At 72.0% G+C, this 56,973-nt stretch carries 45 protein-coding genes and 2 pseudogenes (1 of these 47 only partly in view); 25 read left to right on the top strand and 22 right to left on the bottom strand.

The genetic code is table 11. The features are described 5' to 3' along the window. The 3 genes in view from ACGF15_RS15275 to ACGF15_RS15265 are tightly spaced (each overlapping or abutting the next) and all read right to left on the bottom strand, a layout consistent with a single transcriptional unit that may run on beyond the window. Nucleotides 1-2,741, bottom strand: partial view of a TIGR02680 family protein gene (locus ACGF15_RS15275; protein ID WP_392799261.1) — the 5' portion only. It extends 1,375 nt beyond the left edge of the window; 2,741 of the gene's 4,116 nt are visible here — the first part of the coding sequence; the start codon lies at nt 2,739-2,741; its stop codon lies beyond the left edge, outside the window. Continuing rightward, on the bottom strand, nt 2,738-3,970 hold the full coding sequence (locus ACGF15_RS15270; RefSeq protein ID WP_392799258.1) for a TIGR02678 family protein: 1,233 nt from the start codon (nt 3,968-3,970) through the stop codon (nt 2,738-2,740). Before ACGF15_RS15270 ends, ACGF15_RS15275 begins: the two co-directional genes overlap by 4 nt. Further along, nucleotides 3,967-5,559, bottom strand: a complete 1,593-nt coding sequence (locus ACGF15_RS15265; RefSeq protein WP_392799254.1) for a TIGR02677 family protein — start codon at nt 5,557-5,559, stop codon at nt 3,967-3,969. Before ACGF15_RS15265 ends, ACGF15_RS15270 begins: the two co-directional genes overlap by 4 nt. Nucleotides 5,560-6,080: 521 nt before the next feature. Between ACGF15_RS15265 and ACGF15_RS15260 the strand changes: the two genes are divergently transcribed. Beyond that, nucleotides 6,081-6,260, top strand: coding sequence for a hypothetical protein (locus ACGF15_RS15260; RefSeq protein ID WP_345614832.1), 180 nt, complete (start codon nt 6,081-6,083; stop codon nt 6,258-6,260). A gap of 87 nt (nt 6,261-6,347) precedes the next feature. Continuing rightward, complete coding sequence (locus tag ACGF15_RS15255; RefSeq protein ID WP_345614833.1) at nt 6,348-6,524, top strand: hypothetical protein; 177 nt, start codon at nt 6,348-6,350, stop codon at nt 6,522-6,524. Nucleotides 6,525-6,745: 221 nt separating this feature from the next. Here ACGF15_RS15255 and ACGF15_RS15250 read toward each other — a convergent pair. Both ACGF15_RS15250 and ACGF15_RS15245 read right to left on the bottom strand, forming a co-directional pair. Continuing rightward, a pseudogene (locus ACGF15_RS15250) lies at nt 6,746-7,108 on the bottom strand (hypothetical protein); the annotation flags it as partial. Between the two features lie 325 nt (nt 7,109-7,433). After that, nucleotides 7,434-8,981, bottom strand: coding sequence for an MFS transporter (locus ACGF15_RS15245; protein ID WP_392799250.1), 1,548 nt, complete (start codon nt 8,979-8,981; stop codon nt 7,434-7,436). 599 nt (nt 8,982-9,580) lie between these two features. Here ACGF15_RS15245 and ACGF15_RS15240 point away from each other — a divergent pair. Continuing rightward, on the top strand, nt 9,581-10,483 hold the full coding sequence (locus ACGF15_RS15240) for a hypothetical protein (protein ID WP_392799247.1): 903 nt from the start codon (nt 9,581-9,583) through the stop codon (nt 10,481-10,483). Between the two features lie 123 nt (nt 10,484-10,606). Here ACGF15_RS15240 and ACGF15_RS15235 read toward each other — a convergent pair whose 3' ends face one another. The 3 genes from ACGF15_RS15235 to ACGF15_RS15225 all read right to left on the bottom strand — a co-directional run bounded on the left by ACGF15_RS15235 (nt 10,607) and on the right by ACGF15_RS15225 (nt 13,812). Next, a complete protein-coding gene (locus tag ACGF15_RS15235) occupies nt 10,607-11,191 on the bottom strand; it encodes a carboxymuconolactone decarboxylase family protein (protein ID WP_362613785.1) in 585 nt (194 codons plus the stop codon). Then, a complete protein-coding gene (locus tag ACGF15_RS15230) occupies nt 11,191-12,918 on the bottom strand; it encodes a thiamine pyrophosphate-binding protein (protein WP_392799244.1) in 1,728 nt (575 codons plus the stop codon). The genes ACGF15_RS15235 and ACGF15_RS15230 overlap by 1 nt, the downstream gene beginning before the upstream one ends. Before the next feature lie 249 nt (nt 12,919-13,167). Further along, complete coding sequence (locus tag ACGF15_RS15225; protein WP_345614838.1) at nt 13,168-13,812, bottom strand: TetR/AcrR family transcriptional regulator; 645 nt, start codon at nt 13,810-13,812, stop codon at nt 13,168-13,170. A 141-nt stretch (nt 13,813-13,953) separates the two neighbouring features. Here ACGF15_RS15225 and ACGF15_RS15220 point away from each other — a divergent pair, with 141 nt between their 5' ends. Both ACGF15_RS15220 and ACGF15_RS15215 read left to right on the top strand, forming a co-directional pair. Beyond that, nucleotides 13,954-14,595, top strand: coding sequence for a DsbA family oxidoreductase (locus ACGF15_RS15220; protein ID WP_392799241.1), 642 nt, complete (start codon nt 13,954-13,956; stop codon nt 14,593-14,595). A gap of 95 nt (nt 14,596-14,690) precedes the next feature. Continuing rightward, nucleotides 14,691-15,626 (top strand): NADP-dependent oxidoreductase, encoded by a 936-nt coding sequence (locus ACGF15_RS15215; RefSeq protein WP_392799238.1) that lies wholly within the window; start codon nt 14,691-14,693, stop codon nt 15,624-15,626. A 205-nt stretch (nt 15,627-15,831) separates the two neighbouring features. On the opposite strand, the gene ACGF15_RS15210 is transcribed toward ACGF15_RS15215, so the two are convergent. Further along, nucleotides 15,832-17,526 carry an ABC transporter ATP-binding protein gene (locus tag ACGF15_RS15210; RefSeq protein WP_362609465.1) on the bottom strand — a complete coding sequence of 565 codons (1,695 nt, stop codon included), beginning with the start codon at nt 17,524-17,526 and terminating at the stop codon, nt 15,832-15,834. Between the two features lie 580 nt (nt 17,527-18,106). Here ACGF15_RS15210 and ACGF15_RS15205 point away from each other — a divergent pair. The 4 genes from ACGF15_RS15205 (at nt 18,107) to ACGF15_RS15190 (ending at nt 22,919) form a co-directional block, all read left to right on the top strand. After that, nucleotides 18,107-20,029 carry an alpha/beta fold hydrolase gene (locus ACGF15_RS15205; protein ID WP_392799235.1) on the top strand — a complete coding sequence of 641 codons (1,923 nt, stop codon included), beginning with the start codon at nt 18,107-18,109 and terminating at the stop codon, nt 20,027-20,029. Nucleotides 20,030-20,036: 7 nt separating this feature from the next. Next, a complete protein-coding gene (locus tag ACGF15_RS15200) occupies nt 20,037-20,648 on the top strand; it encodes a hypothetical protein (RefSeq protein WP_392799232.1) in 612 nt (203 codons plus the stop codon). 332 nt (nt 20,649-20,980) lie between these two features. Further along, nucleotides 20,981-21,634 carry a response regulator transcription factor gene (locus ACGF15_RS15195; protein WP_345614844.1) on the top strand — a complete coding sequence of 218 codons (654 nt, stop codon included), beginning with the start codon at nt 20,981-20,983 and terminating at the stop codon, nt 21,632-21,634. Between the two features lie 154 nt (nt 21,635-21,788). After that, nucleotides 21,789-22,919: a sensor histidine kinase gene (locus ACGF15_RS15190; protein ID WP_392799228.1), complete on the top strand. Its 1,131-nt coding sequence runs from the start codon at nt 21,789-21,791 to the stop codon at nt 22,917-22,919. A gap of 132 nt (nt 22,920-23,051) precedes the next feature. Here ACGF15_RS15190 and ACGF15_RS15185 read toward each other — a convergent pair whose 3' ends face one another. Further along, the gene (locus tag ACGF15_RS15185) at nt 23,052-24,242 is read right to left on the bottom strand and encodes an MFS transporter (RefSeq protein WP_392799225.1); all 1,191 of its coding nucleotides are present in this window, start codon (nt 24,240-24,242) and stop codon (nt 23,052-23,054) included. A gap of 858 nt (nt 24,243-25,100) precedes the next feature. Between ACGF15_RS15185 and ACGF15_RS15180 the strand changes: the two genes are divergently transcribed. Then, complete coding sequence (locus tag ACGF15_RS15180) at nt 25,101-26,114, top strand: RimK family alpha-L-glutamate ligase (protein ID WP_392799222.1); 1,014 nt, start codon at nt 25,101-25,103, stop codon at nt 26,112-26,114. A gap of 437 nt (nt 26,115-26,551) precedes the next feature. Here the strand turns inward: ACGF15_RS15180 and ACGF15_RS15175 are convergent, their stop codons facing one another. Beyond that, nucleotides 26,552-27,031, bottom strand: coding sequence for a TIGR00725 family protein (locus tag ACGF15_RS15175; protein WP_392799219.1), 480 nt, complete (start codon nt 27,029-27,031; stop codon nt 26,552-26,554). A gap of 393 nt (nt 27,032-27,424) precedes the next feature. Between ACGF15_RS15175 and ACGF15_RS15170 the strand changes: the two genes are divergently transcribed. After that, nucleotides 27,425-29,122, top strand: a complete 1,698-nt coding sequence (locus tag ACGF15_RS15170) for a hypothetical protein (RefSeq protein ID WP_392799216.1) — start codon at nt 27,425-27,427, stop codon at nt 29,120-29,122. Between the two features lie 620 nt (nt 29,123-29,742). Further along, nucleotides 29,743-30,261, top strand: a complete 519-nt coding sequence (locus ACGF15_RS15165; RefSeq protein WP_392799213.1) for a hypothetical protein — start codon at nt 29,743-29,745, stop codon at nt 30,259-30,261. Here ACGF15_RS15165 and ACGF15_RS15160 read toward each other — a convergent pair. After that, on the bottom strand, nt 30,173-31,534 hold the full coding sequence (locus ACGF15_RS15160; protein ID WP_392799210.1) for a recombinase family protein: 1,362 nt from the start codon (nt 31,532-31,534) through the stop codon (nt 30,173-30,175). The two genes, ACGF15_RS15165 and ACGF15_RS15160, sit on opposite strands and share 89 nt — an antisense overlap. Nucleotides 31,535-31,618: 84 nt before the next feature. After that, on the bottom strand, nt 31,619-32,041 hold the full coding sequence (locus ACGF15_RS15155; RefSeq protein WP_345614852.1) for a YjbQ family protein: 423 nt from the start codon (nt 32,039-32,041) through the stop codon (nt 31,619-31,621). Between the two features lie 104 nt (nt 32,042-32,145). Here ACGF15_RS15155 and ACGF15_RS15150 point away from each other — a divergent pair, with 104 nt between their 5' ends. Continuing rightward, complete coding sequence (locus ACGF15_RS15150; protein WP_392799207.1) at nt 32,146-33,228, top strand: NAD(P)-binding domain-containing protein; 1,083 nt, start codon at nt 32,146-32,148, stop codon at nt 33,226-33,228. 54 nt (nt 33,229-33,282) lie between these two features. On the opposite strand, the gene mltG is transcribed toward ACGF15_RS15150, so the two are convergent. Beyond that, nucleotides 33,283-34,140: an endolytic transglycosylase MltG gene (gene mltG / locus ACGF15_RS15145; protein WP_392799205.1), complete on the bottom strand. Its 858-nt coding sequence runs from the start codon at nt 34,138-34,140 to the stop codon at nt 33,283-33,285. A 263-nt stretch (nt 34,141-34,403) separates the two neighbouring features. Further along, nucleotides 34,404-36,233, bottom strand: a complete 1,830-nt coding sequence (locus ACGF15_RS15140) for an ABC transporter ATP-binding protein (RefSeq protein ID WP_392799203.1) — start codon at nt 36,231-36,233, stop codon at nt 34,404-34,406. Nucleotides 36,234-36,331: 98 nt separating this feature from the next. On the opposite strand from ACGF15_RS15140, the gene ACGF15_RS15135 reads away from it, so the two are divergent. Together ACGF15_RS15135 and ACGF15_RS15130 are read left to right on the top strand one after the other, a co-directional pair. After that, entirely contained in the window at nt 36,332-36,784 is a 453-nt protein-coding gene (locus ACGF15_RS15135; RefSeq protein ID WP_345614856.1) for a MarR family transcriptional regulator, read from the top strand. A gap of 106 nt (nt 36,785-36,890) precedes the next feature. Next, the gene (locus ACGF15_RS15130) at nt 36,891-38,771 is read left to right on the top strand and encodes a hypothetical protein (RefSeq protein ID WP_392799200.1); all 1,881 of its coding nucleotides are present in this window, start codon (nt 36,891-36,893) and stop codon (nt 38,769-38,771) included. A gap of 25 nt (nt 38,772-38,796) precedes the next feature. On the opposite strand, the gene ACGF15_RS15125 is transcribed toward ACGF15_RS15130, so the two are convergent. Continuing rightward, a complete protein-coding gene (locus tag ACGF15_RS15125; protein ID WP_392799197.1) occupies nt 38,797-39,606 on the bottom strand; it encodes an alpha/beta fold hydrolase in 810 nt (269 codons plus the stop codon). 210 nt (nt 39,607-39,816) lie between these two features. On the opposite strand from ACGF15_RS15125, the gene ACGF15_RS15120 reads away from it, so the two are divergent. Both ACGF15_RS15120 and ACGF15_RS15115 read left to right on the top strand, forming a co-directional pair. Then, on the top strand, nt 39,817-41,658 hold the full coding sequence (locus ACGF15_RS15120; RefSeq protein WP_392799194.1) for an ABC transporter transmembrane domain-containing protein: 1,842 nt from the start codon (nt 39,817-39,819) through the stop codon (nt 41,656-41,658). Beyond that, nucleotides 41,655-43,436: an ABC transporter ATP-binding protein gene (locus tag ACGF15_RS15115; protein ID WP_392799191.1), complete on the top strand. Its 1,782-nt coding sequence runs from the start codon at nt 41,655-41,657 to the stop codon at nt 43,434-43,436. The genes ACGF15_RS15120 and ACGF15_RS15115 overlap by 4 nt, the downstream gene beginning before the upstream one ends. 46 nt (nt 43,437-43,482) lie before the next feature. Here the strand turns inward: ACGF15_RS15115 and ACGF15_RS15110 are convergent, their stop codons facing one another. Then, nucleotides 43,483-44,274, bottom strand: a complete 792-nt coding sequence (locus ACGF15_RS15110) for a metal-dependent hydrolase (protein ID WP_345614861.1) — start codon at nt 44,272-44,274, stop codon at nt 43,483-43,485. 124 nt (nt 44,275-44,398) lie between these two features. Between ACGF15_RS15110 and ACGF15_RS15105 the strand changes: the two genes are divergently transcribed. Then, entirely contained in the window at nt 44,399-46,912 is a 2,514-nt protein-coding gene (locus ACGF15_RS15105) for a DUF3516 domain-containing protein (RefSeq protein WP_345614862.1), read from the top strand. Nucleotides 46,913-46,972: 60 nt separating this feature from the next. Beyond that, the gene (locus ACGF15_RS15100; protein ID WP_392799186.1) at nt 46,973-47,458 is read left to right on the top strand and encodes a glutathione peroxidase; all 486 of its coding nucleotides are present in this window, start codon (nt 46,973-46,975) and stop codon (nt 47,456-47,458) included. A gap of 71 nt (nt 47,459-47,529) precedes the next feature. On the opposite strand, the gene ACGF15_RS15095 is transcribed toward ACGF15_RS15100, so the two are convergent. Beyond that, entirely contained in the window at nt 47,530-48,756 is a 1,227-nt protein-coding gene (locus ACGF15_RS15095; RefSeq protein ID WP_392799183.1) for an acyl-CoA dehydrogenase family protein, read from the bottom strand. 163 nt (nt 48,757-48,919) lie between these two features. Between ACGF15_RS15095 and ACGF15_RS15090 the strand changes: the two genes are divergently transcribed. Continuing rightward, complete coding sequence (locus ACGF15_RS15090; RefSeq protein ID WP_345614866.1) at nt 48,920-49,570, top strand: TetR family transcriptional regulator; 651 nt, start codon at nt 48,920-48,922, stop codon at nt 49,568-49,570. 76 nt (nt 49,571-49,646) lie between these two features. On the opposite strand, the gene def is transcribed toward ACGF15_RS15090, so the two are convergent. Continuing rightward, complete coding sequence (gene def, locus ACGF15_RS15085) at nt 49,647-50,222, bottom strand: peptide deformylase (RefSeq protein ID WP_362615651.1); 576 nt, start codon at nt 50,220-50,222, stop codon at nt 49,647-49,649. Nucleotides 50,223-50,338: 116 nt separating this feature from the next. On the opposite strand from def, the gene ACGF15_RS15080 reads away from it, so the two are divergent. The 5 genes from ACGF15_RS15080 (at nt 50,339) to ACGF15_RS15060 (ending at nt 54,897) form a co-directional block, all read left to right on the top strand. After that, complete coding sequence (locus ACGF15_RS15080; RefSeq protein WP_345614868.1) at nt 50,339-51,574, top strand: MurT ligase domain-containing protein; 1,236 nt, start codon at nt 50,339-50,341, stop codon at nt 51,572-51,574. Nucleotides 51,575-51,605: 31 nt separating this feature from the next. Then, nucleotides 51,606-52,334: a glutamine amidotransferase gene (locus ACGF15_RS15075; RefSeq protein ID WP_345614869.1), complete on the top strand. Its 729-nt coding sequence runs from the start codon at nt 51,606-51,608 to the stop codon at nt 52,332-52,334. 186 nt (nt 52,335-52,520) lie between these two features. After that, nucleotides 52,521-53,546: a 6-phosphofructokinase gene (locus ACGF15_RS15070; RefSeq protein ID WP_345614870.1), complete on the top strand. Its 1,026-nt coding sequence runs from the start codon at nt 52,521-52,523 to the stop codon at nt 53,544-53,546. A 115-nt stretch (nt 53,547-53,661) separates the two neighbouring features. Beyond that, on the top strand, nt 53,662-54,621 hold the full coding sequence (locus tag ACGF15_RS15065; protein ID WP_345614871.1) for a cytochrome c oxidase assembly protein: 960 nt from the start codon (nt 53,662-53,664) through the stop codon (nt 54,619-54,621). Nucleotides 54,622-54,732: 111 nt separating this feature from the next. Then, the gene (locus ACGF15_RS15060; protein ID WP_345614872.1) at nt 54,733-54,897 is read left to right on the top strand and encodes a hypothetical protein; all 165 of its coding nucleotides are present in this window, start codon (nt 54,733-54,735) and stop codon (nt 54,895-54,897) included. A 109-nt stretch (nt 54,898-55,006) separates the two neighbouring features. Here the strand turns inward: ACGF15_RS15060 and ACGF15_RS15055 are convergent, their stop codons facing one another. From ACGF15_RS15055 to ACGF15_RS15045, 3 genes and pseudogenes are all read right to left on the bottom strand, one after another. Continuing rightward, nucleotides 55,007-55,525, bottom strand: a complete 519-nt coding sequence (locus tag ACGF15_RS15055; RefSeq protein WP_345614873.1) for an SSI family serine proteinase inhibitor — start codon at nt 55,523-55,525, stop codon at nt 55,007-55,009. Nucleotides 55,526-55,836: 311 nt separating this feature from the next. Beyond that, entirely contained in the window at nt 55,837-56,556 is a 720-nt protein-coding gene (locus tag ACGF15_RS15050) for a class F sortase (protein WP_362614878.1), read from the bottom strand. A 155-nt stretch (nt 56,557-56,711) separates the two neighbouring features. Then, nucleotides 56,712-56,973, bottom strand: a pseudogene (locus ACGF15_RS15045) (hypothetical protein); the annotation flags it as partial.

Below are 56,973 nucleotides of genomic sequence, written 5' to 3'. Positions count from 1 at the left end.
AGGTGGCGCTGGTCCGCCGCTGCCGCCTCGCGCTCCGCGTCGTCGGCCCGCTGGGCACGGTCGGTGGCCCGCTGCTCCGCGTCGGCCGCCTCGGCGCGCTCGTCGTCCACCTGGCGTGCGGTCTCGCCCTGCTCTCGCACCGCCGGCCACAGGGCGGCCAGCGCGGCGGTGAGAGAGCCCAGGGCGTGGCGTACGGAGGCGAGTCCGGCCCGGTCGGGGGGAAGTCCCAGATCGGCGGCGGTCTCGGTGAGTTCGGCGGCGCCACGCTCGGCCTGCCCGGCCGCCTCGGTCAGCTCGGCGGCGCGTTCCCCGCACCGCGTGCGGGCCCTGCGTACGGTGTCGGCAGCAGCGCTCACGAACGCGTATGCCCGGGTGAGCGGCGACTCGTCGGGGATGGAGGCGAGTTCGGCGTCGAGTCTTCCACGCCGGTCCGCGATCTCTTCGGAGCGGGTCGCGACACGCTCCGCCTCATCCCGCAGGAGGGCGAGTTCGGTGCCGAGCACGGCGACGCGGGCCCTCCGCGCCGCCTCACGCGCGCCTTCACCGATGTACGCGGCGGCGGGCTTGGCCCACGTGCCGGTGAGCGCGCCGACACGGAAGCGTCCGTCGACTGCCACCCAAGTCCCGGCCGCTCCCCCGCTGTCCAGGCCGACGGTGGCGAGCAGCCCGTGCACGGTCGCTTCGCCCAGGGTCGCGGCCCGGGCGTCTGCGTGGTCCACGGCCGGTCGGAGCACGTCGGCCAGTGAGGGGCCGCTCACCGGTCCGTTCGACGGGGAGAGCAGGACGTCATGCCCGTTCACGGCGAGGGCGGAGCCGTCGGGGAGCACCCACGCATCGAGGAGGCCGGATGCCTCGAGCGCCGCCTCGAGCCCCGCTCGCCCGGGTTCGGGCAGGTGGTCACGGAAGTCGACCAGACGCCAGAGCGGGGCTCCCGGCAACTGCTCCCGCAGGCCGGCGGTGCGGGTTGCGGGCGGCTGGGGCTCGCGTCCGGTGCCGGCCTCCAGGGCGGCGAGCTCCCGCCGCGCCTCGTCGGTGCGCTGCGCCAAATCCGAGGCCCGGCGGGCGGCTTCGGCCGCCTGGTCGGCGAGGTCCGCCGAGCGGGCGGCATGGGCCCTGGCCGCGTGAACGCGTGCCGGGTAGGGGCCGTCGAGGTGGCGAGTCCACTCCTGGAGTTCGTCGAGAAGCCCGGTCTCATCGGAGAGGACGAGCTCCGTCCAGGTCCCGGCGCGTTCGCGTACGTCGTCCAGGAGTGCCTGCCCGGCCCGCGCGGCGCCCTCCTCCGCCTCACCGTGCGACTCGGCGGCCAGGGCGAGGTCCGTCTCGGCCTCGTCGAGACGGCCCGACGCCCGGCGGTGCGCGGCGGCGGCCCGTGCGGCCGTTTCGAGGAGGCCCTCGACATGGACCAGGGAGCGCTCGGCGCGGCGGGCGGCGTCCTCGGCTGCGCGCCGCAGTCCGGGCTCGGGCAGCTGGTCGTCCGTGGGCAGGGTGACGTGCGCGGCAGTGGCGTGCTCCCGCGCCTGGGCGAAGGCGTCTTGGACCCTGAGCCGCGCGGCGTGGAGCCGGTTCTCGGCAGCGCCGAGCCGCCCGAGCGCCCTGGTGCGCAGGGCCGCCGCCTGTTCCCGGTCCTCCCGCGCCCGGGCCGCCGCCTGCGCCGTTCGCGTCACGGCCCGCGCGGCGTGCTCCAGTTCCCGCGCGTCGCGCATCTCAGGCGCCTCACGCAGGGCCTTCTCCTGGGCCCGCAGGCGTTCCGCGGACTCCGCCAGGGAGCTGATCTCCTCCTCGGCGGCCGCCCGCTTCTCCTCGGCGCTCCTGCGCCGCTCCTGGGCATCGGCCAGATCCCGTTGCACACGCTCGTAGCGGGAGTGTTCGGCGCGCGGAAGCCGGGCCCGGCGGCGGGTGGCGATGCGGGCATAGCGCCGGTAGTGCTCCAGGAAGGCGGAGGCGGCCCGTTCCGCGACGGAGGCGGCCACCAGCTCGTCCTTCTCCTCGTCCAGGGAGCGGAACGCCTCGGCCACGTCGGCGATGACGGCCTGGTCCATGGGCGGCAGGGCCTCGGTGAGGGCGCGGGAGAGGGCGGCTTCGTTGGGCCGCTTGGAGAGCTGCGGCTGGCGCAGCTGGATGAGCAGGTCCACCAGGGCCGCGTACCGCTGCTCTCCGAGGCCGAAGAGCGCTTCGTCGACGGCTCGGCGGTACGACCTGGCCTGGTCGTACACCATGCCCTGCCCGGCGACCGCCTCGGCGAGCCGGTCCCGGGACAGGGCCGTGCCGGTGGCGTCGAGCAGCCGGAAGGTGCCGTCCGTGCGCTCGGTGGAGCCGTGGTCGACGCGCTGGCGCGTGACGGCGTACCAGTGGCGGGCGATGCCCCTGCCGCTGACGGCCTTGAGCCCGCACAGCAGCGTACGGAAGTGCTGCTCGCCCGTCGTGTCGTCGAGTCTGCCGAACTCGATCCACGTGTACCCCAGCCGTTCGGAGTGCGGATGGTCGCCTCCGAGAAGCAGGTTCCACTCCATCCGCTTGCCGGGGTCGCCGTCGGGTTCGACGCGGCGGGGGCTCAGGTCGCCGTCGAGCAGGAACGGCAGGGTCAGGGCGAGCACCTTGGACTTGCCGGTGCCGTTGTTGCCGCGCAGCAGCAGACGCCCGTCCCGGAAGCGGAACTCCTCCACGTCGTAGTGGAACAGGTCGACGAGCCCGACGCGCAGGGGCTGCCAGCGGGTACGCCGCGGGGTGGGGAGGCGGGTCACGAGGTGGCCTTTCGCTGCGGGGGCACATCGGTGGAGCCGCGCTCACGGATGACGGTCTCGCCGACCGCGTACCGGGCGAGGGCGGGACGGGCCACGACCGTGTGCGGGGTGCGGGAGACCAGGCCGAGCGCGGTGAGCCGGGCGACGGCCTGTTCGACGAGGTCGGTCTCCGTGCCCGGCTCCCGGGCGGACTTCGCCCAGAAGCCGCCGTGCTCGGAGGCGAGTTCGCGGACGCGGAGGGCCAGTGCCCCGAGGGTGACCGGGCCGTCGGCCCGGGCGAGATGCTCGGCGAGCAGCAGGGTGATATGGCCGTGGGTGCCCTGTTCGGGCATGCGGAGGTCGGTCAGGTCGTCGTCGGGGTCGACCATCGCGATCCCCTCGGCCCGCACCTCGGCGACGAGTCCCGTCAGTTCGGTGATCCGGGCGGTGAGGAAGCCGCGCTGGCGGGTGAGGTAGCCGAGTTCGGCGTCGGTCAGGTCGTCGTAGTAGAGCACCGGGTCGTCGAGGAGCCTGCGGGTGAGTGAGCGGCGCATGGCGCGGAAGCGCAGCTCGTCGCTGTCCAGGGCGGTTTCCGCGACGAGTTCCGCGAGCCGGTCCTCGACGTGGTCCGCCCGCACGGTGGAGGGGCCCCGCCGGGCGGCGAGGAGGCCGGCCAGGACCCGGCGTTCCACGTCGTACAGGACGTCGCCCACCCCACTGACGTACGCTTCCTCCTCGCCCGCGACGCGCCGCAGCACGCCGAGGTCGAGCAGCAGCCGTACGACGGCGGCGAGGTCGAGGCGCGCGTCACGCCGTTCCAGGGTGAACTCGATCCCGGCGGCGACGAGTCGGGGATCGGCGGCGTCCAGGACGATCTGGCCGGCGAGGCGTCCGAGCGCGATCTGCGCCTCTCCGCGTTCGAGGGCGGCGAGTGCGAGGCAGAACAGGACGTAGCGGCGACGGGTGAACGGGGCGGCGCCCCGACTCGCCTCCCGGGCCGGGTGCGTGGGGTCGGTGAGGACGCCCGGGATCTTGCGCAACCGCGCCGTCTCCGCGTCCACCTGGAGGGACCAGCCCGTGTTGCGATCGAACCACGCCCTCAGTTCGGGCGCGTGCCGGCGGACGAGACGGAACGCGTCGGCGTGCCGGCCGCGCGCGAGGAGAAGGGGGTGCTTCAGCACGGCGCGCGCGGCTTTGCGCAGGTCGGCGGCGTGCTGGCCGTCCAGCACCTCGGCGAGCGGTGCGGTCATCGGTCGGGGTCTCCGTCCCTCGGCTCGTCTCCGTCCGTCAGGTCGACGATCTCGATGAGGTGGTCCGGGCCGCTGAAGACTCCGCCCGGCGTGCGGATCTCGGCGGTGGTGCCGTCGGTGGGCGCGGTGAGCCTGATCTCCATGGAGCCGTCATTGCTGGTGGCCGCGGTGTGCCTCGTCCCGGGTCGCCAGGTGGCCAGCGCGTCTCCGAGCAGGTGGAGGAACAGCCGGAAGGAGGTCGGGTCGAGTTCGCCGAGGCCGGACAGGCGGGTGACGCCGTCGGTGACGAGCCGGGCGCGGGCGGCCGCGGTCTCCGCGGCCTGCTTGGCGGCCGTCTCGGCGAGTGCCCGCCGCCGCTCTTCCCGGTCCTCGACCTTGCGGGGCTTGCCGCGCCGCTCGTAGCTCCCGGTGCGGCGCAACTGGGGGCTGATCCGCAGCGGCTCCGCCTCGGCCCACGGGGTGGCGGCGGGGACGGGCCGCGCCGCGCGGGCGGTGAGGGTGTCGGCGTCGACGGTGAGGTGCCGGGCCGGATAGAGGCCGAAGGCGGCCCGCCACAGCCGGTGGCGGGCGTCGTCGTCGGGTGCCTCGGCGAACCAGCGCGCCAGGGTCCGGAAGTCGGCGGACCGGTCCGAGCGCCCCGACCTCCGCTCGTTCAGTGCCCGTACGACCGTCAGGAGCTGCGGGATCGCCCCCAGCGCCCGGCCGCGGAGGAGCCGGGCCTGAGACTCGTGTCCGTCCCTGCTGATGAACCAGGCGCCGAGTCCGGCCCAGCGCGCGGCCCACCGCGCGTACACCTCGCGCTCGGCCTCGGCGGCCGCCTCCGGCGAGGCGTCGGCGGCCTCCCGCCCGGCGGCGGCCCTCAGCAGGGACTCGACCCTTCCCCCCTCCTCCAGCTCCGTGATCAGCCGGGCGATCCGCCCGCCCAGGGTGATCAGATCCTGGATGAACCGCTCCAGGTACTGGATGAGCCGGTCCTTGTACGCGAGGAAGGCCTCCTCCTCGACGTCGTGCAGGTCGATGGTCCGCTGGAGCGAGCCCATGAAGGCGCGGGCGTTGTCGGCGAGCGCCGCGAAGCGGCTGGCCAGCGCGTCGAGGGCCAGGTGCGCCTTGACCGGGTCGGTCTCGTCCTCGGCGGCCAGGACGAGCAGGGCGCGCAGATGGGTGACGGTGTCGTGCAGGGCGACGGCCTGGAGCGCGCCACGGCGGCCGAGCGCCTCGTCGTAGGCGGCGAGGGCCTCCTCGGCAGCCTCGCCCTCGCGCGTGAGCTGGTAGATGAACCGCTTCCGGTAGAAGTCCTCGACGGCGGTGACCCGGGTGGTGTCCGGATCGGCCCGCAGATTGCCCCAGCCGACGAGCCTGTCGAGCGCGGCGACGACGGCCTCGGGTTCGGCGGGGCGGACGTGCGCCGGAAGGGCGGCGTGCACGTCCTCGGGGCGCAGATGTACCGCGAACCGCTCCTTGGCCACCAGGAACACCCGCATCAGCTGGCGGTAGAGCGGGGTGTTCCGCACGGTGAGGTGGGCGAAGGGGCCGAATCCGCCCGGCTCGGGATCGGGAGCGGACGGGGCGGTGGCAGGTGGTGCGGTCATCGTCGGCCATTCTCCCCCAGGCGCCTCTCCCGCGAGCAGGGGCCGAACGGCCTGGCTGATTCACGCCGTCGCAGTGCCCGAAATCCGGCCCGGACGGCTGCGGGCCGGGGAACCCGCCCTCCCCCGCGAGGGATCTGCTCCGAACCGCCACCCGGTGCTGCGGGGTGCGCGGACCCCCGTGCCCGCTCTCGTCCTGCCGACGGCGGGCCGGACCCGACGCTCCGCGCCACGGCGGCCACGCCCAGGACGGTCTCGGCGGCCTCGATCTGCCGGGCGTATTCGGGCGGTTCGACAGCGCTGCGAGGTGCCGTGGCCGTCGTCGCACGCCCGCCGGGAATCGCGGGACAGCCCGGAGACGACCCTCTGCCTACTGAGATCGGACCTGGGGCTCCTCCCCTGATCGAAGGACGCCCACGTCCACCACCGGCCAGTCCGAACGAAGGGCGATCACACCAGGAAGGGACTCCCATACTGGAATCACGAAGCACACACGATGAAGCACAGAAGGGCAGATGGGGACGATGGAAACCAAGAAGAGCGAAACCTGGGCGGCCCTCGATGACCTGGGCCCTCTCACGGAAGACACGCCCGGAAGCGTCAACCACACACCTGCGGCCGTTTCCTGGTTCATTCCGGCGGTACTGGCCAGCGCGTTCATCGGCGCAATGGCCGTCCATGCGGTCGATGACGCGATCGGCTAGCCCGTAGTTCCTCAGACAGCAGCATTTCGCGAACAGGAAGACCATACCGCCGAAACGGCGGGGAAGCGCACGAAGAAGGGAACAGCCATGAATGCATTCGACACCGTCCTGCTCGAGGCAGGCCTGGGTGAGCTGCACGAGGACCACCCGGGACTGGCCCTCGAGAGCAGCCCGACCATCACCTGCCTCGCGGGCGCCCAGGTCACCTGGAACGCCGCACAGGGCGTCGCCCAGGGCAACCTCGCTCTGGCCATCACCGGTTGAGACTCCGGTTCGTTCGAAGGGCGGCCGCCACAGGTTCCATCTCCCCACTCCTGTATGAGGGTTCGTCGGATCACACCGACGGACCCTCATTCGCGTCTCCGCACACGGCCTGATGGGCGTGTTCCCGCCGAGATCACGGCCTGGAGGCAGGACCGGGTGGCGCGGTGGGCGCGCGGTGATGCCGGGGCCCGCGACCTGTGGGCCGTCGTGAACGCGATCTCCTACCGGCAGCGGGCAGGCTGCCGGTGGCACCATCCGCCCCACGGTCTACCAGCCCGTGAATGATCTACGGCATGCCGGTCGGCCCTGTTTCCCGCCCACCCGGCGAGGGTGAGGCTGTGGAGGCGGGCGATGCCGGGCATGGCGTGGTGGACGCCGTCGCCTTTCAGGCGGCAGTCGCGCAGGACCTTCCAGGCCCTGATGCGCGCGAAGGCGTGCTGCGACGCGGGCGCGGACCGTGCGGTGGGAGCGGTTGTGCCGTTTCTCCAGGCGGGGAGTTCGGTCTGACCCTTCGTGCGGCGGTGTGGGACGACCAGGCCGGTGCCGAGGTGGCCGCCGTCCGCAATCACGGTGGTGGGGCCGACGTCCCAACGTGGGGGCCTCGACCGCGTTCTGCTTGTTCCCGCCCGAGATGAAGCTGTCCCGGTCTTTACGGCCTGCGGCATGCCCGGGAACCGGTCGACGAAGACCCGCCGGTGCTTCGCACCGGCGCCGACGGCCCGCTGCCCTGGCCTGGACTCCGGTTTCGCCTGGTGTCGTTCATGCCGTGACGGGCCTGCCTCGGCCAGGGGTTCGGCGATCACCTCAGCCGACTGGACTGTGGTCCTCCGCTCACTGATGAGTGCTTCACGAGACCGTTCCCCCACCGCACGAACATGATCAGGGGATCAGGACCCGGCATCGCACCGCTTACCGTGCACGCGCTCGGTGGAGGGCAGGACCTTCCGCCGTGCCGTTCGGCTCCCCGGGGCCGGAGCCCGGGCTCTTCGGACCGCGACCGCTGCGGGAGAAGACCCCGAGGAAGAGCAGCGCGGTGGCGAACACGATGAGACCGAGCACGGAGAAGGTCGCCCGGTACCCTTCGTGCAGCGCCTGTACCTCTGAGGTGAGCGGGTCGGCCCCGGAGGTGGTCGAGGCGGCCAGGCTGGTGAGCAGCGCAAGTCCGAACACGCCACCGGTCATCCGGGCGGTGGTCACCAGGCCGCTGGCCCGCCCTGAGTCCTCACTCGGGATCCCGGCCGTGGCCATGTGAGTGAGCCGCACGAACGAGATGCCCATGCCGGCGCCGATCAGGAGTGACGGCGCGAGGGCCTCCTGGACGAAAGTCCCCTCCCCCGGCGCTCGTCCGAGCCACAGCAGCCCCACGGCCAGGAGGACGAGACCCAGCTCCAGTGCCGTACGCGGACCTGTGCGCCGCACGATCCGAGGCGTCAGCGTGCACCCCAGGGCGCCGGCCACTGACAGGGGAATCTGGCAGAGAGCTGCGGCCCTGGGGCCGTCACCGAGGATCTGCTGCTGGTAGAGGGAGAGGAAGAAGAACATGCCGGTGACCACCATGCCCATGACGGCGGTGCCGAGGTTCGCGAAGCCCGCGATCCCCGAGGTCAGCCTGCGGAGCGGCAGCAGCGGCCGGTTCCCGCGCCTCTCGGCGGCAGCGAACATCGCGAGCAGCAGCGCTCCGGTCCCCAGGGGGACCAGCGCGGCAGGCGTCCCTCCCGAGCGCCCTGCCTCGGTCATCCCGAACGCGAGAAGAAGCAGCCCCCCGGGCATCAGGACGACAGCCTTCAGATCGTGGCGGGACAGGCTGCCGCCCCTCTCCCCGCTCGCCGGAACTCCTCTCAGACACGCCAGGGCGAGGAGCAGAGGCAGCGACGCCGTCACGAAGAAGATCCCCCGCCAGCCGACGGCCTCGGTCACCAGCCCCCCGGCCAGCACTCCTGCCCCGCCGCCGAGGGCCGCCGCCGCCCCAACGGACCCCAGGGCCCGGCTGCGGAGTGACTCGGGGAAGAGGGTCAGGAGGAGACACAGCACCGCAGGCTCCACCAGCGCGGCTCCGGCACCCTGCAGCGCCCGGGCCGTGATCAGCGTTCCGGTGCCGTCGGCCAGACCTGCCAGCAGGGACGCGCCGCCCATCACAGCCAGCCCGGTCAGGAGAAGCCTTCGTCGGCCTATCGTCCCCATGACCACGCCGGCGGGCAGGAGCAGGGCCGCGACGGCAAGCACATACGCGGAGACGACCCAGGACAACTGCACCGGCGACAGGTTCATGGCCTCGCCGATCTCCGGGAGGACTATGTTGATGTTCGCCGCGCTGAACATCACCAGGAACTGCGCGGCGGTCAGCAGGGCGAGGAGCGTGCGGAGCGAGTTCGTCCTGGGACGGAGCGTCGGCCCCCGTCCGGGAGCACAGCGGTTCGATTCCGTGGACGAAGGGGGTGTGCGGTTCGGACAACCCATCTGACTGTTCCTCAGCTCGCTTCGTACATGGAGCGGATGCCTGCTCCTGCCACCTGTTCCACGGACCCGGACCGTCGGCCCTCCGGCCCCGATGTTGCCCGGTAGGCCGCTCCGGGAGGTCTGGCCCTCCGTAAAGCCCCCGGGCGGTGGGCCCCGGGGAATCAGCCGGCGCACCTCACACAGCGCTGACACCGGATGCCACTTCAGGTTCGCGTCTCCAGGCCGTGACGCGGAACCTCCCATCAGCCGACCCGACGGTGGAGCAGCCTTCCGCTGACTGGAGGAATCCAGGCCCGGGGCGGCCCGTCGCCTGAGTGAAGGTGGCCGGGCAGCGCGCCCTTCTTCCTGGCGCCGCGCGCGGAACGCGCTGCCGGGGCCGTCCGGGTTCCAGCTTCTCGGACCGACCCCCGTTCCTCCGGTAGGCGGACAGGCTCGTCCACCCGTAGATGCTGCAGACGGTTGCCCCGGGGCCGGAGGGAGACGGGCGACGCTGGTGTCCTGGTGCCGCAGCCGACGGCGTTCGCCCGTCGTGCCGCAGGCCGGCCCTTTGGCCACACGCCCGGCAAACCCGTCACGTCCACCATGAGGTGTGCCAACCGATGAAGCAGATGTCCACTCCGGTCCTGAAGGCCGTGGCCGCCGGGGGTGCCGTTGCGGTCGCCGGCTTCGGTGCCCTCTTCGTCTTCCACCTGGTGATGCAGAGGGACCCCTCGCTGCCCACGATGTTCGCGGATCTCTGCGAGACCTTCGGGGACGCTCTGGCTCTTCCGATCATGACCGGGGCACTGGTGTACGCGCTGACCCGCCTTCCCTCCACTTCCCGGGAGGGCGTGTACGCGGCCTCGGCCGCAGCCGCGGGCGGTGCCACCGGAGCCCTGACCCAGTTGGTCCGCCTCGCGGACGGTGCCCATGAACTCACGTGGGCGCACCCCCGCCCACACCACTTCACCGCGGCCGGCGTCTATCACGCGGTGTTCCTGACGGTCATGTGCGCGGTGACGGCCGCGCTCTGGACGCTCGCGTTGAAGCGGCTGGTCAGGGCACACCCGGACGACGAAGGCACCAAACCGGCGCGCCGGGCCCTGTGTGCCGGATTGGCCGCCGGCCTCTCCTTCGTCGTCCTGCTGATGACGGACGACTGGAAGTTCCTCTCGACCACGAGCGGAGCCACAGTGCTGGCGGCGACGGCGGCAGCCACCGTGCTGACCGTGTGCCTTTTCGTCGTGGTGACGGTCCGGGGCCACCGTCGCAGGCGTGGGCTTCAAGCCGGGCTACGTCATGGTCGCCATGACCGGAGTCGTCCGGGCTCGCTTCGTCCTTGTCGCGAGACCTCGCTGCGACCGCCCCGAACCGATTGGTCGGCTTCAGGAGGCACGGGGCCGGGGCCGCACACACGCCTTCGCCGACGCCCTGCCGACCTCCGAGCCCGTCCTGCGCGGGCGGGGCTTCGAGCTGGTGACCTGGACCCGCCCGTTCGTGTACGGGCCCGGCGCCCGGAGTAGGCCGGGACACGGCACGGGAGGGCTGACGTGACGGCCGAGGCAGCCCTCGGGCAGCGGGCAAGACGGCGTGTGCCTGTGCTTCCGCTTCCCGCTGCCCTTCCGGGAGGCCGAGGAGGTGATCCGTCAACGTGTCTCGTGATCCTCTTTCCGCCAAGGGGGGGTCGGCAGTCCAGGTTCGACCGGGATGTCGAAAGCGGTGGCCATATAGCCCATGAGGCCGTAGAGCCCGCAGAGAGCCACGATTTCCACGACCCCCGCGTATCCGACGACCTCGACCAGTGCGTCCTGGAGTTCGGCGGGGATCTCGTTGTCGGCGGCGATGTGGTCGACCGCCTGCACCACGGCGCGCTGGGCAGGCGTCGTGTCTGCGGGCACGGCATCACCGGCCAGCGCTTCGATCTGTGCCGCCGTGAGACCTGCCTGCGTTGCCGGGCGCACATGGTGTGCCCACTCGTAGTCCGCGCGTCGGCGGGCGGAGTAGCGCAGGATCGTCGTCTCGCGGAGGTCGTCCGGAAGCAGGCCCTGGAACCGCAACCGCTCACCGAGCTCACCGACAGCTCGTGCGACCTTCGGGTTGTTGAACATGGCGACGTAGATGGCGGCGAGCTGCGGTCGGCCGTCTGCGTGGGTGCGCACGGCTGCCATTCGCTGCATTTCGGCGCGGTCTTCGTGGTGCACGTGCGAGGCAGGGTCCGGAAGCCGGGCCATCAGTGGCTGTCCTCCCATTCCGCCACGGCCTGACGCCACGGGGCGATGGGCGTGGGATAGTGCTTGTCGATCCGGGCCGATACCAGGAACGGCTTGTTCCGGGTGAGCCCGTGGGCCACTGCCTCACCTACCTCGCCCGGGTGGGAGACCGTGACACCGTCGGCGCCCATGGCCCGTGCGAACTCCGGCCACGAGAGCCCGGGAATATCGGTGAGCGCCTCGGCTCCGGCGCCCATCTCCTTCGCCCGGTACCAGATGTTTCCGTAGGCGTGGTTGTCGAAGACGAGGATCACGAGCGGGATGCCGTAGCGGGCAGCCGTATGGAGTTCCATCCCGTGCATCAGCATGCAGCCGTCGCCCGTGGCGATCACCATGGGACGCTCGGGCCTGGCGATCTTGGCGCCGATGCCCAGCGGGATCGCGCCGCCCATCGGGGCCAGGTTCGCCAGCGACACATAGTCTCCGTTCCCGTAGCTGGGCCAGTACTGCGAGCACCAGGCACGATGCGCGCCGGAGTCCACCGATAGCACGGTTTCGCGCGGGCAGGCAGCGCGAGCCTCCGTGACGAAACGGGCCGGGTGCATCGGTTCGGTGTCCCGGGTGGTGTCTTCCGCTTCGTAGGTGCGCGGCCCGCGGCTGCGCACGTCGCTCAGGAACGCCAGCCGGGCCGAACGGCCGCTCTCCAGCCCGGCGGCGATCGGCCCCTCGACGCCGGCGAGCAGTTCGAGGAAGGCCCGGGGGCTGGCGGTGACCGGCCGGCTCGAGGGCCAGGTCCGTCCGATGAGTGCAGGGTCAGCTTCGACATGGACGAGTTCTCTCGCCGGCAGCATCTTCGGATCCCAGTTCAGGGTGTCCCGCTGGGACAGTCCCGAACCGATGACGACGAGTACCGAGACGGCGGGATCGAGAATCGCCTCGCTGGCCCAGCGCGAACCGCCGTAGCCGAAGACGCCCAGCGCGAGGGGGTGGTCTTCGGGTACCAGCCCTTTCCCGCTGAGCGTGGTCGCCACGGGGATGCCGAAGCGCTCCGCCGCGGCGATCAGAGCCGCTTCCGCTCTCGCGTGGCGTACCCCCGGTCCTGCGAGGATGACGACATTCGCAGCGGGCTGCCCGGTGGTGTCCGTGGAGAAGACGGACAGAGCGGCGTCCGTCGCTTCCCGGTCGATCGCCAGCGGTCGATACGCCGCCTCGGGCAGCGGCGTCCAGTCCGCACGCTGCTCACTACGCTGGACATCCAGCGGGATCGACAGATGGACGGGCGCCCGCTCTCGCAGTGCGGTGAGTGACGCAGCCCTCAGGTAGGGCTGGAGATTGGCAGGCGAGTTCACGCTGAGGCTACGGGCCGTGACCGGCCTGAGCACGGAGACGTCATCCAGTGCGGCACCACTGCCGTCCTGGAAGGCACCGCGCCCCTCCGTGCCGGTCGCGACCTCGCCGCTGATGGCGAGAAGCGCGGAGCGGTCGGCTCGTGCCGCGGCAAGCGCGGTCACCATGTTCGTCACACCGGGTCCACCGATACCGAAGGCGACGCCGAGACGACCAGAGGCACGGGCGTAGCCGTCGGCCATATAGGCCGCTCCGGCTTCATGGGCCGTCACTACAGTACGCACGCCATCGGTCCCGGTCATCGGTGGCATGAAGGGATCGTTCAGCCCTCCCGGGACCATGAAGAGGTGATCGACGCCCTCGGCTGCAAGGGACCTGACGACGCAGGTGGCTCCGTCCATTGTCATTGTCACAACTGGGGAATCTAAGGCGTGGCATCCGTCATCTGGTGGACCCGCGCCGCTGCGCCTGTTCCGAATCGACGGACACCGGCCCTTCCCCGTGATGGCGGGAACGCGTGGGGAGCCGTGTCGACGGCGCCCACGTCTCCTTCACCCCCGGCACGGTCCGGAAACGGCGAAGGCAGAGCTTCAGGATCGTCCTGCGGCCCTTCGGGGCTCACCTCGGCGGCCCCCGTCCCCCTGGCCGCCCTACCCGGCGCGGCCCGCATCGAGGGGGCCCAGGTCGGCGCCGACCGGCTCCAGGGGCGTGGCCTTCCCGGCCAGGAGGGCGAAGGCGGAGTCCAGGCAGGCGGTGGCGCGTGCGGGGTCGGGATCGGTCTTGCGGATGATCTGCACGCCCTGGACCAGGGTGAGCAGAAGCTGTGCACCGCTGTGCGGGGTGATGGCCTCGGAGAGTTCACCGTCGCGCGCGGCGCGTTCGAGCTGCCGGGTGAACGCCTCTTCGGCGAGGCTCAGGCTGCGCTGTGCGAGGCGTGCGACCTCGCCGTCGTGAGGGAGCAGTTCGGCGATGCTGTTGACGCTGAAGCACCCCGCGGGGCCGCAGGCCGCGTCCGCGGCGAGCAGTCGCCCGAGGAGGTCGCGCAACTGCCCGAGGGCGGGGCCGTCCGCGTCGAGGGCGGTGGCGAGCAGGGCGTCCTGGCGGTCCAGGTAGCGGGTCAGCGCTCGGACGAACAGCTGGTGCTTGTCGCCGAAGGCCGCGTAGATGGAGCTGCGTCCCAGGCCGAGCTCCCCCACCAGGTCGCTCATGGCCGTGGCCTCGTAGCCCTTGCGCCAGAACAGGAGAATCGCGCGGTCCAGGATCGCTTCTTCGTCGAACGTGCGTGGTCTGGCCATGGCACCACCGTAGCGAACGGGGCGGACAGGAGCAGCATGTATTGGACCGCTCGTTCCATAACGTGTTAGGTTATGGAACGAGCGGTCCCGAACTGTCGGAGAGGCAGGCGGACGACCCGCAGCAATCCCGTCGGGAGCGACATGAGAGTCGAGATCTACTCGGACCTGGTGTGCCCGTGGTGCTACATCGGAAAGCGCCGGTTCGAGCAGGCCGTGGCCGCCCTCCCCGGCGCCGGCCAGGTCGAGGTCGTCTACCGTCCGTTCCAGCTCAACCCCGATGCCCCCGAGGCGGCGGAGCCCTCCGCCCGGGTCTACGAGCGCAAGTTCGGGCGCCCGGCGGACACCGTCTTCGGCCCCCTCACCCAGGCCGCCGCCGCCGAAGGCCTCACCTTCCGCCTGGAGGAGGCCCTCGCCACCAATACCTTCCAGGCACACCGGCTGCTCTGGCACGCTGGGCGCCACGGACGCCAGGCGGAGGTGAAGGAGGGCCTGCTGGCCCACTACTTCACCAACGGCGGCGACCTCGGCGACCGCACCGCCCTCGCGGACGTCGCCGCGGCGGCCGGCCTCGACCGCGACGGCGCACGGGCCTTCCTCGCCTCCCAGGAGGGCACCGACGAGGTCCGCGCCGAACTGGCCCAGGCGCTGGAGGCGGGTGTCACCGCCGTGCCGACCTTCGTCTTCGATGGCAAGGTCGTACTCCAGGGAGCGCAGAGCCCGGAACTGATCCTCGAGGTCCTCACCAAGGTCACCGACGGGACCCTCCCGGCCGCCACCGTCTAGCAGCACCCCGGCCCGCCCCGACGCCACGTTCCCGGGCGCGGCACCACAGCCATGGGTTCGGCGCCACCCGAAAAGTCATGATCAAGGAGTTCACCATGAAGGCAGCGGTCATCAACCAGTACGGCGCGATCGACGACGTCGTGACGGTCACCGAGGTCCCCACGCCCGCCGTCGGCCCGCGCGACGTGCTCGTCGAGGCCCGGGCGGCCGGCGTCAACCCGGTCGACCACCTGATCATCAAGGGCTTCATGCGCACCGGGGACCTCACCCAGCCCCTGGTCATCGGCAACGAGCTCGCGGGTGTGGTGGCCGGGACCGGCGCGGAGGTGACCGGCTTCGCCGTCGGCGACGAGGTCTTCGCCCGGGTCGACCCCCGCATCGGCGGGGCCTTCGCCGAGTACGTCGCGGTGGACCAGTCCCTGGTCGCCGCCAAGCCGCAGGCCCTCTCGTTCGAGGAAGCGGCCTCGCTGCCCCTGGTCGGCCTCACCGCCTGGCAGGCACTGACCGAGCAGGCGAAGGTCGGGCCGGGCACCCGCGTCCTGATCCACGGCGGCGCCGGCGGCGTGGGCTCCGTCGCGGTCCAGCTCGCCAAGCACCTCGGCGCCGAGGTCGTGGCCACCGCGGGCGCCGACAGCACCGAACTCGTCCGCCGGCTGGGCGCCGACCAGGTCGTCGACTACCGCGCCGAGAAGTTCGACGAGATCCTCTCCGGCATCGACGTCGTCTTCGACACCATCGGCGGGCCGACCCAGGACCGCTCCTTCCGGGTCCTCAAGCCCGGCGGAACGCTGGTCTCGATCGTCCCCATCGCCGACATCGAGGCCAAGAAGGCCGAGTGGAAGGTCGACGCCCGCGCCTTCTACATGCGCCCGCACGGCGGGCAGCTGGCCCACCTGGCCGACCTGGTGGCCTCCGGCGAGCTGCAGCCGCTCCTGGAGACGACCTTCCCTCTCGACGAGACCGCCGACGCCCTGCGCAAGGTGGAACGCGGCGGCGCCCGCGGCAAGACCGTCATCCGCATCCCGGCCTGACCCGCGCCCGAACCGTCAGGTCGGGAAACCTGTGCGCAAGCCGACGCTGGAGATCTCGTGTGGGGTGGTTCCCGGGCGGCAGGACGGGCAGGCCGGGCAACCCGACCGGAGTGCGGGGGATCCTCGACGAGCTCTCCGATGTGGGTCCGGTGCCGACGCGCGGCTGTCCCGGCCTGGGGGGGAAGGCCCCGGCGTCCCACGTGACTCAGCGGTTCGGATGCCCACCGAACTGAGTGCCGGCCAGTTCCCGGTAGAGGGTGTCGGAGCCGAGGAGTTCGTGGTGCGTGCCGGTGGCCTGCACCCGGCCGTGGCTGAGGACGATGATCTGGTCCGCGTCGACGACGGTGGACAGCCGGTGTGCTATGGCGACGATCGCGCACTCACGGGCCAGGTCGTGGAGCACGCGTCGCAAGGCGCTCTCGGACTTGGCGTCCAACTGCGAGGTGGCCTCGTCCAGGAGGAGAACGGAAGGGCGCTGCAGGAGGGCGCGGGCGATGCTCAGGCGCTGGCGTTCTCCGCCGGAGAGACCGGCCCCCATCTCACCGACGCGGGTGTCCACGCCCTCGGGGAGCTTCGCGACGACCTCTCGAAGCTGCGCCATCCGAAGCGCCTCCTCGATCTGGCGTCCGTCGGCTTCGGGGCGGGCGTACACGAGGTTCTCGCGAATGGTCCCGCGCATGGTGGTGATGTCCTGCTGGACGTACCCGATGTGCGCGCGCAAGGTGTCGAGCGTCAGTGCCTCCAGGTCCTGGCCACCGAGCTGGATGTGTCCTCGAGTGGGTTGGTAGAAGCCCTCGACCAGATGGAAGACGGTCGATTTGCCGGCTCCCGAGGGGCCGACGATGGCGGTCAGGCCGCGTGCGGGCACGGCGAAGCTGACTGCCGAGAGGACCGGGGGGCTGTGGGCTCCGTCGTAGCTGAAGTACACGTCCTGGAACCGTATCGCCACGTCGTGCTCCGGGCCGGGTGCAGCTCCTGCCCCCTGCGCGGCGCCGGAGTCCTCCTGGGGGATTCCGGCCAGTTCGTCCACGCGCTGCACGGCGGCACGGCCCTGCTGGAACTGACCGAAGGAGACGAAGACCACGACCAGGGGCGAGACCATGTAGAACAGGTACATGACGAAGGCGGTCAGGTCGGCGAGTGGCATGCTTCCGTCGGCCACGCGGGTCATGCCTATGGCGACCGTGATGGCCAGCGAGGCCTGAAGGCCCACGTTCACGGCCGGCGCCATCAGGGCGTTGAGGGCTCCGACGCGGACACCGGAGGCACGGGCCTGGTCGGCCAGCGCGGAGAGCCGTTCCTCCTCCCGGCTCTCCGCGCGTGAAGCCTTGACGGTCGGCAGGGCACTCAGCACGCTCTGCAGGTCACTGCCGAACCTGCCGGTGTCCTCCCGGTTCTGCAGAGCTGCAAGGCGCAGTCGGCGGGCGATGAGGAGGGCCGCGCAACTCGCAGCGGTCAGGCAGCCCAGAGTGATGAGCATCAGCCAGATGTCGATGAGAAACATCAGGAGCACACCGCCGACGACCATGAAGCCGTTGATGACCAGTTGTGCCAGGCTCTGGGAGAGAGCGATCCGCACCAGCGAGGTGTCGGTCACCATGCGGGTCTGGATGTCGCCCAGCGGGCGGGCGGTGAAGGCCCCGAGTCGGGCACGCAGCAGTCGGCCCGCCAGCATGCCCCGGACATCGCGGACGATGCCCTCCCCAGCCCGTCCGACGAGGTAGGCCTGCAAGGACGTGAGGATCGCGTCGGCCAGGAACAGGAGACACAGAAGGACGACGGGGGCGGCCAGCGCCTCATCGAGCCCCGCCGCGCGTACGAGTCGGCCGATGGCGTAGGGCTGGGCCAGTCCCGCGGCCGCACCGGCGACCCCCAGGGCCGTACCGGTGACAAGAAGCATGCGATGCGGCCCCGCGAAACGCCAGAGCGTCGAACTCCGGTGGCCTCGCCCCGCGGGCGGGGGCCCGGTCATCGTTCCCGCCCCTCCCCGTGTCTGCCGTACGGAGCGGGACGACCGGTGGCCCGTCCCACGGTGCACGGGCGGAGCGCCGCGCCGCCCCGGCCGGACGTGGCGGGAGACGTGGGTGCGGTCGGCCGACCGCCCCTCGGGGAAGCCTGCTTCCTGTGCCGGGGGGTCCCGGCGGGTGTGCGACGGCGTCCTGAGGCCGGCGCCGGGATACGGCAAGGCGCCTGCGGCACGGAAAGCTCTGGCATCAGTGGCCAAACCCGTCGTGAGCGTCGACTGTTCGAACCTCGGTCATCGAAGGCGCGGTCACGCGAGCAGTGCCGACGTAGCCACATGTCTCACCCGGCCACACGGCCATTGTCCGCCGCGTGCCCGCAGACCGCGCGGGGAGAGCCCCGGCGCAAGAATCGCCGCCCGGGTGTCCTGTTCGTACGATGGCAGCAGCCACATTCTGCGTGCCGTCGCGGCGTCACCTCGCGGGGATCCGGACGGTGCCCGGCGTCAGGAGAGGCAGATGGCTGTGACTCGTGGCCTGCCCTCGAAGTTGATCTCCGCCGCCTTCGGGCCGATACCGCTGTCGCCGGACAGGGCCATGGCCCTGTCCGAGCGCCTCGCAGCGCTGACGACTGTGGTCGCCGGCGCGGAGTACCTGCGACGCAAGGAGGACAGGAAGCCCGGTGGCCTCAACGACTGGAGGGTGGGGCGGGACGCGTTCGCGACGTTCTCACCGCTCAGGCGTCGGTTCCTCGACGTGGTGGGTGACGAACGGGTCACGAACGCACTGTTCGGCGCGCAGGTCGCGGTGGGTGCCGCGTTGCTCGTGCTGCCCGGCCGTGGGCGCTGGAGGGGTGTGGGCGGACTGTTCCTGGGCCTGGGCAACATCGCGCACTACGCGCGGCGCCGCCTGGGCACCGACGGGTCGGATCAGGTGGCGATCCTCGTTCAGACCGCCGTGGGTGCGGCGCGCCTCTCGAGGACACCCCAGGTCCGGGACGCTCTGCTCTGGTACGTCGCTCTCCAGTCGACGCTCTCCTACACCGTCGCCGGGTGGGTCAAACTCCTGGGTGAGGACTGGCGCCGGGGGACGGCGCTCCCGGGCATCATGCGGACTCGGACCTACGGCCACCAGGGAATGTGGCGCTGGTCGAGCCGGCACCCCCGGTCCGCGCGATGGCTGGCGCACGGGGTGCTGACGCTCGAGTGCATGTTCCCGTTGGTCTACCTCCCCGGCGGTGTGCTGGTGCGTCCCATGCTGGCCAGCGCGGCCGCCTTCCACGCAGCGAACGGCTACTTCATGGGCCTGGGGCGGTTCGTCACCGCGTTCGTGTCGATGCATCCCGCGGTCGCGTACACCACCACCCCCCGCTCCCGCCCCGAAGCGGCAGGCCGGGACGACACCCTGGTCAAGGCCGCCGGCGTGACGCTGCTGGGCGCGGCCGCACTGGGTCTGCTGCGGGCCGCGGACCGGCGGCAGTGGGTTCGGGACAGCTGGCCCGGCAGCCGGAGCGTGGCGACGCGCCACGGCAACAGGATCAGCTACTACCGGCTTGAAGGCTCTGCGCAGGGCGTCAGGCCCGTCGTCGTCATGTGCTGCGGACTGGCCGGAGCACCGGAGATGTTCGGGTGGCTTCTCCAGACGATGAGGGACGACGGCGGCATCGACGTGATCACCTACAGCCGGGCCGGCACCGGTCCGAGTACCTATGCAGGAGACGAACCGTTCACTCTGCAGGAATCCGTGGACGACCTGATCGACCTGATCGCCGAGGTGGCCCCCGAAGGCACACCGCTGGTGCTTGCCGGCTACTCCCTCGGAGGGGAGATCGCACGTCGTACGGCGCTCGAACTGGGCGAACGGGTGGGCGCGTTGGTGTACCTGGACTCCTCCCACCCGGAAGAGCTGCAGCGATCGGTGAAGCAGGACAAGTCGGCTGCGACGATGGACAGTTCGTTCGGCATCATCGCCGTCAGTCTGCGCAGCGGCATGGGGATGCTGATGCCCCACCCGGATTGGGTGCGCGACCTGCCCGCGGCCGTCAGAAGCCGAGCCTTCGCCCAGTACGCCGACAGCCGGCTCTGGTGGGCCGGACGCCGGGAGTGGCGGGCGGCCGAGGAGGAGTTCCGCAGGTTCGAAGGGCCGCTGCCGGACATCCCCTGCCATGCCCTCGTGGTGTCCGCGGAGAAGACGCTCGCGCACGATCCCGCGCACGCGGACATGCACGAGGACCTTGCCCGTGCGCACCGGGGCGGTGACCGCGTGGTGCGATCCGTCACGGTCCCCCGGGCAGGCCATGAGTCCCTCCTGACCAGCCCCCGCTTCGGGCATCGGACAGCGGTGCACGTGCTCCGCTTCCTGCGGGACGTCGGACTCGTACCCGCCTCCGGCGACGCGGCCGGAGAGCCCGGACGAGGCCGCGTGAACCCGGAAGGCGAGTGACCTCGTCATGGCTCCGTTCGATGCAGTGAGCGGTGTGTTCAGTGGTCCCGGCGGCCTCACCAGGCTGGCATGCAGCGGCATGCTCCTGGGGACGCTGGCCACGCAGCACCCCAGTGGCGAGCTCTTCAACCGGGTGCGCGAGCTGGACAGGACGCTCGTGCTCCTTCCGAACTGGCGGTTCTTCGCGCCCACCCCCGCGCGGCACGACTACCAGTTCCTCTACCGCACCCTGAGCCACGACCGTGAGACCTCGAACTGGACCGCGGTCGAGGTGATCGCCGACCGACGGCTGTCGCAGGTCCTGTGGTTCCCGAGCCGCCGTACGGAGAAGGCCGTCTTCGACGCGTGCCAGGAGGTCATCCGCGTGTTGGACGACGGCTTCGCCGTGGCTGAGCACAACGCCTCCTACCGCCTGCTGCGCGAGTTCATCCGCAACCGGATCAACCGGTCCGGTGAAGAGGGCACCACGGGCTTTCAGTTCGCGCTCGGCCGGGCAGCCGGATTCGACACCTCGGAGGAACCGGAGATCGTCTTCGTCTCTCCGTACATCCCCCTCCGTCCCCCGCCGGCCGGCTCTCCCGGCCACCGGACGTCGTCACCCTCCGTGCCCCTCGCGTGACACCTCCGTGGTGAGGGTGATCGTGCGGTGGAGCGGCGTTCGTCATGTGGCGGCCGGTTGCGTCGCCTGCATCCGGCCGAGAAGGGACCACCGCAGCCGGGTACCGGGCAACCGACGGGAGGCGGGGCCGTCCAGCCGGCGGTTCAACTCGGGTGACGCGAGGTGTCCAGGCACTTCGGGTGCTACTCGAGCCGAGGCGGCCATGACCGGCGGTTCACTCTGCCACCTCCTTCAGGACGGCTCGTGTGGACCACGGCCCCCTGGTGGCAGGACAATGGGGGTCGGGTTCGTCGACCGCCGGCGGGCCTGCAGGCGGACAGGGCGGTGGGCGCATGCGCACAAACGAGGCCCGTGTACGCGTCGTCGTGGCTGACGACCATCCGATCTACCGCGAGGGCGTCGTCCGTGCGCTCGCCGACAGCGGAACGGTCGAGGTCGTGGCCGAGGCCGGTGACGGCGCGGAGACGCTGGCGCACATCCGGGCCGACAGGCCGGACGTGGCACTGGTGGACTACGCGCTACCGAAGCTGGACGGCCTGGCCGTGCTGCATGCCGTAGCCCGGGACAACCTGCCGGTACGGGTGATCATCCTCTCCGCGCACACGGAGGACTCCGTGGTGTTCCGTGCCGTCGGGGAGGGGGCGGCGGGCTATCTCGCCAAGGACTCCACGCGGCGCGAGATCGTCGACGCCGTGATGAAGGTCTCCCGAGGTGGGACGGCGCTTCCGCCCGAACTCACCGGCGGGCTCATGAACCAGGTCCGCCTCCGGGCCGCTGCCGGCGAGGACCAGGTGAAGCTCACCGAACGCGAACAGCAGGTGCTACGGGGCTTCGCCCAGGGCAAGAGCGTCCCCCAGATCGCCGAGGAGCTGTACCTCGCCTCCAGCACCGTCAAGACCCACGCCCAGCGGCTCTACGAGAAGCTCGACGTCGGGGACAGAGCCGCCGCGGTGGCACAGGCGATGCGCCGTGGCCTTCTCGAGTGAACCGAGGCCTCCGGCGGACCGCCGCGAGCGGTTCACCCCGGAAGGCACACAGGCCCCTCCGGTTCATGACACCGAGTCCTCCCCTGCCCGAACCGTGTCAGCCGCCCAGGACATCAAGGCGGTGAGGTCGCAGACCCTGGTACGCCTTCTCATCGTGGCGCTGCTGATCGCTCAACTCGCCCTGTTCCCACCGCTGGAGAACGAGAACGCCTGCAGAGCACTGGTGGCGGGATACGCACTCTGGGCGGCCCTCCTGGTGTGGGAAGCGTGGCGGGGGCGGCGTTCACTGCCGCGCTCCTGGAAACTGCTGCTGGTTGACCTCGTCGTCCTCGGGACGCTGCTGGCGGTTGCGGGCGGATTCGACACCCCCTCCGCCATCCGGCCCCTCGTCGACGACGCCTTCTTCCTCATCCCCGTGCTTGCAGCATTTCAGCCGTCACCCCGGGTGACGGCTTGGATGACCGTTGCCTCCGGTCTGGCATACCTGCTCGCCGTGCAGGGGGCCGGCACGGACGAGGGATGGGGGCGCACCGCACTCCTCCTGCTCAGCCTCCTCCTTCTCGGAGGCATCTGCACCGTGCTCACGCGGGTGCAGCAGAGCAGGGTGAGGAGCGTGGGAGCCCTGCTGGAACGGAACCGTGAACTGCTGGGTCAGGCCATGAGCGCCGAAGAGCGCGAGCGTCGCAGCCTCGCGGAAGCACTCCACGACGAAGCCCTGCAGGACGTGCTCGCCGCTCGCCAGGATGTGGACGAGGCCCGTGGATCCGACCGCCCGGAAGCACTGGAACGCGCCGACCGGACGCTGAAGGAAGCGGCGCGCAGGATGCGCTCGATCGTCGGGGAACTGCACCCGGTGGTCCTGCAGCGGACAGGCCTGTCGGAAGCGGTACGGAGGCTCGCCGACAGCGCGGCACAGCGCGGCGGGTTCACGGTCCGCGTCACCGGCCCGCCCGTACCGTCCTTCCCATGGGAGTCGGTCGTGTATGCCGCGGCACGGGAGCTCCTGGAGAACGTTGTGAAGCATGCTGAGGCGAGCCATGTCGAGGTCCGCTGGGAAGCCCGGGAAGGGCTCCTTCGCCTGCTTGTCATCGACGACGGCCGGGGGTTGCCGGCACAGGCCTTGGACGAGAGTGTGCGCAGTGGCCACATCGGGCTCGCATCCCTGCAGGTCAGAATCGAGACGGCCGGAGGGCGTCTCGTGCTGGAACCGCTTCTCCCCAACGGAACCACGGCAACCGTGGAGCTGCCCTTCGCCGGGCCGGACACCCCCTCCGGAGGCGGCTGACGGCGCCGTATGCGTGGCTTCGGCCGGATCGGGCCCTCCTGCGCCGGTACGCGGGAACCGTCGGGCGGAACGAGAACTGCCAGGCCCGTGGACATGGCGAGGGCGGTGGTCGTCAGGCTCTGCCCGTCGCCTTCAGGCGGGGAGGCGTCTCAGGAGCAGTCGGCCACCGGACAGCACCCCGGCGAGGAGCAGCCCGGCACCGATGAACAAGACCGAGCGCAAGCCGAGAGCATGCGCGACAAGTCCTCCGCTCGCGGCGCCGAGCGAGGCTGCGGCGCGCACGAACGTCTTGTGGGTCATGGTTGCCCGGCTCATGAACTCTGCGGATACGAGGCCCTGTCGCACGGTTGTCACGGTGACGGTCCAGAAGGTCGCCGACGCGCCGTACAGGGCCGTGAAGACACCGGTCAGTCCCGCGGAGTCCGACAGGCCGACACCCACCGCGGCGGCCGACGCGGCCACCAGGGCCATGGCGAGAAGACGCCCCTTGCCCATGGCGCGTGCGAGGCGCTCTTCGAGGACGGAAGCGGCAAGGCTCCCGATGCCGAACGCGGCCACGAGCATCCCGAAGCCTGTTTTGCTCAGCCCGAGGTCCTGGTCGGCGAACAGGTAGGCAATCGCGATCTGTGCTGCACCCACCAGATTGAAGAGAGAAGCGAGCAGGACCAGACGTCGGAGTACGGGATTGCCCCATAGGAGGCGAATCCCGTCCATTGCCTGCTGCCTAAAGCCACGCTGCGCGGATGATTGTGTCTCGTACGCTCGAAAATTTCCCCTGAGTGCGGCGATCAGCAATGCCGCGACAGCAAAGGACAACGCGTCGAAAGCGAGCGGAAGCGTATGGTCCACGTCGAAAAGGATGGCACCTACAGGGTTGCCGACGATCAGAGTTGCGACCACCGAACCACCCTGCAGTGCTGAGTTTCCCCTGTCCCGCAAACCGGGTGCCACGATGACGGGCACGATGCCCGCCCACGCTCCCGCGTAGAAGCGCTGCCCCAGGTCCAGAAGCGCGGCCACCAGCATGAGAACCAGGAGAGTCACGTCCCCGAGGGCGACGACGAGGGCGAGGGCGGCAGCGACCACAGCGCGCCCCGCATCCACGGAGAACATCACACGGCGTCTGTCGAACCGGTCTGCGACGACTCCGGCGTACAGCATCACAAGAGGCCAGGGCAGCTGGCCCGCGAGAAAGACCAGGGAGACCTTGCGGGGATCGGACGTCAGCTCGGTCGCGAGCAGCGGCAGTGCCACATATCGCATGCCGCTACCGATGCCGGAAACGACCACGGAGGCCCAGATGAGTCGGAATCCAGTGCCCATCCCGGTACGAAGTCCCCATTTCACGGGCGGCAAGACTCCCTCTTCCGGCACGGATGTCCGTGACTGTACCTGCGGACTCCTGATAGGGGACTACGCCACGCTCTTCGTCGGCGACCGCCCGCCCGGCCGAGGTTGAACACTTCAATCCGCCTGCCTGCCGGTGCGTACGGGAACCTGCCACCGACGGGAGGCGTGATCTCCGAGGTGCGTCGGGGACGTGCGCCGGAGGCCCGGATCAGCCGGCCCCTGGCGTCGGTGAGCGCGAACACGAGCAGGCCGTGGCGTTTCGCCCGCCGGAGTGGTGTTTCCGGTTCGCCTTGCCGGTGCGGCGCCGGGTGCGTATCAGGGAGCCGTCCAGCAGTACGACTCCGCCACCCTTTCGGGCGATCCTCTTCAGCCGGCTTCATCAGCGAGCCTCTTCGGGCCGGCCACCGATCGGGGACGGCGCTCGCTGAACCTGCTGGTCTGGCAGCCGCTGATGCACCACTGGGGGACGTGTCTGCGGAAGCTCGGGCTCCGGAACCCCGCATCTGACCGGCTCCGACGGTGACCGGCAAGCCTCGCTGCGCCCAGACGGTCGGCCAGGTTGCACGAAAGGCAGAGCCATCGGTAAATGGAGCTGCTCTCTCGCTCTCGCTGCATCCGGGTGCCTGCCCACCCGACTGAGAGAGGCGGAGCACTACCCACTGCAGGGAACCGCGGAAGCGCGACCATTCGGCGAGCCCCCGAAGCGATACGAGCCCCCTGCCAGGTGCCACCCGCGCGCGTTCACGTAGTGCGTACTGCGCGCGGAAGGATGATCTGTCGGCTTCGTTGAAGGCTGATTGGGTGTCGTCAATGCCAAGAAGGCAACCGGCCGTGCTTCTGCACCTTCCAAGCCGCTCAATGCTCGAATCCGTCATCACGCACTTTGAAGGACGCTCCGGCACAGAAGCGCCGAACGGGAAACCTCGAGCCCCCATGGAGATCATCCATCTCACGGAGGTTTTCCGCGAACGCGGCTGGCGCTGCCTTTACTGTTCTCTTTGCGATATTGAAATCGCATCCCTCAGGCATCGCAATGTGTACGATGTCGCCACCGGTACACGACACGAACTCACGAACAGTAGCCTCAACGCCCAGGTCGACGCAGTCGTCGCTCGCCTCCTAGGCCCTGTGGAATCCAGAAGAGATGAAATTCAAGAGTATTTCGAGAAGCTTTGGACGGATTTCACCGGCACGGTGGTCAATCACCCGGCATCCGTGCTCTACGGCCTCCGAAAAGACTACCTGTTCGAATACATTGACCGAGGTTTCCGGGTGATTCCCACCAGATACTTCGAGTCCAGCGTAAGCCTTCAAGAGCTGACCCGCGCATGCGGAAACAACCCCGAAGGGCACATAGTCAAACCCGTCACCGGCGAGCTCGGCAATTCCTTCATGGCGGTACATGAATTGAACGAGAAGGTGCTGAGGCACAAAGAACCGCTCGTAGGGGGGTGGCTCCTGCAACCCTTCAACCCGCATGTATGGGACGGCGAGTACCAGATATTCTTCGTCGGAGAACGGATTGTTCACGGCATGCGGAAGTTCTACCCGAAGGACAAGCGGTTCGGACTTCCGGCGCGCGCCGGCCGCATCGTGGAACGCTATGCCCCGACTTCGGCCGACCGCACATTCGCCCGCGAGGCTCGGGTGCTGTGGACGGAAGACTTGGGAAAACTTACGGATCTTTGCCGAGTGGACTTCGTGAAAGAGCCTGACGGGCTTCCTGTCCTCTTGGAATTCGAAGCCGTGAACCCTGGATTCTCGTTCGGGAAACTCGGCCGCCCGAGGAGTCATCGACTGGCAGAAATCATCGAGCGTCACATCAGGAAGAGGGTGCGATACTGAGCTTCAATTCATGATGCCGGTGGTGTGGCGGATATCGCTGGACGCCGGCCGTTCGAGATCGAGAGCGTGTCTGCGACCAGCGAAGCGCGGCGGCGGGTGCTGCTTCGAAGTCGTGGCTCCATGACCAGACTTCCAGCCGTGACAGGCAACCGTCCTGTGTGAAGACCAGGACCTCGCCTGGGCACTCACCAGCTTCGGTGACGAGCTGTGCTTCGGCCGCCACGACCGTGCCGGGTCCGGTGCGTGCGGGCCCTCGCGCCACTGGCGGCGCCTGACCAGGAGCAGAGCAACTCGAAGGTGCAGTGGGTCCTGGCGCCTGGCCGGTCTCCCGGCGACTCCCCGGGCACACCCGCCGGGGGGCGAAGCCGCCCGTGCCCACCTCGGAAAGGCCGCCTGCGGCAGGGGAACCCCGAGCAGTCGGACAGGCCGCAGGCCGTCTACGCGAACCGGCCGGCGAGGACCGTCGAGACTGCCTCCTCGGGTGTGGCGACATGGACGGGACCCGGGATGGGACTGCCTGTCTGATCGGTCACCCGCCACCCGTTGATGCAGACCACGGGAATCTCCTCGCGTCGCATGGCGAGCGCGACCTCGCTGAGGGTGCCCCACGAGCCGCCGACTGAGATCACCGCATCGGCGCTGGCGACGATCGCCGCGTTTCTGGCCTCTCCCATGCCGGTGAACACCACGGCAGACAACGCATCGGGGGCTGCCGCCCGATCGAGGTCCGGGCGGATCCCGACCACGAGTCCGCCTCGCGAGCGGGCGCCTTCCGCGACGGCGCCCATGACGCCCCCTCCCCCGCCGCACAGGACGACGACACCGCGCTCTGCGAGGAGTTCGCCCACGTGGAGGGCGTCCAGCCGCTCCTGCTCGGTGCAGCTCCCCGGCCCGCAGACCGCAACCTGAAATCGCACACCATCTCCCACAGTCATCCCGTGCCCCGGCCCATCGCCGGTCGCTGGTCGTCGGTCGTCGGTCGTCGGTCGTCGGATGCAAGTCTTCACAGATGTCGGCCGAAGCGAATGACGACACCACTGAGAGGTCGTACCCAAGTGGCCTGTCCGATGCCCGGTGGGAACTTCCGGACGCCGCGTCCACACCCTGCGCCGTACGGTGTCGCGGTGCTGCTGTGGGCCGGGTGCATGGCTCTGGTCGTGGGCTCCATGCGTCACATGGTGTGGGACACGACCCCCAGATAGGCGGATTTTCCTATTATGTGATGTTTTGATGCGGGCGTGGCTCTCCGTCCGGGGGCGCCGCATGTTTCTGCCGTTCCGTCATGTGGCCTACTGCTCCAAGGAGTCGACATGTCCCGCGCCCAGGACCGCTTCCCCGCCTCGAACGCAGATGTGAATTCCGACTCCGGTGCGGGGGTGCGGCCTGGTGGTGGGCGAGGCGCCTCGCTCAGCAGGCGCTGGAGACTGGCCGTCATCACCGCCGCGGGCCTGGCCACCGCCGTCACCACCACGGCCCTGCTGCCGGCCACCGCCGCCGTCGCACCCGGAACCCGACACACCCTCACCACGGCCCTCCAGGCGCCCGTGCACCCCGGGACCGCGCCCAGCGGGGGAGACGCCCCCGACCAGGACCATGACCGGGACCAGGACGACGACAGGGATGCGGACTACTGGGCCCAGCACGCCGGCAACCCCGACGAACACCGCACCACCAGCACCCAGCACGGCAAGGACGAGGACGAGGAGCAAGGCCGTCCTGAGCACGGGAAGGGCGAGCACGAGGACGGCGCCGGGGAGCGGGGGCGTGCTGAGCAGGGAAAGGACGAGGACAGGGGTGGGGGCGAGGACGGTGTTGGGGAGCGGGGCCGTTCTCAGCATGGCAAGGGCAGGGGTGGTGGGGGTTCGGTTGTGTCGGTGGCGTGTGATCCGAATGCGTTGATCGCGGCGATGACGGTTGCGAACGGTCAGAGTGGTGGGCGTCTCAGCCTCGCCCCGGACTGCACCTATACCCTGACCGCGAATGACGGTGCGAACGGGCTGCCGGTCGTGGTCCAGCGGATGGTGATCGATGGCAACGGTGCCACGATCGCGCGGGCCGCCAACGCCGACCCGTTCCGCATCTTCAGCATCGGCACCGGCGGCGACCTGAAGCTCCGCCACCTCACCGTCACCCGCGGCAGGACCGCAGGCAGCGGCAGCACCGATGTCGGCGGTGGCGGTGCCTACGTCGATCCCGGCGGCCGCCTCGACATCGACCATGTCACCTTCGCCAACAACACCGTCAACGACGCCGGCAGTGGCAGCGAAGAAAACAACGGCGGTGCCATCTACAACGAAGGCACCACCACCCTCCGCAACAGCACCGTCAGAAACAACTCCGCCACCCTCGGTGGAGGCATCTACAACTCTTCGGGCAAGCTGGAGATCACCACCTCCAGGTTCACCGGCAACGCCTCCTCCTTCGGCGGCGCCGTCAACGCCCTGGCCGGCTCCACCACGATCGCCAAGAGTCTGTTCAAGAGCAACGCCGCCGCCGGATCCGGCGGCGCCTTCTATACAGAGGGTGGCAGGACGGACATCGACAAGAGCACCTTCCTCTACAACCGTGCGTCCTCCGCCAGCGGTGGTGCCATCAGCGCCTTCGGCCCGCTCGAGATCCGCAGGAGCACGATCGGGCACAACACCGCTCCGTTCGCAGGAGGCGTCTACCCCTTCGCGGGTGGGGTGATCGCGGACAGCACGATCCACGACAACGTCGCCACCAACTCGAACGGCGGCGCCGTCTTCATGGGTGCGGACCTGGCCCTCCAGCGCACCGTGGTCACCGGCAACCGCGCTCCCAGAGGCAGCGCCGGCGGCATCTACATCGGCAACGGCACCTCCACGCTCGACCTCACCGACAGCACCATCACCGACAACTCCTCCGCCGACGCCCCCGGCGGCATCTACAACAGGGACGCGACCGTCAACGCCTACGGCACCAACACCATCACCGACAACACCCCCACCAACTGCACCGGTGTCAGTACCACCATCTGCTTCGGATGACCCCCACCACACCCCCGACGGCCCGCCCTCCCCACACCACCGGAGGGCGGGCCCCGGGCAGCACAGTTCGGTCGGCTCCACCGTCGGCGGGGAGCACCATCCGCTGTCCACCTGCTCGGCGATGCGGGGCCTGGGCGGGACCGTAGATCGTTCGGTGCAACTCCCGATCACGGAGGATGCACCGATGACCAGCGAGAACGTGTCCGGGCCGAGACCGTCGAGCCGTCTGAGCCGCAGCCGTTGGGGGCGGTGGACGACCGGCTGAACGATCGTGGTCAGCCCAGGAAGCTCAACCGCACCTGGCGCTCCGGGTTGTCCTTGTTGGTGTCCACCAACCTCCGTTAAGGCAACACCAGCCTATCCGGATGGCAAGGGCCGGGGCCGGCCCTTGCCACAACCCCGCGGTCACGTCTCCGGCAGGGTCACAGGGGCCTGAGGACGGGGAGGTGGCAGTCGAGGATCTGGCGGGCTTCCCTCCGGCGGGAGCGGCGGGGGTGCAGCAGGGCGACGCCGACGATGACGACGTAGACGGTGGTCCAGATGTACAGGACGGTGATCAGGGCCCGTCGATGGCGACCCCTTCTACGTGAAGATCACCCCCTGACCAAGGAGTCCCTCCGATGCAGCTCGTCGCCGAGTACAGCGTCACCGCCCGCCCCGACCGCGGCATCGTCGAGGTCTATGACGCAGACGCCTACCTCGGCGACGAGCAGGCCCTACAGGCGGCCCGTGACCACGTCGTGGCCGGCAACGGCTACCACCTCTACCTGCACTCCCTGCAGCCTGACATCCCGGTCCACATCACCATTCGCCTCTGGGACACCCCGGCCCCGCCCCCCGCTGACGCCGACGGCCACACCACCATCACGCTCGACTCCGAGACCGGCATCCTCGTCATCAACCAGTTCACCCTCGGCCCCGCCGGAGAGATGACCCTGCCCCAGCCAGGCGTCTACGAAGGCACCGCCTGGTGGAGCGGCCGGCAAGCCAGTGCCGACTACTACACCGAAACCCTCCAACAGATCGACGAACACTGGGAGCCCGAGCGCATCACGCAAGCCTGGGCCAACTGCCCAACCCCCGAGCGGTACGTTCTCGACCTTGCCCGCACAGGGCCGTCTGCGGAGGAAGACGACTGACACCGCGCACCCTCGTCAGGGCGTCGTAGAGTCCGGCTTCTCGGTCGGCGCGCAGCCGTTCGCGGCTGGCCCGGGTCTCTGCCACGCGCTCCGCGATACCGTTGCCCGGGTCGTACACCGTCTCGTAGATCACACCGTCACCCAGCTCCCGGAGGAACCACTCCTCAACGTAGGCGTCCAGCATGTGAGCGTTGACGAGGGGTGCGGGTCGGCAGTGCTGCGCGTGAAGCCAGCCCTTGTTCCGCGCCGTACACGTGTAGCGCGGTGGGGCGTCCTTCGACGTCTGGGTGTAGAGGCGCGTGTGGCACTGCCCGCACAGGGCCACCGTGGTCAACAGGTACTCGCGGTTGGAACGGCGGGCCCAGGGAGCTTTCCGGGAGAGGATGGCGCTCCTGAGCGCCTCGTGTGTTGCCCGGTCCCACAACCCCTCACAGAGCCGTATGGGGTGCCCGTCCTCCCTCCCGAGGACGGGCTTGTTGCGGTGCATCAGGTACCCGAGGGTGGCTTCTGGCAGAAGGATGTTCTTCAGGCTCTGCGGAGACCACGGTCGGCCCCCTGCCGGCTTGCCGTACATCACAGCCAGGTGATCCGCGGGTGAAAGTTCCCCGGCACGGTTGAGACGCGCGGCCTCACTGCTGCAGGTGACGCTTTCCGGATCGGCGAGGATGCGGCGGGCGACGTTCGGCAGCACTTCGGAGGCATGCGGATGCAGCTCGACCTGTTCGATCCTTCCTCCCATGACCCTCCGCACGTACTGGAAGCCGTACGACGGCTTGCCCTTCGGGCGGCCGGCGGCACGCGTCTTGACGGTGGCGTCACGGTTCCTGCGCTGGATCGCGCGCAGTTCCATCTGCGCACCCCAGGCTTCCATGGTGAAGCGGTTCTCGTCGGCGGGATCGTCGAGGTTCCAGGCTCCGTCGTGTCCGTACGTGACGAGCACCTTCTTCTCGTCCCGCATCTTGTAGCCGGTGTTCAGGCAGTCGACGACGTTGCGGCCGAGCCGGTCCACCGCGGCCGCGACCAGTCCGTCGTACGGGCCCCTCTCGTCTCGGAGCCATGGGCCCAGGCTGGGGCGGGTCACGGGATCCGTGGCGCCGGACACCTCCCAGTCGTCCGGCCAGTCGATGATGTGCCCGCCGATGACGGCGACAGCCGTCAGCACGTCCTCCCGCTGCCGCTCGGGCGAGGTCGTGGCAGCCTTGACCCACGACAGCCGGCGTACGCCGAGCAGGCACTTTCCGCAGCCGTCGTACGGCCGCTCGATCTCGTCCATGGTGGTACCGCGCATCTTTCTCCCGTTTCGCCGGAGCGTAGGGAGAATTGGCGGACACACCCAGGACGATCTTGATCGGCTCGATCAGCCCAGAAAGCTCAACCGCACCTGACGCTCCGGGTTGTCCTTGTTGGTGTCGACGAGGCACACCGACTGCCAGGTGCCGAGCTGCAGGCGGCCCGCGACGACGGGGAGCGTGGCGTGCGGGGGGACGAGTGCGGGCAGGACGTGGTCGCGGCCGTGGCCGGGGGATCCGTGGCGGTGCTGCCAGCGGTCGTCGGCGGGCAGCAGGGCATGCAGGGCGGTGAGCAGGTCGTCGTCGCTGCCGGCACCGGTCTCGATGATCGCGATACCGGCCGTGGCATGGGGGACGAAGAGGTTGAGGAGGCCGTCGGCGCCCTCCGCGTGGCGGGCGAGGAACCCCTCGCACAGGCGGGTCAGGTCGGTCACCGTCTCCGCGGACCCCGTGGTGACGGTCTCGGTGGTGGTCGTGAAGTGTCCGGGCATGCCCCCATCCTGCCCCCGGCCGGCTCCCGGACGCGCGCCGACCGGCGGGCGCGGCAGGGGGCGGCGCCGGGAAGAGGCGGGCGGGCGTCGTGGTTGGGAGGGGTGTGAACGGACTCGACGGGCGTGACGTGGACGTGGTGGTCGTGGGCGCGGGGCAGGCGGGCCTGTCGGCCGCCTACCATCTGGGCCGTGCCGGGCTGGTGCCCGAGCGCGATGTGCTCACCCTGGACCACGCCCCGCGCCCCGGGGGCGCCTGGCAGTTCCGCTGGCCGTCGCTCACCTACGGCAGGGTCCACGGCATGCACGCCCTGCCCGGGATGGGGCTTACGGACGCGGACCCGGAGCGGCCCTCGTCGGAGGTGATCGGGGCGTACTTCGCCGCCTACGAGGAGCGTTTCGCGCTGCGTGTGCGGCGCCCCGTGCAGGTGCGTGCCGTGCGGGAGGGCGGGGGCGGCGCCCTGGAGGTGGAGACCTCGCAGGGGCTGGTGCGCACCCGAGCCCTGATCAACGCCACCGGCACCTGGGACCGGCCCTTCTGGCCGCGCTACCCCGGGCAGGAGACCTTCGCGGGGTGGCAGCTGCACACGGCCGACTACCCCGGGCCCGAGGCGTTCGCGGGACGCCGGGTGGTCGTGGTCGGCGGCGGGGCGTCGGGGACGCAGCATCTGATGGAGCTGGCGGAGGCGGGGGCGGAGACCACCTGGGTCACGCGGCGGCCGCCGGTGTTCCGGGAGGGCCCGTTCGACCAGGAGGCGGGGCGCGCCGCGGTGGCTCTCGTCGAGGAGCGGGTGCGCCGGGGTCTGCCGCCGCGCAGCGTGGTGTCGGTGACGGGTCTGCCGCTCGGCGACGCGGCGCGGCGGGCGCGCGCCGCGGGCGTGCTGGAGCGCCTGCCGATGTTCGACCGCATCGTGCCGGAGGGCGTGGTGTGGGACGACGGCCGCAGGGTCGGGGCCGACACGATCCTGTGGGCCACCGGCTTCCGTGCGGCGCTGGACCATCTGGCGCCGCTGCGGCTGCGCGAGCCGGGCGGCGGGATCCGTATGGAGGGCACCCGTGCGGCGCGTGACGAGCGGGTCCATCTCGTCGGGTACGGGCCCTCCGCCTCGACGATCGGGGCCAACCGGGCGGGACGGGCGGCGGTGCGGGAGGTGGTGCGGCTGCTGGCCCGGGTGCCGGAGGCCGCGTGAGGCGCCGGGTCCTCGCCGCGACCACCGCCCGGGGAGGGCGTCCCCGAGGGGCCGTCACCGTCCGGAGCGCTCGGTGGCCCTGCGGGCGTTGAAGTCCGCGACGTTGCGCTGGTGTTCGGTGTAGTCCGCGGTGAAGCGGGTGTCGCCCGGTCCCACGGTCACGAAGTAGAGCCAGTCGCCCTCCGGCGGGTCGACGGCGGCCCGCATGGCCTCTTCGCCGGGGTTGCCGATCGGGGTGGGCGGCAGCCCGCGGCGGGCGTAGGTGTTGTAGGGGCTGTCGATCCGGGTGTCCTCGGCGGTGGTGTCCAGGGTGCTGCGGTCCAGGGCGTAGTTGAGCGTGGAGTCCATCTGGAGCGGCATTCCGGCGTCGAGGCGGTTGCGGACGACCCGGGCCACCTTGCCCATGTCGGAGGCGGTGGCGGCCTCGGCCTGGGCGATGCTGGCGATGCGGACGGCCTCGTAGGTGCTCAGGCCCCCGCTGCGGGCGTCGGCGGCGAGCGCCCCGCTGCCGAGGCGCCGGTTGGCGGTCTCGACCATGTAGGCGAGCAGCCCCGCGGGGGTGGTGCCCTCGTCCAGGGGATAGGTGGCGGGGAAGAGATAGCCCTCCGGGTTTCCGGCCGCGTCCCCGGGGAGGGGCAGCCGCGCGGTGGTGGCGGCGGCGCGGGTGGTGCCGGGCTGCTGCCCGAGGGCCGTGTCGACGGCCGCGTAGACCTGCCCCGCCCGCCACCCCTCGGGGATCACGAGGGTGCGCACCGGTTCGGGGGCAGGCCGCTCCTCCTCGGCGCCGCCCGTCGTCAGGAGGGGCAGCAGGACGGCGGCGGCGAGGGCGGCGACGGTCAGGGCCAGGACCAGGCGGCCGCGACGGGTGAGGCGTACCCGCGGTCTCCCGCTCCGCGGGGGCGTCGTCGTCATGCGCGCAGGCTAACCCTTTCGCCCGCCTTGTCACGGTATGGGCTTGCATACGACACGCACGACGGGAACAAGCGAACGCTCGCGCGGCTGCTCGCCGGCGTCGTCCACTTCCCGGGCCGGCTCATCTGACGTTCGGCCGGCACGGCCCGGGCGACCGCCCCGGCCGATCGGTCCACGAGAGGCGCCGCCGCTCCCCGTCCCACGGGAGCGGCGGCGCCGGCGTCGTGCCGGGGCGCGGACAGCCGACAGAGCCCCGGGAGCCGTCACCCGACGGCGGCCTCCGCGGGCGGGCGCCCCTCCGCGTCCCTGCGCACCAGTGCGGCGTAGCGGCCTCCGGCGTCCAGGAGTTCGGCGTGGGTGCCGCGTTCGGCGATGCGGCCGGCCTCCAGGACGACGATCTCGTCGGCGTCGCGGACCGTGGAGAGCCGGTGGGCGATGGTGATGGTCGTCCGCCCCGCGGACAGAGCCTCGACGGCCCCCTGCACGGCCTGTTCGGTGCGGGTGTCCAGTGCGCTGGTCGCCTCGTCCAGGATGAGCACGGGCGGGTCCCGCAGGATCGTGCGCGCGATGGCCAGGCGCTGCTTCTCACCGCCGGAGAAGCGGTAGCCGCGCTCGCCGACGAGGGTGTCGTACCCGTCGGGCAGGGCGGCGATGTGGTCGTGGATCTGGGCGGCCCGCGCGGCGGCCTCGATCTCCGCGTCGGTCGCGTCGGGTTTGGCGAAGCGCAGGTTGTCGGCGACGGAGGCGTGGAAGAGGTACACCTCCTGGGAGACGACGCCGACCGCCCGGGCGAGGGTGTCGAAGTCCAGGTCGCGCACGTCCACGCCGTCCAGGGTGACGCGGCCGCCGGTCACGTCGTAGAGCCGCGGCACCAGGTAGCTGAGCGTCGACTTCCCGGACCCGGTGGCACCGACGACGGCGAGGGAGCCGCCGGGGGGCACGGTCACGTCGATGCCGTCGAGGGTGGGACGGTCGGCGTCGGGGTCGTAGGCGAAGTCGACCTTCTCGAAGCGCACCTCCCCCGCCACCGCCTCCAGGCGCACGGGCCGCTCCGGCTCGCTGATGTCCACGGGGAGGTCGAGGTACTCGAAGATGCGCTGGAAGAGGGCGAGCGAGGTCTGCATCTGCACACCGGTGGAGAGCAGGCTCACCGCCGGGCGGAACAGGCCCTGCTGCAGGGAGACGAAGGCGACGAGGGTCCCGATGGAGATCGCCGGCCCGCCGCCCTGGAGGGCGATCCCCGCGGCCCAGTACAGGAGCGCGGGCATGGCCGCCATGACGATGCCGATGGTGGCCATCCGCCAGCGCCCGGCCATGCTGGAGCGCACCTCCAGGTCGACCAGCCGCTCCGACTCCTGGGCGAAGGCGCCGGTCAGCGAATCCGCGCGCCCCATGGTGCGGCCGAGCAGGATGCCGCTGACGGAGAGCGACTCGGTGACCGTGGCCGCCATCGCGGCCATCTGCTTCTGGCGCCGGGTGGTGATCTTCTTGCGCTCGCGCCCCACCCGTCTGCTGATCCACACGAAGACGGGCAGCAGGAGCAGGGACACGACCGTCAGCCGCCACTCCAGGGCGAGCATGGCGACGACCGTGGCCACCACGGCGGTGAGGTTGGAGACCAGGGAGGTGGCCGTGGAGGTGACCGTGGCCTGCATCCCGCCGATGTCGTTGGCGATGCGCGACTGCACCTCGCCGGTGCGCGTGCGGGTGAAGAAGGCCAGCGGCATCCGCTGGAGCTGCGCGTAGACGGCGGTGCGCAGGTCGTGCATGACCCGCTGGCCGACCGTCGTGGAGATCAGGGTCTGGAGCACGCCGAAGACGCTGGTCAGCACGGCGGTGCCGATCATGCCGAGCGCCAGGAGGCTGAGCAGCCCCGTGCGGCCCTCGGGGATGGCGGTGTCCAGGATCTCGCGCAGCAGGAACGGCGAGGCCACCGAGACCAGCGAGGAGGCTCCGACCAGGAGCCCCACGACGGCCAGCCTCCCCCGGTAGGGCCGGAACAGGCGCAGGATGCGCGGCACGTCGGCGGGCGGCTGGTCGGGGGTGCGCGGGGGCGGGTTCCACTCGGGCTGTCCGGTGTCGTCGGGGCGCAACGGTCTCCTCGGGGCAGGGGCGGGGCGGTGGGCCCGCAGGGAGGTTAGCTCACTGTTACCTCTCTTCACAATGAACGGGGTCCTGATATTGTTCCCGCATGACGACACCGGACGCGGACGGAGTACTCGCCGAGCAGTTGCTCAGGCTCACCCGCCGCCTGCACCGCACCCAGAAGCGCCAGCTGGCGGCGGCCGGGCTCGCCATCACCCCGGCGCAGTTCAGGCTGCTGCGCACGGTGGCCCACTGCGACACGCCCCCGCGGATGGCGGACATCGCCGCGCGCCTGGAGGTCGTGCCGCGGGCGGTGACCAGCCTGGTGGACGCCCTGGAGGAGAGCGGCTGCGTGCGCCGGGTGGCCGACCCCGCCAGCCGCCGGGTGACCCGCGTGGAACTCACCGACACCGGGCGGTCGGCGCTGCGGACCCTGCGCGAGGCCCGGCGCGCCGCCGCCGAGGACGTCCTCGCGCCCCTGACGGCCGCCCAGCGCGAGGCGCTGGGCGGCCTGTTGTCCGCGCTGGTGGACGGACCGGCGCCGGGTCCGGCCTGCTGAGCCGGGGCGGGCAGGGCGGGCGCGGCGGGCGGTGCCCGCATCGGGGAGCGGCAGCCGCCCGGTGGCTCGCCGACGGCCATGACTCGCCACTGGTCATAATGCGCGGGTGACCACGCTTCCTCTGCCGTTGCCCGCCGAGCACATACCCCCCGGCACCGCCGCCTGGCGGACTGCCGACGCCCGGCGCTGGCTCGCCGCCGCGCCCGCCCGGTGGGCGCATCCCCTGTGGGCGCTGTCGGCCCTGACCGCCTCGCTGGTGTGGGACGTGGCGGCGGCTCCCGTCGCCCCCTGCACGTCCACCGCCCCGTGCGGGACCGACTGGCCCGGCATGGGCCTGGTCGCCGTACTGCTGCTGAGCCTGTACTGGGTGTGGCGCCAGCCGCGGCTCGCGCTCGCCGGCCTCGGCGTCACACTGGCGGCATACGCCGCGGACGGCGGCTTCGCGGCCGCGCTCGGTGAACCCTCCGCGCTGGCCTTCCTCGTGGCCGCGGCGTTCACCCTCGCCGGGCTCGTCCACCGGCTGGCCGCCGCGGGGCGGCAGCGGGCCTGCGCCACCACGGCGTCCGGAGGGGTCGCGCATCCCCTGCCCACCCCCGCGCAGAGCTTCCGGCGCGGCCGGCTCTCCTTCGTCCTGGCCACGCCGCTGCTCCTGGCCGCGGGCTTCGGCTGCTGGCAGGCCGTGCAGGTCGCCGACGCCTACGAGGAGCGGGCCGCAGGAGCCGCGCTCCTGTCGGGACGGGTCGCGGCCCTGGGGCAGGACGAGGGCGTCGACGTCCTCACGGTGGAGGCGGACGGGCGCAGCCACCGCCTGGAGACGGCCTATCCCGAGGACTTCCCCGTGGGCAGCCGGGTGGACATCGTCGTGGACGGCGACTGGAAGGCGCTGGTGGCGGAGCCCTACGACGCCTTCGGCTGGGAGCTGCTGGCGGTCGCCGGCTCCGTTTCGGGGCTGGCGTTCCTCGCGAACGGCCTGACGGGGCGGACCCGTTCGAAGCGGCTGCGCCGCAGGCCGCAGCCGGTGCTGCAGGTCCTGGTGCGCGAGGACGACGCCGACGGCCGCACCCGGGTGTTCGCGGCCGACGACCCGGAGGGCCTGCGGCCGGTCCTGCACTTCCACTCGCTGTACGCCTTCGGGGAAGAGGAGGACGAGGACGAGGACGGCCCCGGCGGCGCGGAGGACGACACGGCGGCCCTCGCCGGGCTCGACAGGGTCGCGGAGATCCTCGGCGGCCAGGCCCCTCCCCCGCCGCTGCGGCAGGCCGTCCTGTACGGCGCCCCCTGCACCGGCGCCGAGGTCGCGTTCGTCGCGCTGGGGGACGCGGACGAGCCCGAAGCGTCGGTCGAGTGCAGCGTCAGCGGGGTGCGGCCGACCGTTCCGGGCCCGCTGCAGCGCGGCCCGCGCTCTCCCGGGCGGAAGAACCGGCGGCGGCCCTGGGAGGAGATCGCCGCCGGCCTGGGGCCGACGGAGGAACCGCGTGCATGGGCGGCTGACGGCTTCTCACGCGCGGTCGGCTGCGGCCTGCTGCTGGTGCAGGGCGGCGGCATCTGGGCCGGGCTCGACGACGGTCCCTCGTGGCGCTGGCTGTGGCTGGCCGTGGTGCTGCCGTGGATGGTGACGGCCGTGGCGACGGCGCTCGGCTGGCGTGTCACCGCCGACCGTGACGGCTTGTGGGTGACGGGGGCGTGGCGCGTGCGGCGGGTCCCGTGGCACGCGATCGTCTCCGTGCGGCACTCCGAGGACGGCATCCGCGTCGACCGGGCCGAGGACTCCTCCGTCGAGCTCTCCCCCACCGGCTGGGCGTGGCTGGAGCGGCGCCTGGGCCGCGAGCCGCATGCGCCGCGCGCCGCGGAGGAGCTGGGGTTGCTGCTGCTCCGCCCGGAGCTGCGGCCCTCGCAGGAGGCCCCGACCGGTCGGCAGGGGATGCCGGTCGGGCCGCTGCTGGTGGCGCTCTCGGTGCTGTGGGGTGCGGCGGTGCTGCTCCTGTGACGAGCCGGTCGGCGGCGGGAGGGCCTCAGCGGACGCGGAAGGCGCGCCGGGCCGCGTCCCGGATCGCGTCCGCCAGCGCCTGCGGGGCGGTGAGGTGGGCGGAGTGCCCTTGCCCGGCGAGGGTGACGACGGCCGCGTCCGGCAGGGCTCCCGCCAGGTCGGCCAGCCGCCCGCGCAGGTGGGCCGGGCTCCTGTCGCCCTCGACCAGCGTGGTCGGCAGATCGAGCCGCCGGAACCGGTCGACGCCGACCCCGAGCGCGTCGACCGCGTCGATGTCGGCGATCTGCGCCGGCAGCCCGGCGGTGAGCCGGGACCTCCTCACGGGGTCCGCGAGCAGCCGCTCGACCCGTTCCGCCGGTTCACGGACGATGTCGCGCAGCTGGATGCGCACGGCCCGGTCCGGGTCCCCCGCGGCGAGCGCCGCGCGGGCGCGCCCGGCCGCCTCCGCGCCCACCGGCGAGCGGGTGGGCACCGGGGGTTCGTAGAGCAGCAGGCCGGCCCACAGGGCGGGCGCGCGCACGGCCGCCTCCAGGGCGGCGACCGCGCCGGAGGAGTGGCCGACCAGGAGCACGGGCGGAGCCAGGCGGCGGGCGACCGCCGCGAGGTCCGCCGCCTCGACGGCCATCGAGTGCCCCGGCGGAACCACCGCCCCCGGGGCGTAGATCCGCCGGGTCACCCTGACCACCCGGAAGCCGTCCGCCAGCCACGGGACGACGGCGTCCCAGGAGGCGGCGCTCCCCGCCCCTCCGTGGACGAGCAGCAGGGGCGGCCCCGAGCCGTCGTCGAGTGCCGTGACGGACTCCCCGTCGGCTGAGGTCGCGCGCAGCTCGGCCATGCGCACCAGTCTGCGCCCCGGTCCCACCGCACCCTCCGGCGGGACGGCCTTCTCGGCCCGGCCGGGCTGGCCGCCACGCCGCCGCCGTCCCGCCGCTCGCCACGGCGCGGCGCGGCGCGGCGCGGCGCGGCGGAGAAAAACCCGTTGCCCGTGCGCCCGGGCACGGGGAACCTTGCACGGCCCCCTCCCGCCGCCGAGCCCTGGGACGTCATGCAGATTCGCGACCTTCCGTATCCCGATCCCGGCGATCCGGACGCCCGCTCGGGGACCCGGTTCCTGCTGTGGCTCGGCCGCCGTCAACTCGGGGGCCAGCTGAGGGCCCTGGGCTGGGGCATGCTGCACTTCGCGTCGGTGGTGGCCCTGTCCTACGGCGTCGGCCGCGCGGTGCAGGCCGTGGCCGACGGCTCGGGCCCGGCACTGGCCTCGGCCGGTGGTCTGCTGGCCCTCGCGGCCGCGGGCATCGCCCTCGGCGACACGATGCTGCACCGCACGGCCGTCACGAACTGGATCACCGCCGCGGCCCGCACCCAGCAGTTGCTGGCCCGGCGGACCGCGGCGCTGGGGTCGGCGCTGACCCGCCGGGTCGCCGCGGGCGAGGTGGTGGCGGTGTCCACCGGCGACGTCGAGAAGATCGGCTGGTTCGTGGAGGCGGTCTCCCGCTTCCTGGCCGCCGCCCTCACGGTCGTGCTGGTGTGCGCGGCGCTCCTGGTGCACCAGCCCGAACTCGGCCTCCTGGTGTCGGTGGGGGTCCCGGTGCTGGCGCTCGGGGTGCTGCCCCTGCTGCCGCGGGCCACCCGGCTCGCCGACGTCCAGCGCGAGAAGGCGGGGCGGGCCACCGAGCTGGCGGCCGACACCGTCGCCGGACTGCGGGTGCTGCGCGGCATCGGCGGCGAGGAGCTCTTCCTCGGCCGCTACCGCCGGGCCTCGCAGGAGGTGCGCCGTGCCGCCGTCCGCAGCGCCCGGATGTGGTCGCTGATCTCGGCGCTCCAGGTGCTCCTCCCGGGGGTCCTCTCGATCTGCGTCGTCTGGTACGGCGTCGCCCTGGTCGGCGAGGGCCGCATCGGGGTGGGGCAGTTGGTCACCGTGTACAGCGCCGTGATGCTGCTGGGCTACCCGCTGCGCCAGTTCGAGGAGATCGCCATGGCGTACTCCTTCTCCCGGCCCTCGGCCGCCCGCGCGGCCCGGGTGCTCCGCCTGGAGCGCTCCCCCGCTCCCCGCGCGGCCGCGGCCGTACCCGGCGGCGGCCCGGGCGCGCCCGGGTCCGGCGCTCCGGCCGGCGACCTGTACGACCCCTCCACGGGCCTGCTCGCCCCGGCCGGGGTGCTGACCGCCGTGGTCTGCGGGGACCCCGACGCGGCGGGCCGGCTGGCGGAGCGGCTCGGCGGCCATCCGCCGGACGCGGCGGACCTGCCGTCGGTGCTGCTCGGAGGGGTGCCGCTGGAGGGGCTGCCGGTGGAGGCGGCCCGGGCCGCCGTGCTCGTCCAGGACAAGGACCCGGTGCTGCTGTCCGGCACGCTGACCGAGCTGCTGGACGTCCCGGCCTCCGGCAGGGTCGACCCGGCGACCGCGCTCGACGCCGCGCAGTGCGCGGATGTCCTCGGCGCCCTCGCCCAGGCGGCTCCGGACGGCGACCCGGCCGCCGGCCCGATCACCGAGCGGGGCCGCTCGCTCTCCGGCGGGCAGCGCCAGCGCCTGGCCCTGGCCCGCTCGCTCGTGGCCGACCCCGAGGTGCTGGTGCTCGACGAGCCGACGTCGGCCGTCGACGCGCACACCGAGGCCCGCATCGCGCGCGGTGTCAGCGCCCTGCGTGCGGGCCGGACCACGGTCGTCCTCACCTCCTCGCCGCTGCTCCTGGACGCCGCGGAGCGGGTCGTGCTGGTGCGGGACGGCCGGGTCGCGGCGGTGGGCGGCCACCGGGAGCTGATGGCCCGGGAGCCCGGCTACCGGGCCGTGGTGTCCCGGCGCCCCGAGGAGGACGGCCCCCCACCCGTGCCGGGCGGCGTACCCGGCGGCCCCGAACGCAGCCCGAGCGACATCGAGGAGACGGCATGATCGGCCTCGCGCCCCCGGAACACGACCCGGACGCGCCGCGCGTCGCGGCGACGCTCCCGGTGGGCTCCCCGGCGACGGTGCGCAGCTACGTGCGCGAGCTGCTGGGGCGTCATCGCACCGCGTTCGCGGCGCTCGTCGGCGCCAACGCGGTCGCGGTGATCGCGTCGATGGTGGGGCCCTGGCTGCTGGGCGGGCTGGTGCAGCGGGCGGCCGAGGGTGCGCCGGAGCTGAGTCTGGGGCGCACCGCGGTGCTGTTCGCGTCGGCGCTCGCGGTGCAGGCGGTGTTCGTCCGGCTGATGCGGCTGCGCGCCGCGACGCTCGGCGAGCGGATGCTGGCCGATCTGCGGGAGGACTTCCTGGTCCGGTCGGTGAGGCTGCCGCCGGGCGTCCTGGAGCGGGCCGGCACGGGCGACCTGCTGTCCCGGATCACCACGGACGTCGACCGGCTCGCGAACGCGATGCGGGAGGCCGTCCCGCAGCTGGCCATCGGCGTGCTGTGGGTCGCACTGCTGCTGGGCGGACTCGCGGTCACCGCCCCGCCGCTGGCGCCGGCGGTGCTGCTGGCCGTCCCGCTGCTGGTCGCGGGGTGCCGCTGGTACTTCCGGCGGGCGCCGTCGGCCTACCGGTCGGAGGCCGCCGGGTACGCGGCGGTCGCGGCCGCGCTGGCGGAGACCGTCGACGCGGGGCGGACCGTGGAGGCCCACCGGCTGGGGCGGCGGCGGGTGGCGCTGTCGGACCGGCGGATCGGCGAGTGGACGGCCTGGGAGCGGTACACCCTCGCGCTGCGCTCGGTGCTCTTCCCCGTCGTCAGTCTCACCCATGCGACGGTGCTCGCCTCGGTGCTGATGGTGGGCGGGGTGTTCGTCCTCCAGGGGTGGATCGGGATCGGGCAGCTGACGACCTCGGCCCTGCTGGCGCAGATGATGGTCGATCCGGTCAACCTGGTCCTGCGCTGGTACGACGAGCTCCAGGTGGCGCAGGTGTCGCTCGGGCGGCTCGTCGGCGTGCGGGAGATCGAGCCGGAGGCGGGGGACGGCCGGCTGCGGCCCGAAGGCCGCGAGGTCCGCGCCCGGGAGGTCCGCTTCGGCTACCGGGAGGGCGTCGACGTGCTGCACCGGGTGTCGATGGAGGTGGCGCCCGGGACGCGGCTGGCGCTGGTGGGTCCGTCGGGCGCGGGCAAGTCCACGCTGGGCAGGCTGCTCGCGGGGGTCTACGCACCGCGGGCGGGCACGGTGACGCTGGGCGCCGCCGAGCTGGCGCGCATGCCCGCGGAGCGGGTCCGCACGCATGTGGCGCTGGTCAACCAGGAGCACCACGTGTTCGTGGGTGCGCTGCGCGACAACCTGCGGCTCGCCCGGCCCGACGCCGGGGACGCCGCGCTGTGGGCGGCGCTCGGGGCGGTGGACGCTCAGGGGTGGGCCTCGGCGCTCCCCGGGGGCCTCGACACCGAGGTGGGATCCGGGGGCACGGTACTGACGCCCGCCCAGGCCCAGCAGATCGCGCTGGCGCGCCTGGTGCTGGCCGACCCGCACACGCTGGTCCTGGACGAGGCGACCTCGCTGCTCGACCCGCGGGCGGCGCGCCGGCTGGAGCGCTCGCTGTCGCGGGTGCTGGACGGGCGGACGGTCGTGGCGATCGCCCACCGGCTCCACACGGCGCACGACGCGGACGTGATCGCGGTGGTCGAGGACGGGCGGATCAGCGAGCTGGGCAGCCATGCGGAGCTGGTCGCGGCGGACGGTGCGTACGCGGCGCTCTGGCGCTCCTGGCACGGCTGAGCGGCGCCGGCGCCCGGCCGAGGGGGCGTGGGCGCCGCGGGCGGGGTCAGAAGACGTTGAGCGCCACGGCCCCGCCCACGCCCCCGAGCACCATGAAGGCCGGCATCAGGACCTTCAGCTCCACCCAGCTGCCCGCGCGGAAGCGCATCGCCTTGGGCGGGCCGATCGGGTACCAGCGCTTGCGCCCCACCGGGATGGGCCACAGGATCGGGCAGCCGGAGACGGTCAGCGCGTCGCCCAGGTCGTGGACGAGGGCGCCCAGGACGATGGGCAGCCCCAGCCACAGGTACTCCTGGCCGGGGGCGGAGAACAGCCAGTCGGAGCCGTTGCCCGGCTTGTCCAGCACCCCGGCGAGGATCCAGGCGCTGGTGGCGCCGAGCAGCCAGACCAGGACGTCGCTGGAGACCCGCGCGGCGCGCCACAGCAGCCCTTCGACGGCGAGCACCATGTGCACGAAGAGGATGGCGAGCACCGCCCAGCGCCCGCCCGCGGCGGCCAGCACCGCGGCGCCGCCGCCGACGAGCACGGCCCACAGCCAGGTGTGGGTGAGGGTGCGGTGGCCGCCGGTGCGCCGTGAGTCCCCCGGCTTCCGGGTCGCCTTGTAGACCGCGTAGGAGAGCTTGTCCACGACCTCGCACAGCGTGCGGGAGACCGGCCCGAAGGCCCGGGAGATCGTGGCGGCCTTGTGGTCCAGGTCGGGGGCGAGGGCGGCGCCCGCGCAGATCAGGGCCCCGACCACGAGCACCGGCCAGGGCATGGGGTGGTCGGCCGCCGCGGCCGCGGCTCCCACCCCCAGCCATGCCGCCGCCCCGGAGAGTGAGTGCGCCGGTCCCATCATGTGCGTGTACCCCGCCCCATCGCTGTTGTGCTCGACCCGAGTTGAGGAGGCAGCGTACCTGCCGTGATCTTCGGGGGCGACGGCCGGTTCCCTGATCGCGGCGGAAGGCAGGCAAGATGGGTGCGTGACCCTCATCGATCAGCTGCCGCCCGACGCCGACCCCGACGCCCTCTACGAGGCCTTCTCCACCTGGGCCGAGGACCAGGGCATCACGCTCTATCCGGCTCAGGAGGAGGCGCTGATCGAGGTGGTCTCGGGGGCGAACGTCATCCTGTCGACCCCCACCGGTTCCGGGAAGAGCCTGGTCGCCGCGGGTGCGCACTTCGCGGCGCTGGCCCGTGACGAGGTCACCTTCTACACGGCGCCGATCAAGGCCCTGGTGTCGGAGAAGTTCTTCGACCTGTGCAAGCTGTTCGGCACCGAGAACGTGGGCATGCTGACGGGCGACGCCTCGGTCAACGCGGACGCCCCGGTGATCTGCTGCACCGCCGAGGTGCTGGCGTCCATCGCCCTGCGCGACGGCAGGGACGCCGACGTCGGCCAGGTGGTGATGGACGAGTTCCACTTCTATGCGGAGCAGGACCGGGGCTGGGCGTGGCAGATCCCGCTGCTGGAGCTCCCCCAGGCGCAGTTCGTGCTGATGTCGGCGACGCTCGGCGACGTCTCGATGTTCGAGAAGGACCTCACCCGGCGCACCGGCCGGGAGACGGCCGTGGTGCGCTCGGCCACCCGTCCGGTCCCGCTGTCCTACGAGTACCGCACCACGCCGATCACCGAGACGCTGACCGAGCTGCTGGAGACGAAGCAGGCCCCCGTCTACATCGTGCACTTCACCCAGGCGCAGGCGGTGGAGCGGGCCCAGTCGCTGATGAGCATCAACATGTGCACGCGGGAGGAGAAGGACCGGATCGCCGAGCTGATCGGCAACTTCCGCTTCACCACCAAGTTCGGGCGCAACCTCTCCCGCTACGTGCGGCACGGCATCGGGGTGCACCACGCGGGGATGCTCCCCAAGTACCGGCGGCTGGTGGAGAAGCTGGCGCAGGCCGGTCTGCTGAAGGTCATCTGCGGCACGGACACCCTGGGGGTCGGGGTCAACGTGCCCATCCGCACGGTGCTGTTCACGGCGCTCACCAAGTACGACGGCAACCGGGTGCGGGTGCTGCGCTCCCGGGAGTTCCACCAGATCGCGGGCCGGGCGGGGCGGGCCGGGTTCGACACGGCCGGCTTCGTGGTGGCGCAGGCGCCCGAGCACGTCATCGAGAACGAGAAGGCGCTGGCCAAGGCCGGGGACGATCCGAAGAAGAAGCGGAAGGTGGTCCGCAAGAAGGCGCCGGAGGGTTTCGTCGCCTGGTCGCAGAACTCCTTCGAGAAGCTGATCGCCTCCGATCCCGAACCGCTGACCTCGCGGTTCAAGGTCACCCACGCGATGCTGCTGTCGGTGATCGCCCGCCCGGGGAACGCCTTCGAGGCGATGCGCAGGCTGCTGGAGGACAACCACGAGCCGCGCCGGCAGCAGCTGCGGCACATCCGGCGGGCCATCGCGATCTACCGCTCGCTGCTGGACGGCGGGATCGTGGAGCGGCTGGACACGCCCGACGCCCAGGGGCGGATCGTGCGGCTGACGGTCGACTTCCAGCAGGACTTCGCCCTCAACCAGGCGCTGTCCACCTTCGCCCTGGCCGCGTTCGACCTGCTCGACCCGGAATCGCCCTCGTACGCGCTGGACATGGTGTCCGTGGTGGAGTCGACCCTGGACGACCCGCGGCAGATCCTGGCGGCGCAGCAGAACAAGGCGCGCGGCGAGGCGGTCGGCGCGATGAAGGCCGAGGGGGTGGAGTACGAGGAGCGGATGGAGCGCCTCCAGGACATCTCCTACCCGAAGCCGCTGGACGAGCTGCTGTGGCACGCCTACGACACCTACCGGCGCTCGCACCCCTGGGTGGGCGACCATCCGGTGTCGCCGAAGTCCGTGATCCGGGACATGTACGAACGGGCCCTGTCGTTCACGGAGTTCACCTCGTTCTACGAGCTGGCCCGCACCGAGGGCATCGTGCTGCGCTACCTGGCGAGCGCGTACAAGGCGCTGGACCACACGATCCCGGACGACCTGAAGTCGGAGGACCTCCAGGACCTGATCGCCTGGCTGGGCGAGATGGTGCGGCAGGTGGACTCCAGCCTGCTCGACGAGTGGGAGCAGCTGGCGAACCCGGAGGTGGAGACGGCCGAGGAGGCCCAGGAGAAGGCCGACCAGGTCCGGCCGGTCACGGCGAACGCCCGGGCCTTCAGGGTGCTGGTCCGCAACGCCCTGTTCCGCAGGGTTGAGCTGGCGGCGCTGGACCAGGTGGCCGAACTGGGCGCCATGGACGCCGAGTCCGGCTGGGACGAGGACGCGTGGGCGGGGGCGATGGACGCGTACTGGGAGGAGTACGAGGACCTCGGCACCGGCCCCGACGCCCGGGGGCCGAAGCTGCTGTCGATCGAGGAGGACCCCGCGCACGGGCTGTGGCGGGTGCGCCAGACCTTCGCGGACCCGGAGGGCGACCACGACTGGGGCATCAGCGCCGAGGTGGACCTGGCGGCCTCGGACGAGGAGGGCCGGGCCGTGGTGCGGGTCACCTCCGTCGGGCAGCTCTGAGCCGCACGGGGGCGGGCGGACGCATAGGCTGCCCGCAGACCACGGTGAGAAGGAGTCCCCATGTCCCTGTTCGACATCCCGCTGCGCACCCTGGCGGGTGAGCCCACCACGCTCGCCGAGCACTCCGGGCGGGCGGTGCTGGTGGTGAACGTCGCCTCCCGCTGCGGGCTGACGCCCCAGTACGAGGGGCTGGAGCGCCTCCAGAAGACGTACGCCGGGCGCGGGTTCACGGTGCTCGGGGTGCCGTGCAACCAGTTCGCCGGGCAGGAGCCGGGCAGTGCGCAGGAGATCGCCGAGTTCTGCTCGGCGACGTACGGGGTGAGCTTCCCGCTGCTGGAGAAGGCGGAGGTGAACGGCGCCGGCCGGCATCCGCTGTTCGCGGAGCTGACCGCGGTGCAGGACGCGGAGGGCGAGGCGGGCGACGTGCAGTGGAACTTCGAGAAGTTCCTCGTCGCGCCGTCGGGCCGGGTGGCGCGCTTCCGCCCGCGCACCGAACCGGAGGCGCCCGAGGTCGTGGCGGCGATCGAGGCGCTGCTGGCCTCCTGAGCCTCGCGACGGGCCCGCGGCTCCCCCTTCGAGGGGGAGCCGCGGGCCCGTCGTTTCCGGTGTCCGGGAGGTCAGCGGATGGGCATGCCCGACAGGGTGCGGGCGATGACCAGGCGCTGGATCTCGCTGGTCCCCTCGAAGATCGTGTAGATGGCCGCGTCCCGGTGCATCCGCTCCACCGGGTACTCCCGGGTGTAGCCGTTGCCGCCGAGGATCTGGATGGCCTGCGCGGTGACCTTCTTGGCCGTCTCGCTGGCGAAGAGCTTGGACATGGAGCCCTCGGCCGCGGTGAACGGCTTTCCTGCGGTGGCCATCCAGGAGGCGCGCCAGACCAGGAGGCGGGCCGCGTCGATCTGCGTGCGCATGTCCGCGAGCTGGAAGGCGACGCCCTGGTTGTCGATGACCGGGCGGCCGAACTGCTCGCGGGTCATGGCGTACTCCAGCGCCTCCTCGTAGGCGGCGCGGGCGGTGCCCACGGCCATGGCGCCGACGGCCGGGCGGGATGCCTCGAACGTGGCCATGGCCGCGTTCTTGACCCGCTCTCCCCCGGCCCTGGCCCGCTCGCGGGCGCGGGCCAGGCGCTCGTCGAGCTTCTCCTTGCCGCCGAGGAGGCAGGCGCCGGGGACGCGGACGTCCTCCAGAACCACCTCGGCGGTGTGGGAGGCGCGGATGCCGTGCTTGCGGAACTTCTGGCCCTGGGAGAGCCCGGGGGTGCCCGGGGGGACGATGAAGGAGGCGTGGCCCTTGGAGCCGAGGCCGGGGTCGACGACGGCGACGACGACGTGGACGTTGGCGATTCCGCCGTTGGTGGCCCAGGTCTTGGTGCCGTCGAGGACCCATTCGTCCTTGGCCTCGTCGTAGACGGCGCGGGTGCGCATGGCGGAGACGTCGCTTCCGGCGTCGGGCTCGGAGGAGCAGAAGGCGGCGACCTTGACGTCGTGGGTGTCGCCGTACATCTGCGGGATCCAGGTGCCGATCTGCTCCTCGGTGCCGTTGGCGATGACGCCGACCGCGGCGAGGCCGGTGCCGACGATGGACAGGGCGATGCCCGCGTCGCCCCAGAAGAGCTCCTCCATCGTCATCGGGATGCCGAGGCCGGTGGGGTCGAAGAACTGCTGGGCGTAGAAGTCCAGGGAGTAGATGCCGAGCTTGGCGGCCTCCTGGATGACGGGCCAGGGCGTCTCCTCGCGCTCGTCCCACTCCGCGGCCGCCGGGCGCATGACGTTCCTGGCGAATCCGTTCAGCCAGTCGCGGACCTGCTTCTGGTCCTCGTTGAGATCGAGCGTGAACTCGGCCATGACCCCTCCAGCACTACGGCGCCCCAACCAGCGCGTTACTTGCGGTAACGAAAGTCTGTTACCGATCAGTAGGGGCTGTCAACCGAGCCGGTCGGATGATCGGTTCGAACACACGGGTGCTACTTTGCGCGTCACGCAATCGCAAGGGCGGGGAGAGACATCCATGGCGACGACGCATCACCAGCGGTCGGGCGAGGAGCGGCGGCGCGAACTGCTGGAGGCGGCGGAGCGGGTGGTGCTGCGGGACGGGCCGGGCGCCTCGATGAACGCCATAGCCGCCGAGGCCGGGATCACCAAGCCCATCCTCTACCGCCACTTCGGGGACAAGGGCGGTCTCTACCGGGCGCTGGCCAAGCGCCACACCGACGCCCTGCTGCGCGCCCTGCAGATCGCCGTGGACACGCCCGGCGACCGCCGCCGCCAGGTCGCGGGCACGCTGGACACCTACCTCGCGGCCATCGAGGCCCGCCCCCAGGTCTACCGCTTCCTGATGCACCCGGCCGACGACGGGGCCGCCGGGGGCTCCGAGCAGGGCTTCGACGTGGGGCGCCACTCGGCGCCCCTGCTGCGGCGCCTCGGCGAGGAGCTGGGCAAGGTCGTCGCCGACCGGGTGGACCTCGGCCCCCGGGGCGACCTGGTCGCCCGGGTGTGGGGCCACGGGATCGTCGGGATGATGCACGCGGCGGGCGACTGGTGGCTCGGGGAACGCCCCTGCGGGCGGGCCGAGTTGGTCGAGACCCTGACGGACCTGCTGTGCGGGCGCCTCTTCGGGGTGCCCGACCGCCCGGGCGCCCGCCCGGGAGCCGGCGGGTGACCCCGCGCGGCCGGGCGGACGGCCGCCGGGCCGCACCGGGCCGGAAGGCCCCACCCGGCCCGGGCGCCGGACCGGGTCAGGACACCGGACCGGCCAGCCGCGCGTGCCGCTCGGGTGTGCCCCACGGCGCCCTGCGCACGCCCCGGGCCAGCCGTGCCCGGCGCCGGGAGGGGAGCCGGTCGGCGTAGAGGAGGCCGTCGAGGTGGTCGCACTCGTGCTGGAGGCAGCGGGCGAAGAACCCGGTCCCCTCGATCCGCACCGGCGAACCGTCCGCGCTCACCCCTTCCACCACCGCCCGGTCGAACCGCTCGGTGGGCGCCTCCAGCCCGGGCAGCGAGAGGCAGCCCTCCGGCCCCCGGACCACGAGGCCGTCGGCCTCGACCAGGCGCGGGTTCACCACGTGGCCGAGATGGCGCAGGTCCTCGTCGTCGGGGCAGTCGTAGACGAAGACCCGCAGGGCCTCGCCCACCTGGTTGGCCGCGAGGCCCACACCCCGCGCCGCGTACATCGTCGCGAACATGTCCTCGACGAGGCGGGCGAGCGGCGCCCCGAAGTCGGTGACGGTCTCGCAGGGGGCGTGCAGCACGGGCGCCCCGAGCAGGCTCATGGGCCTGACGAGTCCGGAACTGCCGGGGATCGGCCGGTTTCGCATGGCGACCAGCGTACGTTCCGGAGCGACCTCGCCGTTTCCCGGTGGTGCCGAGGTACTGGCCGCCGCGGAGAGGTCGATAGGCTGACTCCGGACCGACGCAAGGAGGATCAAGGACGATGTCAGGCAACTCGGAGCTGACGCCGCGTGCCAAGCTGGCCGTGACGGCGGGCAAGGCCGCGGCGGCGGTGTCCCGCGCCGCCGGACGCGGAAGCGGGTCGGTGATCGGCGGCCGGGTCGCGCTCAAGCTCGACCCCGACCTGCTGGGGCGGCTCGCGCAGCACCTGGACGTGGTCCTCGTGTCGGCGACGAACGGCAAGACGACCACCACGCGGCTGATCGCCGAGGCACTGCGCGCCGCGGGCCCCGTCGTGTCGAACGCCCTCGGCGCCAACATGCCCGCGGGCATCACCTCGGCGCTGTCCGGCGGCGGCGAGGCCCGGTTCGGCGTGATCGAGGTGGACGAGAAGTACCTCGCCGGCGTGGCGAAGGACGTCACCCCCAAGGCGATCGCGCTGCTCAACCTCTCCCGCGACCAGCTCGACCGCGCCGCCGAGACGCGGATGCTGGCCGAGAAGTGGCGCGAGGGGCTGACCGGCACCAAGGCCGTCGTGATCGCCAACGCCGACGACCCGCTGGTGGTGTGGGCCGCGTCGTCCTCCCCCAACGTCGTCTGGGTGGCCGCGGGGCAGGAGTGGAAGGACGACGCCTGGTCGTGCCCGTCCTGCGGCGGTGTGATGCAGCGCCCGGGCGACGACTGGTTCTGCGGCGAGTGCGGCTTCCGGCGCCCCGCCCCGACCTGGGTGCTCAGCGGCGAGCACGTCCTCGACCCGCACGGCAGCGCATGGCCGATCCGGCTGCAGCTGCCGGGCCGCGCCAACCGGGCGAACGCCGCCACCTCGGCCGCGGTCGCCGCCGCCTTCGGTGTGCCGCCGCAGGTCGCCCTGGAGCGCATGTACCAGGTGCAGGCCGTGGCCGGCCGCTACGACGTGGTGAACTTCCTCGGCCGGGACGTGCGGCTGCTGCTGGCGAAGAACCCGGCCGGATGGCTGGAGACCTTCTCCCTGATCGACCCGCCGCCGACGCCGGTGGTCCTCTCCGTCAACGCGCGGGGGGCGGACGGCACCGACACCTCGTGGCTGTGGGACGTGGACTACACCCGGCTGGCCGGGCACCCCATCTTCGTCATCGGCGACCGCAGGCTGGACCTCGCCGTGCGCCTGGAGGTCGCGGGCCTGGACTTCCGGGTGTGCGAGACGGTGGACGAGGCCGTGCAGTCGGCGCCCCCCGGGCGCATCGAGCTGATCGCCAACTACACCGCCTTCCAGGACGTGCGCCGCCGGGTCGGCAACTGAGCAGCGGACCGGCGGAAAGGACTTGAGAGACATGAGTGACAGCAGCCTCCGTCTGGTGTGGGTCTACCCCGACCTGCTCAGCACCTACGGGGACCAGGGCAACGCCCTCGTCGTCGAGCGCCGCGCCCGTCAGCGCGGCCTGGACGTGATGCGGATCGACGTCCGCAGCGACCAGCCCGTCCCCACCTCCGGCGACATCTACCTGATCGGCGGCGGCGAGGACCGCCCGCAGCGCCTGGCGGCCGAGCGGCTGCGGCGCGACGGCGGCCTGAGCCGTGCGTCGTCCAACGGCGCGATCATCTTCTCGGTCTGCGCGGGCTACCAGATCCTCGGCCACGAGTTCATCAACGACCTCGGCGAGCGCGAGCCGGGGCTCGGGCTCCTCGACGTGGTGTCCACCCGCGGCGAGGGCGACCGGTGCGTGGGCGACGTCCTCGCGGACATCGACCCGCGGCTGGGCCTGCCCCAGCTGACCGGCTTCGAGAACCACCAGGGCATCACCCATCTCGGCCCGACGGCGCGCCCCTTCGCGCGCACCGTCTTCGGCCGCGGCAACGGCACGGGGGACGGCACCGAGGGCGCGTACAACGGCACCGTCTTCGGCACCTACATGCACGGGCCGGTGATGGCGCGCAACCCGCAGATCGCGGACCTGCTGCTGAAGCTGGCCCTCGATGTGAACGCCCTGCCGCCGACCGACGACCGGTGGTACGAGGCGCTCCGGGCGGAGCGGATCGCGGCCGCGACACAGCCCGCCTGACACCCCCCGCGCTCACCCGAGCGCCCATGTCGGCGGCCCTTCGCTCAGCTGAGCGAAGGGCCGCCGACATGGTCCCAGCAGGCGGACGCCCGTTTAGGAACGGGCCCCCGGCGCCGGTAGGGTGACAGGGATCCCACCGGACGACGTGGTCCGGGAGTCTGCCCACGTTGTAAAGGTTCTCGGGCTATGCGCATTGGTGTGCTCACCTCCGGCGGCGACTGCCCCGGTCTGAACGCCGTCATCCGCTCCGTCGTGCACCGTGCCGTCGTCGACCACGGCGACGAGGTCATCGGATTCCACGACGGCTGGAAGGGCCTGCTGGAGTGCGACTACCGCAAGCTCGACCTGGACGCCGTCTCCGGCATCCTGGCCCGCGGCGGCACCATCCTGGGATCCTCCCGTGTGCAGCCCGCGCACCTGGTCGACGGCGTGGAGCGCGCCAGGGGGCACGTGGCCGACCTGGGCCTGGACGCGATCATCCCGATCGGGGGCGAGGGCACCCTCAAGGCCGCCAACCTGCTGTCGGAGGCCGGGCTGCCGATCGTGGGCGTGCCGAAGACGATCGACAACGACATCGCCTCCACGGACGTGACCTTCGGCTTCGACACGGCCGTCGGCGTGGCCACCGAGGCCCTGGACCGTCTGAAGACCACGGCCGAGTCCCACCAGCGCGTGCTGATCGTGGAGGTCATGGGCCGGCACACCGGCTGGATCGCCCTCCACTCGGGCATGGCGGCCGGTGCGCACGCGATCGTCGTCCCGGAGCGCCCCTTCGACATAGAGGAGCTCACCGCCCGGGTCGGCGAGCGCTTCTCCCAGGGCAAGAAGTTCGCCATCGTGGTGGTCGCGGAGGGCGCGAAGCCGCGCGAGGGCAGCATGGCCTGGGACGAGGGCGGCAAGGACATCTACGGCCACGAGCGCTTCGCCGGCGTCGCCCGCCAGCTCTCCATCGAGCTGGAGCACCGACTGGGCAAGGAGGCCCGGCCGGTGATCCTCGGCCATGTCCAGCGGGGCGGCACACCGACCGCGTACGACCGGGTCCTCGCCACCCGCTTCGGCTGGCACGCCGTGGAGGCCGCCCACCGCGGGGAGTTCGGGATGCTGACCGCGCTGCGCGGGACCGACATCGCGATGGTGCCGCTGGCCGACGCCACCCGGACGCTCAAGACGGTCCCGGCGGACCGCTACGCCGAGGCCGAGTGCGTGCTCTGACCTCCCGCCCCGGCACGTGACCTTCCGATGTGCCCCCGGCCGCGGCTGCGGCCGGGGGCACATCTAGTCTGGTCCGGACAACAGGCACGAATCGGCAGGTCCGGGGAGTACACAGATGGATCACAGCGGGCACGGCATGACCATGGATCTGCCGCCGTTCACGCTGGGACGGGGGCTGGAGCTCTCCCCGGAGCCGTTCTTCCTCGTGGGCTGCCTGGTGGCGCTCGGGCTCTACGGGTGGGGCGTGGTGCGGCTGCGCCGCCGCGGCGACGCCTGGCCGGTGAGCCGCACGGTGATGTTCACCGCGGGCGTGCTGAGCGTGGCGCTGGTGATGTGCACCAAGCTCAACGACTACGGCATGGTCATGTTCAGCGTGCACATGGTGCAGCACATGGTGATCAGCATGCTGTCGCCGATCGTGCTGCTGCTCGGGGCTCCGATCACACTGGCGCTGCGCGCGCTGCCGGTGGCCGGCCGCGGACGCTCCGGGCCCCGTGAGCTGCTGCTGAAGCTGCTGCACAGCCGCTACATCCGGGTGGTCACGCACCCTGCCTTCACGATCCCCCTCTTCATCGCCAGCCTCTACGGCCTCTACTTCACCCCGCTGTTCGACTTCCTGATGGGCTCCACGGCGGGCCACCTCGCGATGATGGTGCACTTCCTGGCCGTGGGCCTGGTCTTCTTCTGGCCGATCATGGGCGTGGACCCCGGTCCCCACCGGCCGGGGTACGTGATGCGGATGCTGGAGCTGTTCGCGGGCATGCCCTTCCACGCCTTCTTCGGCATCGCCCTGATGATGGCGTCCGAGCCGATGATCGGGACCTACAGCAGCCCGCCGGCCTCGCTGGGCATCGACGCGCTGACCGACCAGAACGCGGCGGGCGGAATCGCCTGGGCCTTCAGCGAGATCCCGTCCGTGCTGGTGCTCCTCGCACTGGTCTTCCAGTGGTACCGGTCCGAGCAGCGGGTGGCCAAGCGGCGGGACCGGGCGGCGGACCGGGACGGCGACAAGGAGCTGGAGGCGTACAACGCCTATCTCGCCTCGCTCCAGGCCCGGGGGAACCGGGCCGGATAGCCCGGGCGGGGGCTGCGCCCGCCGGGGGTGCGGGCCGCCCGGCGGTGGCGCCGCGGCGGGGGCAGGGGCGACCATGGTCCCGACAGGCCCCGCCGTCGAAGGAGGGCGCAGATGTCCCGGATATCCGGTGCCAAGGCCATGGGAGCGCTCACCGTCGGCTCCCTGGTGGCCGTGACGGCCTACACGGCGGCGCTCGGCAGCAACGGCTGGCTCTGGTTCGGCTGGATCGTGCTGGGCCTGGTGACGCTCGGCGTGGTCACCTCGCGCAGCACCTGAGCAGGTCCCGCGCGGCCCCGGCCGGGAGCGGGGGCCGCCCGCGGGGCCGGGAGGGCACCCCCGGGGCGCTTCGGCCGCGCCGCGGGCCGTCCCCGGGCCGGAGCCGCGGTCAGAACCGGAAGACCGGGCCCGTGGTGGCGGTCAGCTCGCACGCGTTGGCGAAGGTCCTGCGCCAGGAGGTGGGGCGCCCGCGCCAGGCCCCGGTCGCACTGACGGTCACCGGGTCGTACTGCTTGGTGCAGGGCTGGGCGTCGCCCGGGAGGCGGTCCAGGTGCCCGTCCACCGCCTCCAGCTCGGCGCAGGCCTCGGCCGCCTCCGGATGGGGGCCGGCCGGCTGGGGGGCGCAGCTCAGCACGACGCCCCTGATCCAGGTGTTCTCGGCACCCGAGACGGTCAGGAACAGCCTCCGGGCCGGCGTCTGCTCCCCGGGGGCGTCCTCGGGCACGGTCCCGGACACGGTGGGGGTGTCGGTGGGCGTGTCCCCCGGGGCGTCCTCGGGCACGGTCCCGGACACGGTGGGGGTGTCGGTGGGCGGCACGGGGAGGGCCGCGGCGGGCGCTGCCGTCACCGGGACGGCCGCCGCGAGGGCGAGCAGGGCAGCTGCGGCAAGGGCTCGGGTGCGGTGCATGCGCTACTCCTGGCGGGGAGGCCGGCCGTCGGCCGGCGGAGGCTGTGCGGGGGCGAGGCACAGCGGACCGCCGGGGCCGGGTGCCCCGCAAGGCGCCGCGCCGACGGGTACCGCCGAGGGGCGCCGGGGTTGGCCCGTACGGCTGCGCACCGGCGCGGTCCCGGGGCGGCGAGGGCGGCGGGCCCGGCCGGCGCGCGGAGGGGCGGCGGACGGACGTAGGGGGCGTGCCCTCGCCCGGTCCGCTGACCGGGCGAGGGCACGCCCCTTACGGGAGGCGGCGCCGGAGGGGGCCGCTCGGGCGCTGTCGCGGGCTATGCCTTGGGCGCGGACGCGAGGTGGGCGAAGACGACCACGTTCTCGGTGTAGTCCTTGGTCTTCCGGTCGTACGCGCCCCCGCAGGTGATCAGACGCAGCTGGGCGTCGGGGGTGTCGGCGTAGACCCGCTCGTCGGGGAAGTCGTCCTTCCTGAAGTTCTCCACCTCGTCGACCACGAAGCGCGCGGTCGTCCCGTCGGCCCGGACGACGTCCACCGTGCTGCCCTTCTTCAGCATCCTCAGCTGGAGGAAGACGGCGGGGCCGGTGGTGGTGTCGACATGTCCGGCGATGATCGACGTCCCGAGTTCGCCCGGGGTCACACCGTCCTGGAACCAGCCCACCAGGTTGCGGTCGTCCGGGGGCGGCGCGTCAAGGGTGCCGTCCTTGCCGATGGACAGGCCCGTGAACGGGGCGTCCACGGCGATCGCCGCGATCTTCAGCCGGGTCGGCTCGGAGCGGGGCAGGGACAGGGGCTTCTCGGCCGGTTTCTGCGCCGGGGACGCGGAAGGTGCGGCGGAGGCGGCGGGGGAGGCGGCGGCGCTGGGCTTCGGCGCGGCCGCCGAGGCGGGCTTGGCGTCGTCGGGCGGACCGAAGGAGTTGTAGATCAGCAGGAGGCCGAGGAGGCAGGCGACGACCGGCCAGAGCAGGGCGCGCCCGAGCGAACGGGCGGCGGAGAAGGAAGGGCGGGAGGAATCGGGGCGCTGCGGGGAGGCCATGCTGCGGACCTTTCACTGCCTGGAGGTGGTGCGTACCGTCCGGGCCGGGGACCTGGGCCGGACGGCCGGGTGGGGACGACCGGGTGGAGACGACCGGCGTCGCGGCCGCCGCCCGGCAGGGCGGCAGCCGCGACGCGGAGTGCGGGGCGAGGAGGTCAGGCGGCGGCGGAGCCGGTCGCTCCGCGACGGCGCATCACCATGGCGCCCGCGCCGAGACCGCCGAGCAGCAGGACCGCGCCCGCGGCCAGGCCGCCGCCGGACAGGGCCGTGCCGCCGCCACCGGCGTGGACGCCGCCGCGGGGCTTGTCGTGCTTCCAGGACTTCTCCTCGTCGCCCTTCTCCCACTTCTTCTCGTCGGAGCCGTTGTCCTTGCTCCAGTCGTCGGCCGAGACCGCGGCGAGAGCACCGCCACCGGCG

Source organism: Streptomyces sp. NPDC048001 (assembly GCF_043203115.1).
GTDB lineage: Bacteria > Actinomycetota > Actinomycetes > Streptomycetales > Streptomycetaceae > Streptomyces > Streptomyces sanyensis.
This window is presented reverse-complemented; position numbering and strand designations above follow the sequence as displayed.

Excerpts from the sequence above, each read along its gene's own strand:
- ACGF15_RS15270 (WP_392799258.1), bottom strand. The coding sequence starts at position 3,970 with ATGACCGCACCGCTCGCCGAGGTGCTGGACGGCCAGCACGCCGCCGAC.
- ACGF15_RS15215 (WP_392799238.1), top strand. The coding sequence starts at position 14,691 with ATGAAGGCAGCGGTCATCAACCAGTACGGCGCGATCGACGACGTCGTG.
- ACGF15_RS15055 (WP_345614873.1), bottom strand. The coding sequence starts at position 55,525 with ATGCACCGCACCCGAGCCCTTGCCGCAGCTGCCCTGCTCGCCCTCGCG.
- ACGF15_RS15220 (WP_392799241.1), top strand. The coding sequence starts at position 13,954 with ATGAGAGTCGAGATCTACTCGGACCTGGTGTGCCCGTGGTGCTACATC.
- ACGF15_RS15200 (WP_392799232.1), top strand. The coding sequence starts at position 20,037 with ATGGCTCCGTTCGATGCAGTGAGCGGTGTGTTCAGTGGTCCCGGCGGC.
- ACGF15_RS15080 (WP_345614868.1), top strand. The coding sequence starts at position 50,339 with ATGTCAGGCAACTCGGAGCTGACGCCGCGTGCCAAGCTGGCCGTGACG.
- ACGF15_RS15230 (WP_392799244.1), bottom strand. The coding sequence starts at position 12,918 with ATGGACGGAGCCACCTGCGTCGTCAGGTCCCTTGCAGCCGAGGGCGTC.
- ACGF15_RS15260 (WP_345614832.1), top strand. The coding sequence starts at position 6,081 with ATGGAAACCAAGAAGAGCGAAACCTGGGCGGCCCTCGATGACCTGGGC.
- ACGF15_RS15115 (WP_392799191.1), top strand. The coding sequence starts at position 41,655 with ATGATCGGCCTCGCGCCCCCGGAACACGACCCGGACGCGCCGCGCGTC.
- ACGF15_RS15100 (WP_392799186.1), top strand. The coding sequence starts at position 46,973 with ATGTCCCTGTTCGACATCCCGCTGCGCACCCTGGCGGGTGAGCCCACC.
- ACGF15_RS15170 (WP_392799216.1), top strand. The coding sequence starts at position 27,425 with ATGTCCCGCGCCCAGGACCGCTTCCCCGCCTCGAACGCAGATGTGAAT.
- ACGF15_RS15065 (WP_345614871.1), top strand. The coding sequence starts at position 53,662 with ATGGATCACAGCGGGCACGGCATGACCATGGATCTGCCGCCGTTCACG.
- def (WP_362615651.1), bottom strand. The coding sequence starts at position 50,222 with ATGCGAAACCGGCCGATCCCCGGCAGTTCCGGACTCGTCAGGCCCATG.
- ACGF15_RS15245 (WP_392799250.1), bottom strand. The coding sequence starts at position 8,981 with ATGGGTTGTCCGAACCGCACACCCCCTTCGTCCACGGAATCGAACCGC.
- ACGF15_RS15210 (WP_362609465.1), bottom strand. The coding sequence starts at position 17,526 with ATGCTTCTTGTCACCGGTACGGCCCTGGGGGTCGCCGGTGCGGCCGCG.
- ACGF15_RS15225 (WP_345614838.1), bottom strand. The coding sequence starts at position 13,812 with ATGGCCAGACCACGCACGTTCGACGAAGAAGCGATCCTGGACCGCGCG.
- ACGF15_RS15070 (WP_345614870.1), top strand. The coding sequence starts at position 52,521 with ATGCGCATTGGTGTGCTCACCTCCGGCGGCGACTGCCCCGGTCTGAAC.
- ACGF15_RS15050 (WP_362614878.1), bottom strand. The coding sequence starts at position 56,556 with ATGGCCTCCCCGCAGCGCCCCGATTCCTCCCGCCCTTCCTTCTCCGCC.
- ACGF15_RS15135 (WP_345614856.1), top strand. The coding sequence starts at position 36,332 with ATGACGACACCGGACGCGGACGGAGTACTCGCCGAGCAGTTGCTCAGG.
- ACGF15_RS15240 (WP_392799247.1), top strand. The coding sequence starts at position 9,581 with ATGAAGCAGATGTCCACTCCGGTCCTGAAGGCCGTGGCCGCCGGGGGT.
- ACGF15_RS15235 (WP_362613785.1), bottom strand. The coding sequence starts at position 11,191 with ATGGCCCGGCTTCCGGACCCTGCCTCGCACGTGCACCACGAAGACCGC.
- ACGF15_RS15160 (WP_392799210.1), bottom strand. The coding sequence starts at position 31,534 with ATGGACGAGATCGAGCGGCCGTACGACGGCTGCGGAAAGTGCCTGCTC.
- ACGF15_RS15255 (WP_345614833.1), top strand. The coding sequence starts at position 6,348 with ATGAATGCATTCGACACCGTCCTGCTCGAGGCAGGCCTGGGTGAGCTG.
- ACGF15_RS15095 (WP_392799183.1), bottom strand. The coding sequence starts at position 48,756 with ATGGCCGAGTTCACGCTCGATCTCAACGAGGACCAGAAGCAGGTCCGC.
- ACGF15_RS15110 (WP_345614861.1), bottom strand. The coding sequence starts at position 44,274 with ATGATGGGACCGGCGCACTCACTCTCCGGGGCGGCGGCATGGCTGGGG.
- ACGF15_RS15195 (WP_345614844.1), top strand. The coding sequence starts at position 20,981 with ATGCGCACAAACGAGGCCCGTGTACGCGTCGTCGTGGCTGACGACCAT.
- mltG (WP_392799205.1), bottom strand. The coding sequence starts at position 34,140 with ATGACGACGACGCCCCCGCGGAGCGGGAGACCGCGGGTACGCCTCACC.
- ACGF15_RS15060 (WP_345614872.1), top strand. The coding sequence starts at position 54,733 with ATGTCCCGGATATCCGGTGCCAAGGCCATGGGAGCGCTCACCGTCGGC.
- ACGF15_RS15205 (WP_392799235.1), top strand. The coding sequence starts at position 18,107 with ATGGCTGTGACTCGTGGCCTGCCCTCGAAGTTGATCTCCGCCGCCTTC.
- ACGF15_RS15090 (WP_345614866.1), top strand. The coding sequence starts at position 48,920 with ATGGCGACGACGCATCACCAGCGGTCGGGCGAGGAGCGGCGGCGCGAA.
- ACGF15_RS15165 (WP_392799213.1), top strand. The coding sequence starts at position 29,743 with ATGCAGCTCGTCGCCGAGTACAGCGTCACCGCCCGCCCCGACCGCGGC.
- ACGF15_RS15155 (WP_345614852.1), bottom strand. The coding sequence starts at position 32,041 with ATGCCCGGACACTTCACGACCACCACCGAGACCGTCACCACGGGGTCC.
- ACGF15_RS15120 (WP_392799194.1), top strand. The coding sequence starts at position 39,817 with ATGCAGATTCGCGACCTTCCGTATCCCGATCCCGGCGATCCGGACGCC.
- ACGF15_RS15075 (WP_345614869.1), top strand. The coding sequence starts at position 51,606 with ATGAGTGACAGCAGCCTCCGTCTGGTGTGGGTCTACCCCGACCTGCTC.
- ACGF15_RS15125 (WP_392799197.1), bottom strand. The coding sequence starts at position 39,606 with ATGGCCGAGCTGCGCGCGACCTCAGCCGACGGGGAGTCCGTCACGGCA.
- ACGF15_RS15265 (WP_392799254.1), bottom strand. The coding sequence starts at position 5,559 with ATGACCGCACCACCTGCCACCGCCCCGTCCGCTCCCGATCCCGAGCCG.
- ACGF15_RS15185 (WP_392799225.1), bottom strand. The coding sequence starts at position 24,242 with ATGGGCACTGGATTCCGACTCATCTGGGCCTCCGTGGTCGTTTCCGGC.